Origin of the sequence: Corynebacterium sp. c8Ua_99 (assembly GCF_039907185.1) — a bacterium.
Classification (GTDB): Bacteria; Actinomycetota; Actinomycetes; order Mycobacteriales; family Mycobacteriaceae; genus Corynebacterium; species Corynebacterium jeikeium_D.
The window spans coordinates 1-57,671 of record NZ_JASBOG010000005.1; the positions used below are offsets into that span (position 1 = coordinate 1).

The window sequence follows — 57,671 nt, forward strand, 5'->3', positions numbered from 1 at the left end:
ATTGCAGCGCCGAGGTCAAACGGAAAACAGAGTCCAGGTAGCGCTGGCGAAGGGGCCGGTCATTCCATTCCTCCTGTGTGAGCAGGAAAGATTTGTCACGGTACTCGTCGGCAAGCGTGATCAGTTTGTCCACGATGGAACCGGCGGCGGAAAGAAGCGTGATCTCGTAATTGAGGCCGAACGAGCGCATATCCAGATTGGAGGAGCCGAACATGGCCATGCGGTCGTCGATAACCATGAACTTGGAGTGCAGGACCGCAGGCGCCGGATAGCGGTAAATCTTCACACCAGCGGTTAGCAGTGCCTGGTAGTAGGACTGCTGCGCGTGGCCGACCATGAACTGATCGGACTCTTCGTTGACGTAGAGCTGGACGTCGATGCCTCCATATGCGGCAGAGGTCAGCGCCATGAGCATGGATTCGTCGGGGACGAAGTACGGGCTGACGGCGATAATCCGCTCGTGTGCCTGGTAAATCATGTTATTGAAGACGCGCAGGTTCGGCTCCGTGCTGAAGCCCGGACCCGACGGCAGCACCTGGACAACGTTGTAGTTGTCGTTGACTTCGGTGTTGTGGAGTGAATAGTCCCTGGTGGCGTCTGGGGTCTTGTATAGCTCGCTGGTCCAATCAACCGCGAAAATTGCGTCGAAGGCCAGCGCAATATCGCCCTCGAGTTCAATCCAGGTGTCCACCCATCGGCGGCCGATCTTATGGTTCTTTTTCTTCTGATATTCGGGCTCAATCAAATTCTGCGAACCCATGAATACAATGTCGCCATCAATAACTACGAGCTTGCGGTGATTACGCAGATCCAGGCGGCGCCAGGTGAGCTTCAGCAAGCTCACGGGCAGCATTGGGTGCCAGGAGATTTGGGACTGGTCCAGGCGCTTTTTCAACTTGTAGTAGCCGGGGTACTTCCACGAACCAATTGGATCGACCAGTACCTTGACCTCTAGTCCCCTGTCTTGCGCGCGCTCGAGAGCCTGTATGAAAGGCTCCGTGCTGTCATCCAGTGCAAAGATGTAGGACTGCACGTGGATAGATTTCTGAGCCGCATCGATGGTCTCAATCATGCGGTCAATGGAGGCATTGAATTCGGTGAAAAGTCCCTTTTCTGCGCTGGCAATTGCCGGCATTCCCGTGAGCTGACGCGAGAGCTTGAATACGTTGACAACATCATCTTCTATCTCGGCATCATCCGGTACGTCGGGAAGATGCTCGGTACGTTCCGCAATGAGCTCCTGCGCCAGTGCCTGTACCTCGTGCCTACGGCCCGTGATTTGCTGCGAGCCCAGGAAGAGGAACAGAGGTAGGCCGATAAATGGAATCAGCAGAATCAGTAGCAGCCACGCCGTCGAAGCCGATGGGCTTCGGTTTTCCGGCACCCACCCAATCGCGATGAACTTAATCGTGTAGTCGAGTGCGAAAAATAGTACTTGCCACCACGTTAAGTCCTCCACCAGCCACGGGAAGGTGCCCATCAACCAATCCATGCAGATGATATTACTGAAGGAATTTTCAGTACTTTTGGTTGCTGCCCCTTAGGTGCACTCTTCCCCTTTTCGTGACAGCCTATTGTGACATCTGAAATTGAATACTGGTATCAATACGTAGTAAGGTTCAACTCATTGAACATAGTAAGTGTTTGGCATGTCGACTTCGAAAGGACTAACCCCTCCAAATGACTGAGAAGGCTCCTACGAGCACCGAGCTCGACGTTGCCACTAGCGTACTGAAGTTGATGGCAGACAAGACGCGTCTCTCCATCCTGTCGCTCCTTCGTGACGGGGAGATGACCGTCACCGCCATCGCTAGCGCGCTCGATCGCCCCGTCCCCGCGATTTCTCAGCACCTGGCGAAGTTGCGCATGGCCAATATGGTGCAGACCCGCAAGGAAGGCACGTCTAGCTTCTATTCTCAGCCCGACGAGCACCTTACCAACCTCGTGGTCAACGCTCTCCACTTCGCCGAACACACGCTCTACAGCGATCCGCCCCATCACCGCGGTCAGTAGGCGCACACGGATACGCTCGCTTTACTCGCTTTACGACGAAAATCCCACACCCTCCGGAACCTAGTTGGCGAGCCCGGCGTTCGATGCCCTTCCCTGGTCAAATGCCTCCATGATGCGCTGGGCGGCGAGCGTCGGTGTGAGCAGCCCCGAGCGGAGTTGTTTTTCCACCAGGGTGCTCTCTGTCTGCACAGCCTCGTTGGTGTTGAGCCGCTGCAAGAGCGTCTCGTGAACCATGGACCACATCCACTTAATCTGCTGGTTAGCGCGGTTTTCATCAAAGAGATGATTCTCGTGCATAGCCTCGACATGGTCTTCGATGGCTTGCCAGAACTTGTCGATGCCGTCGTCCTCCAATGCCGACATAGTCAGTACCGGTGGCGTCCAGACTTGGTCTGAGGAACGAACCATCTTCATGGCCGTCATCAGATCACGCGCAGCGCGCTTTGCCGGGCGCAAGTTCTTACCATCCGCCTTGTTGATAGAAATCACGTCGGCCATCTCCAGCACACCCTTCTTGATGCCCTGGAGCTGGTCACCAGCGCCGGCGAGTGCCAGAAACGCAAACGTATCCACCATCTGGGCCACCGCGACCTCGGACTGACCGACGCCGACAGTTTCGACGATGACAATGTCGTAGCCTGCGGCCTCGAGCACCACCATGGCCTCACGCGTTGCCTTGGCGACACCACCGAGTGTGCCCGCAGAGGGCGACGGACGAATGAAGGCTTCATCCGCGGCCGAGAGTCGGGACATACGGGTCTTGTCGCCCAGAATCGAACCACCGGACTTCGTCGACGACGGGTCGATGGCCAGCACTGCAACGCGGTGGCCCTCCTCGATCAGCTTCAGTCCGAGGGTTTCAATCGTGGTTGATTTACCGACGCCGGGGACGCCGGTAAGGCCGACACGCATGGCCTTGCCGGAAAATGGCAGCAACTTCACCAGTAGTTCCTGAGCCAGCACCTTATGCGCCGGAGCAGTCGACTCCAGCAGCGTGATTGCCCGGGCCAACTTAGTGCGGTTTCCAGCCCGCACGCCCTCAAAGAGGTCGTCGACATCGATCCGTCGTCGCGCACGGCGGACGACTTCGGGGGCTACAGCGGTCTTTCCCTCAACGACCGTGCCAGCGGTAGTGACGAGGGTGCCCAGGTTTTCTTCAAGATACTCGTTCATCGCTACTTCTCAATTCCGACAACGCGCTGAGCTGAACAGTCAGCCCAGCGCGGATGCGGTAGTTATTTAGGACTCTTCGTCAACGGCAAGGTCGAGGCCCAGCTCGTTAGAGAGCTTGGTCATCATGTCGATTGCCGAATCAGCGATGACAGTGCCCGGCGGGTAAATAGCCGCGGCGCCGGCATCGTAGAGTTCCTGGAAGTCGCCCGGTGGGATAACACCACCGACAACAATCATGATGTCCTCACGACCCAGTTTTGCCAGCTCATCGCGCAGGGCAGGAACGAGCGTCAGGTGTCCGGCGGCCAGCGAAGAAACACCGACGACGTGGACATCCGAGTCGACTGCCGACTTGGCGGCCTCCTCCGGAGTTTGGAACAGCGGTCCCACGTCAACGTCCATGCCGAGGTCCGCGTAGGCGGACGCGATGACCTTCTGGCCACGGTCGTGACCATCCTGGCCCATCTTGGCCAGGAAGATACGGGGACGGCGACCTTCCTGCTCTTCGAACTTATCGGCCATGGCGATGGCCTTGGAGACGTTGGACACGGCTCCCTCCTTGCCAACTTCGTCCTTGTAGACGCCGGAGAGAGTACGGATCTCGGCCTGATGGCGGCCAAAGACCTCTTCCATGGCGTCGGAGATTTCACCGATGGAGGCCATGGCGCGAGCACAGTCGACAGCGAGCTTCAAAAGGTTCTTGTCCAGGTCCCCCGGTTCACCCGGGTTACGGCAAGCGTCGGTCAGAGCGGCCAGTGCCTTCTGAACCTCTTCCTCGTCGCGCTCGGCGCGCAGGCGAGCCAGCTTGTCAATCTGCTCCTGGCGCACGCGGGAGTTCTCAACCTTGAGAACCTCGATGGCCTCGTCCTCTTCGACCTGGTACTTATTCACGCCGATGAGAGCCTGACGACCCGAGTCAATACGGGCCTGCGTACGAGCTGCAGCCTCTTCAATACGCAGCTTCGGAATGCCCTCGATGGTGGCCTGTGCCATACCGCCGGCCTCTTCGACCTCGTCGATGTGCTGGCGTGCACGCTTGACCAGCTCATTAGTCAGCCACTCGATGTAGTAGGAACCAGCCCACGGATCAACCGGACGCGTGGTGTTGGACTCCTGCTGAAGCAGCAGCTGAGTGTTACGAGCAATACGGGCTGAGAAGTCAGTCGGCAGTGCCAGAGCCTCGTCCAGTGCGTTGGTGTGCAGCGACTGGGTGTGGCCCTGTGTTGCGGCCATAGCCTCAACAGCAGTACGCGCGACGTTGTTGTAGACATCCTGAGCGGTCAGCGACCAACCAGAGGTCTGCGAGTGAGTACGCAGGGACTGGGACTTCGGGTTCTTCGGGCCAAACTTGCCAACCAGCTCGGACCAGAGGATGCGGCCTGCACGCAGCTTGGCGATCTCGGTGAAGGTGTTCATCGAGATGCCCCAGAAGAAGGACAGACGCGGAGCGAACTTATCAACTTCCAGGCCAGCGTCAATACCGGCCCGCAGGTACTCGATGCCGTCGGCAAGCGTGTAAGCGAGCTCAAGGTCGGCCGTCGCGCCCGCTTCCTGAATGTGGTAGCCGGAAATCGAAATCGAGTTGAACTTCGGCATCTTTGCCGAGGTGTACTCGAAGATCGAGGAGATGATTCGCATCGAAGGCTTCGGCGGGTAGATGTACGTGTTACGAACCATGAACTCCTTGAGAATGTCGTTCTGGATCGTACCGCGCAGCTGCTCGGTCGAAACGCCCTGCTCTTCAGCGGTGACAATGTAGAAGGCCAGAATCGGCAGCACAGCGCCGTTCATGGTCATAGACACCGAGACGCCGCCCAGGTCAATGCCCTGGAAGAGCTCACGCATGTCGTAAATCGAGTCAATTGCCACGCCGGCCATACCGACGTCGCCGGACACACGCGGGTTGTCCGAGTCGTAGCCACGGTGGGTAGCCAGGTCGAAAGCGACCGAAAGGCCCTTCTGGCCGGCCGCGAGGTTGCGGCGGTAGAAGGCATTGGACTCAGCTGCGGTGGAGAAGCCAGCGTACTGGCGAATAGTCCACGGTTGGTTGGTGTACATGGTCGGGTACGGCCCGCGCATGAATGGGGCGATACCCGGGAAAGAATCTACCGGGTGGCCCTCGGCAGCAGCGGCGTCGCGGTCAGCGCGATCGTAGACGCGCTTGACATCGATGCCCTCTGGAATGGTCCACACTTCACCAGCTTCCGCGGCAGCTGCCTTGTTGGTGGCAGCGGCTGCGTCGTCGGTGTTGCGGGAGATGTCAGCGAAATTTGGGATGGTGGTCATTACTTCCTTCACGCTCCCAGTTCGTTCAGCAGTCGGGACAGCTCCGCGACAGCATCGATGGTCATGTTCAGGTATCCGTCGGGGCGAGCGTCCTCAGCGGCATTGGCGAAGCTCTTCTCGGAGCCGGCCACCAAGACCTCCTTAGCGCCGGCGGCGCGGGCGGCCTTGACAGCGTCCTGGCCCGAGGCCTCGTACTCGCTGTCGGCTGCGCACAGCACGACAATCGGAGAGGCCTTCACTGCCTCTTCGAAACCTGCCTCGCCCGGCACAACCTGGCCGGGGTTGGCGACGGCGATACCGCCGGAAGCCAGCAGGTTGGAGGTAAAACCAGTGCGGATGTTGTGCTTGGCCAGCGGACCCAGCGGCAGCATGGCAATCAGCGGACGGTTGCCCTTTTCAGCCAGGAAGTCATCGGAGCGGTTGCGCAGCGCCTCGAAGTCGCTGGCCCAACGGCGAATCGGGTCGCCCTCCGGGCGGGCCTCAGGAGCCAGTGGGGCCTCAGCCAGGTTCGGGAACTCGTTGATGGCGGTGACCTTGGTGCGGCGGTGTGCGATGTCGGCGCGGCGCTTTTCCCAGGTAGCGTCCAGGGCGGCGCGAATATCGGCCTCCGCGGAGGCGAAACCGCCGCCGGCCTCAGTGCCGGTAAAGATCTCCCATGCCTTGTCGGCCATTTCTTCGGTCAGGTCTTCGACGAAGTAGGAGCCACCTGCTGGGTCGGCGACGTAACCAAGGTGAGACTCTTCCAGCAGCAACAGATTGGTGTTGCGAGCGATGCGAGCCTTGAAAGTCTTGGAGACGTTCGGCATGCCGCCGACAACTGCGTAATCAAACGGCAGAACCTCAACTGAGGAGGCACCGCCGACACCTGCGGCGAAGGAGGCGACAGTCACACGCAGCATGTTGACCCACGGATCGCGCTGGCTGAACATGACCGGGGCTGTCACGGCGTGCATCGGAGCGCGGCCAGCTTCAGGGGCGCCGATAACCTCAGCAACGCGGGCCCAGAGAACGCGAGCGGCGCGGAACTTCGCAATGGTGTCGAACTGGTCGTCGGTAGCGGCAAAGCGGAAAGCGATCTGGCCGAGGGCTTCTTCAGCGCTCAAGCCCGCGTCGGTCAGCGCACGCAAGTAGGCGACACCAACGGCGAGACTGTAGCCAATCTCCTGGATGTTGTTTGCACCCAGGTTGGAGAAAACAACGCCGTCGACAAGCAGGGCACGGACGTCGCCCGGCTGCTTAGCCGCCTTGACGGCCAGCTGCGTGGCCTCGTCGAGAGAAATATCGTCAATACCGGCAAAAGCGGAGGTCAGCGGAGCCGCGGAAAGCTCGACTGCGACGGCGTCCGGATTAGTCGGGTTTGCCTGCTCGATGTAGGACGTCAGTGCTTCCGCAACCTGCGCAGTCTTCTTACCGGCATGCACGGCAATCGGAGCAAGGTCGACGTAGACGTTGTTGAGCAGAGCCGGCACATCAGCGGCTTCGAGGGAGCCGGTGAAGTCCAGGCGGATGTCCGTGGTGCCGTTTTCCAGTGCAGTCAGCAGAGTCTCGTTGACGGCCTTTGGGTCAAGTGCATCCTCACCTGGGTACTGGCGACCGAAGGTTTCCCGAACGCCCCAACCGTTGGTGTTGTCCGAAGTGACCTTTGCGCCACGGACGAATGGGAACTGGCCCGGAGCTGGGCTTTCCGCGAGCTCGTCCGCGCGGGTGTAGAGCGGGCGAACATCGACACCGTCATAGGTGGTCTGAATCAGTCGTTTCCAAATATCGAGCGGTACATCTGCAACGTCTTGCTTGTGCACCCGCGCGAATACCTTGGCCACGCCCTGATACCAGGAATTCTGCAATTCCTCGAAGTTTGGTGGCAGCGTGGAAGGTGATTCGGGGGTCGTTCGGTCAGTCACGACAGACCTTCTCCCTTACATGTTCTAAGCAACGCCTCTATCAATCCATGACCGAGGAAATTCGGCTGCGACAATTTCCGAATTCTCCGCGACGGAAAGGGATCTAAAGGCGTTGGCTTCCTCCAATAGTCAATAAGAGCCACTAGTCAGACGCTAAGACTCACCCGAGTGTCCATGCACTGAACTTTTCAGCTATTTGTGCAATACCCTTACGTTCGGTTTTGTGCTGACGGGCACGTCAAGTGCTCGAGCCAAGGCATAGTGACCTTGATTCCCATCCTAGTGAAATAATGGGCAAACGCCTTTAGCCGCTGACTAGCCCTCCTCGCAGAGCCTCCAATGCGCAGGTCACACGCTTCCCCGCAATCCCCGGTAACCTCAAATGGGTGAACGTATCCGATGTGCGAATTACCCCTACACTCAAAAAGGTTCTGCTGGTGCTAGCCGTAGGTGTGGGGGTCGTCGTCACGCTGTACGTCGATGTTCCCACGGTCGCTACCATCCGGCAGTGGTCCATCGATGCCGGTGACTGGTTCCCGCTCCTCTACTTCCTCGCATACGTTGCACTGACTCAGTTCCCAATCCCCCGCACCGTATTCACTTTGGCTTCCGGAATCCTCTTCGGGCCAGTGCTCGGTTTCCTGCTGGCAATTACTGCGACGACGGTTTCTGCCCTTCTCTCCCTATGCATTGTGCGGTTTTTGGGGCGCGATTGGTTTCGCACGCACCTGACCAACCGCCGTCTTCTCAGTCTCGACCATCGGTTGGAGCAACGCGGCTGGCTCACAGTGCTCAGCTTGCGCATGATTGCTGGCGTGCCATTTTCGTTTCTCAACTACGCCTGTGGGCTGTCGTCGATACGCATCGTGCCGTATATCATCGCCACTGCCCTAGGTTCGGCGCCGAACACACTCGCCGTCGTTCTGCTTGGCGACGCGCTGTTGGTCGGCTTCGACGTGCGCTTTGCGGTGGCCACGGGAATTCTGCTCGTGCTTGGTTTGCTGGGACTTCTTGCGGACGCCAAGTTCCCTGTCGTAACCGGTTCTTCGAAACGTTAAAACACCGCTTGGCGCTCTTGAGCTAGGCGTGAGTTTTTCGGCGAGCTGGTGTTGGTTGCCTGTGAGTTTGCGGAGCGAAGGAACGTGTCTTAGCCCATCTGTCAAGGGGTGGGGCTAGACTAGAGCGTATGTACTCAGTCTTTGCCAGGTATCGCGGTCGATCTACTCGCAGGGCAGATCACGTTCAGGCCTCTGTGCAGGCACTTTCCGGCCTGGAAGGCGTAGGAACTGTTGAGGTTGCAGGTATCGAAGAGCTTCGCGCAGCTCCTGAAAATGCTGTGGGAGTCACCACGCTTGTGCTGGCGCTATTGGCCGCAGGTGACTGGGCGATAGGTATCGGTGTTTGTCCTCAGGACGACATTGAGCAAGCGCATCTGGCATCGAGCTCAGTCGTCGGTAAGGGAGGCAGAGCCGGTACGGTAAAAACCCGCATTCGGACTAACGATCCGCGTGGTAAGGACTACTCGGAGGATATTGGTGCAGCATTCACATTGCTGCACCACGTTATCTCTCGCAGGTCCCCCGAAGGGCGCGAGGCAACTGGTTTGGTTCGCGCTGGTTATTCACAGGTAGAGGCCGCGGAAGAATTGGGAGTTTCTAAGCAGGCCGTCAATCAGCGCCTCGCTGCAGCTGGCTGGCAGGCGGAGCTGGCCGGATGGAACCTGGCCGTCCACCTGCTTCAGCGAGCTGATGAGTTATAAAAACTTACTGCCCATTTTCCGGGGCGTAAGGGTCACGTGACCATCCAGAAAAATCTGGACGATCGGTGGAGTGCGCACCGCTGCCTGCATTGGTATTACCGGTGCCAGGAGCCGAGGGCAGGTCACGTTTGCCGGAAGGAACTGACGGCGCAGCCGGTGTGGACGGCGCAGCGGGCGCAGCCGGTGTCGCAGGTTCAACCGCTGCCGGGCCGTTCTGACCACCCAACTGTTCAGGCTGAGCGGACTGAGCCGACTCAGCGCGGCGGTTCTTCTTCCTCTCAGGGGTATTACCAGCTGCTGCAGCTACCGGATCATCAACCGGGCGGTTAGCGACCTCGTTCGCCGCGGCAACTGCACGAGCCAACTCCGGGTTGGTCGACATGTCGAACCAGTTCTCGTCGCGGCCCTGCTCAGCCTCTTCCTTGGTCTCTCGGCTCACGGCCGGAGGCTCGTAGCGGAAGACACCGTCGGCATCCTTCTTGCCGAAAGCCCTAGCGAAGCTCTCGAGACTGTCGCCGAACTGCGACGGAATCATCCAAACAGTATTGCCGTCCTTATTTGCCAGCTCAGGCAGCTTCTCCAGGTACTGCCAGGCAAGAATCTCAGGTGTCAACTGTGAAGCCTTAACAGCTGCGTTGACCTTCTGGATAGCGCGAGCATTACCCTGTGCCTCAAGGTAGGTAGCGGCGCGAGTACCCTCAGCGCGCAGAATGGTTGCCTGACGCTCAGCCTCAGCAGCCAGAATTGCTGCGTGCTTGTTACCTTCGGCGGCCAGAATCTGTGCCTGCTTACGGCCCTCAGCAGTTTTAATATCGGCTTCGCGGGTACCTTCCGCAGTCAGAATCATGGCGCGCTTCTCGCGATCGGCCTTCATCTGCTTTTCCATCGACTGCTGAATCGACGGTGGCGGCTCAATGGCCTTCAGCTCCACACGAGCGATACGAAGACCCCACTTGGCAGTGGCCTCGTCCAGCTCGCCGCGCAGACGGCGGTTGATGTAGTCACGGGAAGTCAGTGTCTCTTCCAGTGTCAGGCCACCCACGACGTCGCGAAGCGTTGCGGTGGTGATCTGTTCGACGCCGAAGATGTAGTCATCGATACCGTAAATTGCCCGATCCGGTTCATTGACCTGGAAGGTCACGACGGTATCGATAGCCACAGTCAGGTTGTCTTCGGTGATCACTGCCTGTGGCGGGAAGGTAACCATACGCTCACGGGTATCGACCTTCTCGCGCACTCGGTCAATGATCGGGATGATGAAGTTCAGGCCGCTGTTCAGTGTCTGCGTGTATCGTCCCAGTCGCTCTACGATTGCCGCTTCACCCTGAGGAACCAGGACAATCGCTTTGAGAACCAAGGTAACAACCACGAGAATGAAAACGACGAGGATGATAAAGCCTTCCATGGGATTCCCTCGTAGCTAGAAACTGTGTGGTCAGTTATTTAATGGTCAGTAACTAAGAGTGCTCCGAGCGCCCTTTAAGTGAGTTGGCTGCTCAGAGCAGCTTGTCCACTACTGCGGTATTGCCCGAAATCTCTACAATCGTGACTCTTTCCTTCGCATCGAAGGTCTGCGCAGTCAGAAGACTGCGCGCGCTCCACAACTCGCCATTGACCTTAATCAGACCCGCTGACGAGGAAACTGGCTCGATGACCTCAGCATGACGGCCCGCTAGCAGTTCCGGACGCGACTCCAGTTCGGCGGACTTGTCCGGTTTTGCCATCTTTTTGCGCAACACAGGGCGAACTGTCAGCACAAGTGCGGCGGACACAACGGCGAAGATGACCACTGATAGCCAAAGCGGCGCTCCAAGCTGGCTCGCACCGGACGCTGCCAGTGCGCCACCTCCGAGCATTAACAGTGCTAAATCTCCGACTGCGAGTTCACCGAGAACCAGTAGGAGGCTTGCTCCGAGCCAAAGGAGAGGAATCACGCCCTCACCCTACCTACTTTGCAGAACAAATGTGGGGCGAGTGGAGCCAGTATTCCGGGGTCAGTACTGCATATGTGGCTCAGTTACGAAGTCGACCAGGCGCTCAACTGCGCCAATCAAATCTGACTCCAGATCACGGTAGGTGTGTACACCTGCGTAGACACGTCGCCAGCCCTCCTTGGGGTCGTCTCCCCAGCCCAAGCGACGGCAGATTCCTGTCTTCCAGTCCTCCCCGTAGGGAACTTCCGGCCATGCCTCGATGCCTACCGACGAGGGTTTGACCGCTTGCCAGACATCGATAAACGGGTGGCCTGTGACCATCACGTGCGGGCCGAGCTGCTGAGTCATGCGGCTTTCCTTACTGCCCTCCACCAAGTGGTCTGCCAGGACTCCGACGCGGCGCTTCGGACCCGGACCAAATTCGGCCAAGCGTTCTGGAAGGTTGTCCAAGCCCTCCAGATACTCCACGACTACGCCTTCGACACGCAAATCGTGGCCCCATACCTTCTCGACAATTGCCGCGTCATGAATACCCTCGACCCAAATACGGCTGGGGAGAGCAACTTTCGCCTTGACGTTGTGAACCTTGCGCGAGCCCGATGCCGATAGATCCTGTGAGGGCTTTTTGGGTTGTGCCTTCGGACGCACCAGAGTCACAGGTTTGCCGTCGATGAGAAATCCGCGCTCGTGCATGGGAAATAGCCGCGACTTGCCGTGGCGGTCCTCCAGCCGGACGCACCAGCCGTCGAAAGTTTTCTCCAACCCGATAATCGCACCGACGAATCCGTCATAGGACGCCTCGACGACAACACCATTTTCTGCTGTCACCTCGCGTGCCGGCTGTGGGATACGACGGCGGTGGCCACGTGCGCCAGCGAACACGTCCTGATTGCGGTACGGGTCTTGAAAGCTCATGGGTACTGAGATTAACAGCATCGGTTACGGGACCAACGACACGCTGCACTAGGATGAGCTGCACTATGCAGCGCAGTGTTCTCGACCAGGTCTGGAGTCCAACTCAGCACATCGCCCTTTGGCTCGGTGCGTGGTTGTCGGGTTTGGAAAACTACGATCATCTCCTCGACGCGCTCGACTCGCTCGGCGGGCCCACGTCAGTTCCGGGGACGTTCGTGCTTGCCGACGCCACGGTTCCGAATGTCATCGATTGCGACGCTGATCTCGATCGAAGCGACATGCTCCGCCTTCTTCGAGCAGTTACTGAAGCGGGAGATTGGCACAGTGACCACCGTCCGCTCGTCCGCCTCATTCTTTCCGGACCCGGTGATGCACCTGCATTGCCTGCGGGAACTGACGCCGCTGAGGCTGCACGCGCAGCAGGCTCGGCCATTGTGATAGCGGATGCGGAGCCGGGTTGGAACCATGTGCTCATACCAGTGACATCGCCGGTGCCAGGCCTACCGCAGTGGCATTGGTACACGTTGGAAGGCCACATTCCCGAGCCGGCCTATCTCTCCCCTGGCGAGGCTGATTTACAGCTGGCAGATGCGGCGCGGGTTGCGGCTGCCACTATTGCGGCGATGCCGCGTTCACCACTGACGTCGTCAAGCAGTGGTGCCCCGAAAGTGGATCCGCGCCTGATGGTCGGCATGCTCGATGATCACCTGGACATGGCTTTTGTGCCGGATGATGTGCCGCGACGTGCACTGGGAGTGCTCGCCAGAGCTGATCGGGTGTCGTCGATTCTGGCGGTGGCACAGGGCAGCGAGTCGGGGCACGGCAGCGCCGCGTTTGACGCGCAGCTCATCCCGCTGTGGCGAAAGATTCGGCAGGCGCGGATGAGCGCGGTGGAATACGCGATTCATGAGTGGACCCGCTAGAGATTTGCCCTGCCCCGAGGCCCGATTGAAACCAAAGGAATCAGTGGGGGCGGCGCTTTGCCGGGGTGCAACAGGCTGCGGCGCAGGGGGCGCCATTGCAGGCCGAGCCGAGTAGCGGTTCACTTCCCAGGCGGCGGGGTTCGACATCTGCGATACGCTCTTCGATGAGCTCCACGAGCATGTCAGTGAAAGTAGCCGTCGGGCCAGGCGTTGCGACCCGCTCGATGACGATGTCGTGATGAGCCATTTCATCCTGTAGCTCAGCATCCAAATCCCAGGCGACCTCAACATGGTCCGAGATGAAGCCAATCGGGCACACTACTGCGGATCGGAGGCCGTTGGCGACCTTCGCTTCAACGTGATCGACGATGTCAGGCTCCAACCACGGCACGTGCTCCGGGCCAGAGCGGGACTGCCAGACGACGTCAAAGTCGGTGATACCCACTGCTTCGGCGACGAGCCGTGCTGCTTCGTTGACCTGGCGGGAGTAAAGATTTCCGCCGAGCTCTACCGGCCCAGACGCCTTGTCCGCAGAGACCGGAATAGAGTGAGCGGTGAATATAAGCCGGGCCTTGTCACGGCGGTCATCCGGCAGCTTGGCAAACGCCTCACGCACTGCAGCTGCATAGGCTTCTATAAAGAGCGGATGATCGTAGAAGCTCCGGATTTTCTCCATGTCAAAAGCACGGTCGCCCAGAGATTCGCGCATCCGAGCAATGTCTTCGTGATACTGACGGCAGCCGGAATAGCCGCCCCAGGCGCTAGTGGCGAAAACGAGCGCTCGCTTAACACCGTCATCAGCCATCTTTGCCGCGGTGTCTTCAGCCATCGGATGCCAATTGCGATTGCCGAAATAAACAGGCAAGTCATAGCCACGGCGAGTGAGCTCAGCCTTAAGGTTGGAGACAATTTCGCGGTTTAAATCGTTGAGCGGGGACTTACCGCCAAAGTGCGCGTAGTGAGCAGCGACTTCGTCCAACCTCTCCGGCGGAATTCCGCGGCCGCGGGTGACATTCTCCAGGAAGGGACGCACATCGGCCATCTTTTCGGGACCGCCGAAAGACAACAGCAAAATAGCGTCAAAATTATCAGAAGACATAGGCAACCATGTTAGTAGCGCAGTCTGAGGACTCCATAAGACGACTGCTCAATGCCCCCGGCGTCTCCTGCCAATCGGGTTCCATACCAATCGCTTGACGACGGCACCCTAACCGCGCCCTACTGCGGAATTCGACGATTGGTTACAAGCAGTGAGCCCACGGTCACTAGCAGCATCGTGAAGGCTGCAATCAGATAGGGCCTCGGATTCTCGGCCCGCTTGAGTTCGTAACCGATGTCATCTTCCAGTGAGCCATAGGCATCGCGGAGCTGCTCGAGGGAACCAGCGCTGAAGAACTCACCTTTTGTTCGACGGGCGATCTCTCGCAGCGAATCGTCGTCGTTAGGCACTGGAATCAATTCGCCCTGAACCGTGATTGCGCCTTGCGCGGTACCGAACGAAATCGTGTTGACAGGCACCCCGGCCTTGGCGGCTTCGGCGGCGGCGGTATACGCGCCGCGGGGATCGTCGAGTTCTTGTGGGACGGTCTGTTTGCCGTCGGAAAGCAGCACAATTGTCGCTGGCGGGGCGCCTTCTCCCCCGCCCTGAACCGAATCGCTGAACTGATTGATGGCATCCAGCGCGGCAGCGATAGCATCACCGGTCGCAGTCGCCTGATCTAACTCAGCAGCCTGGAGCGCTCGATTCACGGTGTCATGGTTGGTAGTCGGGCTGACAGCAGTGCGAGCGCGACCAGAGAACGTCACCAGGCCGATATTGAGGTCGTCGGGAAGGTTCTCCACGAACTCTTGGCCGGCTTCTTTAGCGGCAGTGATGCGGTCGGGCGCAACATCTGTGGCCGACATGGACAGCGAAACGTCGACCACCAGCATGACCGTCGCTCGGTTGCGGGCGACTTTGGTCTCCGAAATCGGACCAGCTAATGAAATGATGACCAGAACAAGTGACAACAGCGCACTGATAGCTACGACATGGCGCAGGCGTGCCGACGACTTATTCCCCAGTGACCCAACGATGGTGAAGTTGCCAAAGGCAATGGCACGTTGCTTTCGCTGCTTAGTACTGATCCAATAGGCCACGGCTGCCACGAGAGGCAGAGCGAGCGCGAGCAGCCAACCTGGGTGCGCAAAAGTTGAGTTTAGGAACGTCATCGCGGTATCAGTTTCCTCACATCCAGTCGCCTAAACAGTCGCGTATAAACCAGTGGCTATAGCCGGTTAGTCGGTGGCCCAAAAGAGATAGCACTAACAAGCGGCTACTCAGACGCTAATGTTGGCCAATTTGTCGAGCAAAATCCAGTACCCAATCGGAATCCGTACGCAAGGTAATAACGCGAGCACGGCATTTGCGCAGTTCATTGATTACACGCTCGTGGTGGGCACGAGCCTGAGCTGCATACTCGGCGCGGGTCTTGTCGTTGATGTTGAGTTCAATGGTCTCGCCGGTTGCTGAATCCGCCATGACCACCGGGCCTTCGCCGGGTAAGGCTTCATCGGCTGGATCTACCAGGCGAATCGCCATAATCTCTGTCGAGGCCGAGGCAACGCGCAGCGGGCGCGCCCAATCGAGTGATCCAAGGAAATCCGAGATGACAACCAACAGCCCAGCGCGCGGAGCCTGAGTCATTACTGTGTCAATATCCGCTGCGAGGTTATGCTCAGCAGTCGCGTCAGCCAACTGCTTGAGCAGCATCAAGCTGTGGGCACGGCCCTGGCCCGCGGGCACTGGAGTGCCACCGGCGATTAATCCAGTTCGGGACCCCGGGGCGTCGTTAAGCATCGTTACTGCGCCGGCAGCGGCGGTGAGCAGATGTCGTTTGGTGGTATCGGCCAAGCCGGTGGACAGACGTGCGGCGGGTTCGGCTACAATCCAGCACTCCAGCTCGCGCTCGGCCTCGGAGGTGCGAACGTGCGGCACTCCAGTGCGGGCTGTCACTGCCCAGTTCATCTGGCGAACATCATCGCCGATAACATATTCGCGGGAGCCAACCGGCTCAGAGCCATCTCCAGTAGCGGTGGAGAGAAAGCTGCCGCGCAAAAGTCCGTTGAGCTTACGCGTAACAGTTAGCTCTAAGTACGCCAGGACGCGTGCAAGATCGTCTTCACGAGCTGACATTAGGAGGCAGTGCCCTCATCGGAGCCAGTGCTCGCGCCTTGGGGAAGGCGCACGTGAGACAACACGATGTCAATAATCCGTTCGGGAGTAACGCCATCGGCCAGGCCCTCATAGGAAAGGACCAAGCGATGACGCAGTACGTCGGGAAGCACGGAGACCACATCGTCCGGCACGACATAGTCGCGACCGGAAAACAGCGCGTGGGCGCGGGCGGCCGCGACAGCACCAAGAGTTGCACGCGGTGATGCGCCATAGGAAAGCCAGCGGTCGACATCCTTCAACTCCGCCCGCATCGGATTGCGGGTGAGTTCGATGACGGCCACGATGTAGTCAATCAGTGCGTGGTGGACAAAGACTTCGCGGGTAGCGCGCTGCAGTTCCCGAACACTCTCTGGGGTGAGAATCTGCTGCGCGACTGGAGGGGTGGCTCCCATGCGGTAGACAATCTCCCGCTCTTCCGCCGGAGTGGGGTAACCCACGAGGACCTTAAATAGGAAACGGTCCCGCTGGGCCTCCGGCAGTGGGTAGACACCCTGGTTTTCGATTGGGTTTTGCGTGGCCAGAACCAAAAACGGCTCCGGTACTGGCGTGGACTCCCCTGCGATGGACACCTGGTGCTCTGCCATGACTTCCAGCAGTGCCGACTGCACCTTCGCCGGTGCGCGGTTGATTTCATCAGCGAGCACGATATTTGACATGACCGGGCCGGGCTCGACAATGAACTCCGAGGTGTCCTGGCGGAAAATCCGGGTGCCGACAATATCTGATGGCACCAAATCCGGAGTGAACTGGATGCGGGAGTAGGACCCACCCATCACTGTGGCAAAAGTAGACACTGCCAGAGTTTTCGCAACACCCGGAACACCTTCGAGCAGGACATGACCTCCTGCGAGCATCGCGATGAAGAGCTGCTTAATCAGGTGCTCCTGGCCAACCACAACCTTCCCCAGCTCCGCGTATGCGCGCTCGAGGTCCGTGTGGTCAGTGGGCGTTGGGTAGGTCACAGAGAAACCCTTCTTTAGGTCGGTCGCCCGACCTGTAGAACACGTCGTTAGAAACTAGACGAGGCGGACAACGTTCGGTGTCATTCCGTTATAACGGACTGGCGAGATCTTAACCACAGAACCGGACTGCGGTGCCTCAATCATCTTGCCATCGCCCAGGTAGATAGCGACGTGGCCATGACCATTCGGGCCCCAGAACAGCAGGTCACCACGCTTCATCTGAGATGCCGGGTAGTGCTTTCCGCGCTGGTACTGGTAGCCGGTGTAGTGAGGCAGGTCAATGCCGACAGCGGCGTAGGCGTACAGAGTCAGGCCCGAGCAGTCGAAACCAATCTTGTTGTAGTCGCCGTGGGAGTCAGCTACTCCGCCGTCACGGATGCCCTTGGTCGGGCCGTTGGCGTTGCCACCGCCCCATGCGTATGGGACACCGAGCTGCCCCATCGCGCGTGCGATGACAGTCTCGACCTTCTGGCTGGAAGAACCCGAGGTGCTCTGACCGGTCTCCGGATTCGTCGGCGCCACAGTCTGTGCCGGGGTGCCGCTTGACGACGAGCTGCCGGTGCTAGACGAATCCGAGGTATCGGTGGACTCAGAGGAATCCGAAGATTCGGTCGTCTCAGAGGAACTGGTGGAGCCGGTCGAGCTGTCAGAGCCAGTGGAGCCGGTCGAGCTGCTCGAACCAGCCGAGTCGGTAGAGCTGTTAGAACCAGTGGAGCCAGTGGAGCCAGTGGTGCTAGAGCTTTCATCTGTGGACTCAGAAGAGGAATCCTCATCAGTCTGGTTCGACTGCGCCTCTGCGCGAGTCTTAGCTGCGGCTTCCTCAGCGGCCTTCTTGGCAGCGGCGTCTTCCGCTTCCTTGCGGGCCTGCTCGTTCTCATAATTCTGGCGCTGGGAGTTCAGCTCGTTGACCGCGTTTCGGGCTGCATCCAAAGATGCCTTTGCGGCATCGCGATCGACCTGAGCCTGCTGGTAATCAGCTTGCTCCTTCTGAAGCTCCTCGTTTGCCTCGGAGTACGCGTTCTGAGCATCGGTGTTTCGCTGATTTGCGGTGGCCTCCGCCTGCTGAGCCTCGTCACTCTTCTTGCGAAGCGTGGACTCCTGGTTAGCAGCCTCGGTGCGATTCTTATCCAGAGAGTCAACGGTCTGCTCTTGACGATCCGCTTCGCGACGCAAGGCGGACAGGCGGTTAATAGCCTCGGATGCATCTCGCGCACCCTCGAGAATCGAGCCACTGGAACGTCCCTGGCGCATGATGGTGCGGGCTAGCTCGTCGAACTGCTTCTGGGCACTAGCGAGCTCAGCGCGGGAACGGTCGAGTTGGGTTCGCGCCTCGTCGACCGCCTCGCGCGCACGGTTAGCGGCATCTCGAGCGTTCTCAAGGTCCACCATGGCCTTGTTGACATCCTCGCGGAGAGTGCCCATGCGTAGCTCGAGGTCAGATACCCGGCGCTCGCTGGAAGTTACCTCGGCGACCAGGGACTGCAAGTACGACTCGGCGTTAGAGGCCGCCTCACGCGCTTGACGGATCTGGGCGTCGCTCGGATTCAGTGGTTGTGCAGCTGCGACCTGAGTGTTCGTCGCCAGAAGACCTGCCGTGATAATACCGGCAATTGGACGAGTCCAATATGATGCACGGACTTTGCGATTACTCGGCACCGCGTTACTCCTACATTTCTCCTATGGGTGCGTTCACGCCTCAGAATCGACACCAGCGACTTCCCCATCGTTGGATATCTTCCCATTGTTGCCTCCAGGTCTTGAGTGGAACTTCGAAAAACGTCGAACCGAAACCAGAACCAAAAGCAACAGCGGCGCTCCCGCGAGTTTTCATTGGTCAATACTGGACCCTTGAGTCCACTATTGGCATCACGAAGCACTTTACGGGTCAAAAAGCTCTAAAAAAACATAAGTAACAAAATTACCAACTGTCCCCCACTTTGTAACCGTTTCGTTATATGCCGTGGCCTGCGGTTATGATGAGCCCCAGTTTTCTGTGTGAATTATGTCACTATGTGATGACTTATCGGCGTGCCGGACTGCCGCGGACCTTTACCTGGGGTACCGGACATAAGAAAAGGTCAAGCGCTCATGCTTGACCTTGGCGAAAATCGTTGACACGGTTACGGCGACTGCAACAGTGTTATCCAATTGAGATAGTGACTGAGTTCTTCACTGCTACCAGTTTTTGGGGCATTTACCCTGTCCCTTGCCGTGAGGTGGAAAACCGGGGACGGTGAATGTATTCAGTGGGGCCGTTAACTCCAGCGTCCGTCGTAAAGCGAACTCTTAGGCGGTTGGGCGTGTGCGTAGCCAGTAGAACGTCAGCCCGACGAAGAGTGCGACGATAACGACGCCTGCGATGAGGCTGTAAAGAGTCCACGGGACGACGTAGTTAGTGAGCTCGTGCAAATAGGCATCGAGACCCGCCGGATAGTCTCGTGGAGTCTCCATCATTGCGTGGTCGGCGCGTTCAATGGCTGCGCGGGGGAAATCGGCAGATGCGGTGGCCACATTGCCCGGTGTGCGCACGACAGTGGTGCCGCCGACTTGGTCCGCTACTTGGCGGGCAAAGGAAAAGATGTCGGTGTTCTTTTGTTCGGCGACGGGGTAAATCTTCTCGCTATCTAGGTAGATGATATTGAAATTGGGCACCCCCCGATTTGCTGCATCGTCGACAATTGGCTGGACCGCTTCTCGGAGCTGTGGGTTATTTGTCACGATGTTGTCGGTGCGTAGCTGAGCGACCACCTTCTCGACGGTTTCTTTCGCTGCCTGTGAATCTGCTGGCGTATGCATTAATTGCCTTCCGTATCGTGCTCCTGTTTTGCGTGAGAATGGTTTCCACGCGCCCCAATTTGGCGGAGATGCTGCTTCGTTTGTCCTATCTATAATGGCCTGTTCTGGATGTGAACGGGGGTAGCGTGACTCGGCGCGCCGCGAGCAATCTACATACAGAACGTTCGTACTGTTATTGTTGATGCAAGGACGGTAACGCTTCCTTAAAAACGTGTGTGTGGGCTCGTGTGCCCCGCGTCGTGATTATTGCTTTAATTGGTTGATAAGGGGCGGCGTGATCGCACCTATGCCTTGTGGAGAGCCGAAATTCGAGTGCCGGACTCTTCAGTTAAGGCGACAATTCACCCGAATAGAAATGGAGCTGACTGTGGCTGAAAGCAAGAACTCTTTCAACGCCCTGCGCAAGCTTGAGGTCGGAGACAAGTCTTATGACTACTTCGCTCTTGACGCCGTGCCGGGTATGGAGAAGCTGCCTTACTCGTTGAAGGTTCTCGGTGAGAACCTGCTGCGCAACGAAGATGGCGCCAACATCACTGAGGAGCACATCAAGGCTGTCGCCAACTGGGTTCCTTCGGCTGATCCGTCGATCGAGATTCAGTTCACCCCTGCTCGCGTTATTATGCAGGACTTCACCGGCGTCGCCTGTGTTGTTGACCTGGCTACCATGCGTGAGGCTGTTAAGACTCTCGGCGGCGACCCGGATCAGGTTAACCCGCTGAACCCGGCAGAGATGGTCATCGACCACTCGGTCATCATCGAGGCCTTCGGTAGCGAAGACGCTCTGGCTAAGAACGTCGAAATTGAGTACCAGCGCAATGATGAGCGCTACAAGTTCCTCCGTTGGGGTACTGGCGCATTCTCCAACTTCCGCGTTGTTCCTCCGGGAACCGGTATTGTCCACCAGGTCAACATCGAGTACCTGGCTCGCGTTGTCTTCGAGAACAACGGCCTGGCATACCCGGACACCTGTGTTGGTACTGACTCTCACACGACCATGCAGAACGGCCTGGGCATCCTGGGCTGGGGTGTCGGTGGTATTGAGGCTGAGGCCGCAATGCTTGGCCAGCCAATCTCCATGCTCATTCCGCGTGTCGTTGGCTTCAAGCTGACTGGCGACATTCAGCCGGGTGTTACCGCAACCGACGTTGTGCTCACCGTCACCGATATGCTGCGCCAGCACGGCGTCGTCGGCAAGTTCGTAGAGTTCTACGGCGCTGGCGTCTCCAAGCTGCCGCTGGCCAACCGTGCGACCATCGGTAACATGTCGCCAGAGTTCGGTTCCACCGCCGCAATCTTCCCGATCGACGATGAGACCGTCAAGTACCTGGCCCTGACTGGCCGTGACAAGGAGACCCTGGAGCGCGTCGAGGCTTACGCCAAGGCTCAGGGCATGTGGTTGGACGAGAACACTCCGGAGGCTGAGTACTCCGAGTACCTCGAGCTGGACCTGTCCACCGTCGTTCCGTCCATCGCTGGCCCGAAGCGCCCGCAGGACCGCATCGAGTTGGCTTCCGCCAAGGAGCAGTTCCGCAAGGACCTGCACAACTACTCCGACGGCGAGATTAAGGGCGCTGTCAAGGCTTCCGCACCGACCTCCGAGCTGGCCGCAGACTACAACGAGTCCCGCGAGGGCCACGGCGAGTCCGCCGCTAACGGCGCTGAAGGTCGCCCGAGCTCCCCGATTACCGTCACTTCCCCGAAGGGCGGCGAGTACACGCTCGACCACGGTATGGTCGCTATCGCTTCCATCACCTCTTGTACCAACACCTCCAACCCGTCGGTCATGATTGGTGCTGGTCTGTTGGCACGCAAGGCAGTCGAGAAGGGTCTGCAGGCTAAGCCGTGGGTCAAGACCATTTGTGCTCCGGGCTCCCAGGTTGTTAACGGCTACTTCAAGCGTGCTGACCTGTGGAAGGACCTCGAGGCTCTGGGCTTCTACCTGTCCGGCTTCGGTTGTGCAACCTGTATCGGTAACTCCGGTCCGCTGCCGGCTGAGATTTCCTCCGCCATCAACGAGGCCGACCTGGCTGCTACCGCGGTTCTGTCCGGTAACCGTAACTTCGAAGGCCGCATCTCCCCTGACGTGAAGATGAACTACCTGGCCTCCCCGATCCTGGTTATCGCCTACTCGATCGCCGGTACCATGGACTTCGACTTTGAAACCGACGCCCTGGGTCAGGACGCAGAGGGCAACGATGTCTTCCTGCGCGACATTTGGCCGTCCACCGAAGAGATCGAAGCAACCATCGAGGCCTCCATCTCCTCCGAGCTGTACGACGAGGACTACAAGGATGTCTTCGCTGGTGACGAGCGCTGGCAGAACCTGCCGACCCCGGAGGGCAAGACCTTCGCTTGGGACGACAAGTCCTCCTACATCCGCAAGGCACCGTACTTCGACGAGATGGAAATGGAGCCGGCACCGGTTTCCGACATCAAGGGCGCTCGCGTCCTTGCTGCCCTGGGTGACTCGGTGACCACCGACCACATCTCCCCGGCTTCCTCCATTAAGCCGGGCACCCCGGCTGCTCAGTACCTCGACTCCATGGGCGTTGAGCGCAAGGACTACAACTCCCTGGGTTCCCGTCGTGGTAACCACGAGGTCATGGTGCGCGGCACCTTCGCTAACATCCGCCTGCAGAACCAGCTGCTTGACGGTGTTACCGGTGGCTACACCCGCGACTTCACCCAGGAGGGTGGCCCGCAGGCCTTCATCTACGACGCTGCCATGAACTACAAGGAGGCTGGCACTCCGCTGGTCGTCGTTGGTGGTAAGGAATACGGCACCGGTTCCTCCCGTGACTGGGCAGCTAAGGGCACCCTGCTGCTGGGCGTCAAGGCTGTTATCGCTGAGTCCTTCGAGCGTATCCACCGCTCGAACCTCATCGGCATGGGCGTTGTTCCGCTGCAGTTCCCGGAGGGTGAGTCCTGGAAGTCCCTGGGCATCGATGGCACTGAGACCTTCGACATCGCTGGTCTGGAGGAGCTGAACAACGGCTCCATCCCGAAGACCGTCAAGGTTACGGTTACCAAGGAAAACGGCGAGTCCTTCGACTTCGACGCTGTGGTCCGCATCGATACCCCTGGTGAGGCTGACTACTACCGCCACGGCGGTATTCTGCAGTACGTCCTGCGCAACATGATCAAGGGCAACTAGTTTCCCTTTGACTCGTGCGCGCTAGGGCTTGTTACAAGCAGCGCTTCTAGAGGCCGGTAGGTAGCGCTAGCCCGCGGATTCATACCCCACGGGCTAGCGCCCTGCCGGCCTCGGGTTTCTCTACCCCAACCAAAATGAGGCTTGGGAAGTATAGGAATGGCGCTGCCACGTCATGCAGTGAAACATGTCCCTGGGCGTCGCCGGCAAGAAAAGAGTTTCCTTATGCCAAAAGTGAGTAACCAGGATTTAGCTCAACGGCGGCACGAAATTCTCGACGGCGCTCGGCAGTGCTTTGCAGAATTCGGCTACGACGGCGCAACGGTCTCTCGTCTGGAGTCCGCTACCGGTAAGTCTCGCGGTGCTATTTTCCATCACTTCGGATCCAAAGAAGGTCTGTTCTTAGCATTGGCCGAAGAAGATGCCGCAAATATGGCGGAAGTCGCGGAGGCTTCCGGCTTAGTGGAAGTAATGCGTGACATCGTGGCGAACCCAGACAAGCATGGCTGGCTGGGAACTCGCCTTGAGATTGCCCGTCGCCTTCGCAGCGATCCGGAGTTTAAGGGCCAATGGTTGGGCCATCAGGATCAATTGGATGACGCTGTTGCCCACCGATTGACCCAGACATCCTCATCCGGCTCCCTACGGTCGGATTATTCGGTTCGCACGATGCAGCTTTTTCTCGAGCTGATGCTCGATGGCATCATCGTTCGTCTGGCATCTGGTCGCACTGTCGACGAATTGGATTCCGTGCTTGATTTAGTTGAAGACAGCTTACGGCGCAAGGACTAGCCACTCAGGCTAGGCCTGATAGCGTTACGTACCACCCGCTCCCCTAATACGGGAGCGGGTTTCGGCTTTCTGCCGTGCATTTACCCCGTTTGACCGGTGAAGATGCATAGATTTCACTCAATATGGACTAAGCTGTCTATTTATGAGTGTGGGTAAGTTTTTGTTGGTGGCGCTCCGCCCCGCAGATGGTGCGGGGCAAGCCGAGTACCAGGACTTTCTGGATTCCACCGGGCTTGAGCCCAGCCAGTTGGATCTGTTTACCATCGACGCTGTCGGCGCTAAGTTGCCCGACCTGACCTCCTATGACGGCGTATTTGTCGGAGGCAGCCCATTTAACATCACCGACCTTGAGCATTCGGGTTTGCAGAAGTATTCGCACGATGTGCTTTACGACGTACTTAGGAGTCCTGTCCCCGCACTGCTTATCTGCTACGGCGCTAGCTACACAGCCTTTACTTCGGGTGGTTTGGTTAACCTGCGCCACGGCGAAGTAGCGGGTTCTACCCGGGTAGAGCTCACCGAAGCCGCCACTCAAGATCCAATAGCTTCGGTGTTGCCTCCGGTTTTTTATGCGTTGACTGGCCACAAGGAATCCGTTGCGGAACTTCCCAATCACGCAACTTTGCTTGCCACAGGTCCAACCTGTCCGGTGCAGATGTACTCGATCGGATCGAATAACTGGGTTACCCAATTTCATCCGGAGATGAATGCTAACGGACTGCTCCGCAGAATGTCTTTCTACACCGACGTCGGTTACTTTGACCCGTTGGAAGTCGACGCGATTCGACTAAAGGTATCTGATGTGGACCTCCAGGCCGTCTCGTCAATCATCCCCCGATTTATGCACGTATGTACGCATGCAGCCAATCCGAGCCTGCTAGTGGTGCAGTAGTCTCCGTCCCCCTCTAGCTCCCTTTTTCACGAAATTTGTTCCCGCAAATGTCTACCTCCGCCAAGCCCTTCCTCTTGCTTTCCACACGCGGCGAAGATGCCGCAGCTCACGCTGAACATCTCTCATTTGCCAGGAGGTGTGCATTGGCGCCGGCAAAGTTGCATCAAATTCGCCTGGAACAGTCTCGTCCGGGGAATCTGAATCTAGATAACTACTCGGGCGTAATCGTTGGCGGAGGACCCTTTAACGCCTCTGATGACGATAAGAGCTATCTACAGAAGGAAGTCGAGACCTGGTTCGAGGATTTGTTGGCAGAAGTGCTCGAACGAGACTTCCCCTTCTTCGGAGCTTGTTATGGCGTCGGCCTGCTCGGTACTGCTGGCCATGGCCGTGTCTCCCGCAAGCACGGGGAGCAGGCAGCTGTAATCGAAGTAGCTGCAACTCCAGATGGCGAATCAGATCCAATTCTTGATGGTTTACCGGCCCACTTTCACGCCATCGTCGGCCACAAGGAGGCCATCGAAGAACTGCCTGGCGACGCTACGTTGTTGGCAACTGGAAAGGACTGCCCCGTACAGATGTTTCGGTTGGGCCGCAATGCATATGCGACGCAGTTTCACCCGGAATTAGATGCCAACACGTTTGCCCAGCGTCTCCAGATTTACGCAAATGAGGGCTACTATTTACCAGGAACAGATCTTAAAGCGGTGTCGGCCGCGCGACAGTTGGATGTTGCTCGAAGTGGGCGTATTCTTCAGAATTTCGCTCGGCTTCATACCGCATGTAGAGACTAATTAGTTTTATCTAGTGGCAATAAGCAAAAGGAATGTGATTGTCGCATGGAGAGGTGGAATCCCGATTCGGCACTTGCCGGACAGTCACCATCAATTGAAATGTCTGTGCTGCGATCCGGCGCGATTATTATTGCCGTCACCGGCTTTTTGTGGCAGGTTGAATCGGCTGTTCGTTCTGTCCCCTTTGAAAACTTTCTGAGCCACTGGTTCCCTTTTGCATCACTGCTCATATTCATTCTCAGCGATATGTTGCTGATTTGGGCTGTGATTAATAATACGCGGCGAGGCCTTATTACCGCACTGCGTGTGCCGATGTACATCATGTTGGTTTTCCTGATGTTGGTTTCAACCTATTGGGATCTCCCTCATAACGTCGTTGGAAATGCGCTCTGGTATAGCCCATTTTCAGGTTTAGCCCTCGCTGCATTTGCTCTGACAGTGCCACTCCACATCAGTTTGTCCGTGATGGTATTTGTTCCCGGACTTATTGCGGTCATTAATTCGTGGTTGCTGGGACACACTTTTTGGCTCGACATGTTGTCGGATGTCGGATTCAATCTCATCAACACTTTTCCATTTGTGATTATTGCGGGCTCTGCACAACCCGTCGCAAGGCTTATTGACTTCACCTACGAGAACTCTCGAAAGGTGAATGAGAGAGCGGAGCGCATGCGTGTCCGCGGCGAGGCGATGAGCAGCTTCAACGCCTATGTCCATGACTATGTATTGGCCGCATTGTCTGCAATTGGTAAGGGCTCTAAGATTGACTTCTCGCTAGACGAGCAGACTGGGCTGTTTTTCTCGCCTCGGCAAACAGTAAGCGGTAGAACTTTTGCGGAGTCCGTACGAGCGCAATTGATGTCGGTGAGCCCCGACATTGGGGTAACGCTAGATACCAGCGAAGAAGGCGGTCCAGTTCGGCTGCCAGGAGAAGTTGCTAACACGTTCCTATTAGCCGCAACCGAGGTGGCAAATAATGCCAAGCGTCACGCAGGTGCCGCAGCGGAAAAGAAATGCCACATTCGTGTTGCCTCGGGAGAGGTGTCTATTGATTTTCGTGACGATGGCACCGGGTTCGACCCCGAGGGAATTGACCCGCATCGTGCAGGTATCCGGTTGAGCGTTAAAGGGCGAATGGAGGCCCTTCGCGGTGGAGATGCTCTCGTTAATTCAAAGCCTGGGAAAGGTACTCAGGTTATTCTCAAATGGCACGGTAATACCTCTCCTGTGGAAGAGGAAGATGTAGTCGATTCCTCCGCTCACACGACATCGCTGTATGACCTCATGGGAATGTCAATTGTTTTTTCCTGGCAGTTCTACGGCGCGATCGTCGGCGTGTTGTTCATGGTTCTAGTCAGTAATGGACAATTATTTACCGCGGCCGGGCAAATCAGTCTGGCATTAGCGATCGGCCTTCTCGGGCTGATTATGTATGGCCGCCATTCACAATTGCCGTTAGCCCGTGCAATTGTAACTGGTGTCGCGATCGTTGTATTAGCTGTCGTGGGGCTCTACCAGCCCATTCCAAATAATTTGGAATGGTCGTATTTCTGGCACTTTAGCTTAATTTCTTTTGCATCTGCATTGCTCGCCATCCGCGGCCGCCCCTGGGTTGCGCTGAATTCAGTGCTCGGTGGCGCGATCATGGTGGAACTTCTCAAGTTCTTCCCCTTTGCCCCCTCGGATACGACCCACATCAGTATCTCTGGAGTTGACCTGTTAGTTCGCTCCGTGATGTTGGTCGCGGGAATTTTGACGTCCATCATGGTCCGCTTTTTTATGCGCACCGTTCCGCAGTCTATTCAGGATTATAATCGTGCGCTGTACGCTGCCGGGGCCGCCAAAGAGTACGAAATTAGCAGCCAGAGTAACTACGAATGGCTGCAGCGCCGGGTCGGCCCCATTTTTAGCGCCGCTGCAGTTTTGGAAGAACCGACCCCGCGACTGCAGTTGCGTGCGCGGCTTACAGAGCAGCTTCTCCGAGACGTCCTACGTTCGCCGCATCTAAATGTTGGGTCCCTTCACCAAGCTGTTTGGGACGCCCGCGCAAGAGGTGTTCATGTCCGGCTCCTCGATGACCGCAATCACACGCAGGCCGTTTCCGATAGCACCGATGTGCGCCGTATTCCGCTTGTCGACGACGATTCCGCGGTGGCCAAGTTGATGCCGAACTTCCTCGAAGCAATCGATAACGCCGAAGAAGGATCGGTAACAATTCGCCTATTGCCCCCGGGCAGACGTGCATTTGCATCTATTTCTGATGACAATGGAGTGCAAAGGTTTGATGAAGCCGGTGAGAGGATAGTGATGTCACGTGACTAGGGAGAATATTGCGGGAATGAGCAATGCTTCCATCGACGTCTCGGCTGCAATTGACTCCGACAACATCGGAGATTACAGCGTGCAGTCGGATCGTTTGCTTCGCGTTGCTGCGATTGATGATCATGCCTTGACTCTGCAGGGGCTCGAAACCCTGCTTTCTGCAGAGCCAGACTTTGAGCTCGTCGGCTGTTATCAAACTGTGCCGGAGCTACTGGCCGATGTGGGCACCGATGACCGCCTGGATGTGGTCGTGCTGGATCTACGGCTGGCGGATAATTCAGATCCAGCGCAGAACGTTCTCTCGCTGGAATTGGTCACCGATCACGTGCTCATCCTTTCGTCGGCTGAAAGCCCATACCTTGTCCGAAAGGCAGTGCGTACCGGAGTGATGGGGGTTGTGCAGAAATCGGAAACCCCGGAGACAATCGTGTCTGCAGTACGGCTGGCGGCACTTGGCAAGGGCGCGCTGACTACAGAATGGGCATCGGTAGTTGACTCTGATCCCCTGCTCGACTCTGTCGATCTGTCAGAACGCCAGCGTGAGGTACTGGAGCTTTACGCCTCCGGTGAGTCGACGAAGCGAGTCGCGTCGATGACAGGGCTGACACCGAACACCGTGTTGGACTACTTGGGTCGTATTCGAGCCAAGTATGCGGCAGCTGGCCGGGCCGAGAACAGCCTTAACAAGTCGGAGATGTATAGGCTCGCTCAGCAGGACGGTTACCTGCCAGGGCCAATGGATCCGTCTTAAGCCAGCTCGACGATTTCCATGTAGTCGTCGCTCCAGAGGTCTTCCGTGCCGTCAGGAAGCACGATGACGCGCTCGGGCTCTAGCGCCTTGACCGCACCTGGATCGTGGGTAACCAGAACGACGGCCCCGGTGTAAGTGCGAAGTGCATCGAGAACCTGTTCGCGGGACTGCGGGTCAAGGTTGTTGGTGGGCTCGTCGAGAAGCAGGACGTTTGCGCGGGAGCTAACCAGCGTCGCCAGCGCCAGACGCGTCTTCTCACCACCGGAGAGGGTTCCCGCTGGCTGCTGCAGCTTGTCGCCGGAGAACATAAAGGCACCGAGCAGGCTCCGCAGTTCCGGCTCGTTGACGTCAGGGCAGGCGTAGACCGTGTTTTCCCAGACAGTCTTGTCCGGGTCAATCGTGTCATGCTCCTGGGCGAAATAGCCGATGCGCAGGCCGTGGCCGGAGACAATGCCGCCTTCGCCATCGGTGCGCTCCACACCGGCGAGTAGCTTCAGCAGCGTCGTCTTACCAGCGCCATTGAAGCCGAGGACAACCACGCGGGACCCCTTGTCAATCGCAAGATCAACACCGGCGAAGACCTCCAACGAGCCATACATCTTGGTCAGTCCCGTGGCGTTGAGCGGAGTCTTGCCACAGGGGGCCGGCTCTGGGAAGGAAATGTGGGCGACCTTGTCCTCGACACGGACCTCGTCGAGACTGTCCATCATGCGCTCAGCACGAGCCACCATCTGCTTGGCCGCACGAGCCTTCGTCGCCTTCGCGCCTAGCTTCTCGGCCTGCTTGCGCAGTGCGCTGGCCTTCTTCTCCGCGTTAGCGAATTCACGGCGACGTCGAGCCTCATCGGTCGCGCGTGCCGACAGGTAGTTCTTCCAGCCCATGTTGTACACATCAGCTTCGGCGCGCACCGCATCGAGGAACCAGACTTTGTTACACACGGCCTCGAGCAGCTCGACATCGTGCGAAATCATGATCAAGCCGCCCTCATGCTTACTGAGGAATTCGCGCAGCCAGGTAATCGAATCCGCATCGAGGTGGTTCGTCGGCTCGTCGAGAAGCAGCGTCGTGGCGGACTTGCCCGAGCCTTCGGTAGCGGCGAAGAGAATCTGCGCAAGCTCGACGCGGCGGCGCTGACCACCCGAAAGCGTCTTCAGCGGCTGGTCGAGTACGCGCTCCGGCAACCCCAGCGCGTCGCAAATGCGGGCTGCCTCGGCGTTCGCCTCGTAGCCGCCGAGGTCGTGGTAGCGCTCCTCGAGACGCGAAAACTTCCGAATCGCCGCATCGCGTTTCGTGTCAGTGGTCGCGGTCTCCATGATCTCCTGTTGGCGATCCATGCTGCGGCGGATTTGGTCAAGACCTCGCGCCGACAGCACACGGTCGCGGGCGGAGATGTCGATGTTGCCCTCGCGCGAGTCCTGTGGCAGGTAACCAATCGAGCCAGAGCGCACTACTGAACCGCCATAGGGTTCAGTTTCACCGGAGAGAATACGCATAGTCGTCGTTTTGCCAGCACCATTTCGCCCGACGAGTCCAATCCGGTCTCCCGGCTGGACGCGCAGCTGCTCACCCGGCGCAGTGAGCAGGGTACGGGCGCCGACTCGGACTTCAAGGTCATGGGTCACAATCACGAACGAGTAGCCTACCAGTTATGACTTCATTTCCCGTGACCGCCTCCGTCGTCGGCCTCGGGCCCGCCGGAAGAATCGCCGCCCACCGCGCATCCGCTCGCGGCTGGGATGTCACCGCTTACGACCCCGCCGGTGGCACACTGCCCTCGACGATTGGTCTCTGGTGCGACCAACTCCCCGACTGGTTGCCCAGCGATTTCCTCGCCGCCACTTTTCAACCCAGCGTCATTCTTGTCGACGGCACCGAACGTCAGCTCACCCGCACGTACGGCGTTGTTAACAACGACTGCCTGCAAAAACTTGGCGGTTTCCGCATCGAACGCCGCTCGCTCACCGATTCCGAATCCACGGGTGCTGACATCACGATTGTCACCACCGGGCGCGCACACGCCGCAGTCGGGCGAGGTGGGCAGGTACGGCAGCTCGCCATCGGGCACATCTTTTCGCTTGACGACGTCCCCAGCGCCCACCGCCGCGCAGTCCTCATGGACTTCACTCCGGCCGAACCGGTTGCCCCAGCGACAGAGCCGGCTAGTTTCTCCTATCGCATTTTCTTGGATGACAGGACCTTCCTCATTGAAGAGACTATCCTCGCTACTCCGACTCCTATGGTTGACGGGTATCGTGGCGAAGCCGGTGCGCCAGTCGGCAGCGGCGGTGAGGCCGATGACTCCGTACTTCTAGCGCTGTTGCGTAGACGCCAAAGTGTACGGTTGAAGTCCCTGGGGCTTTCGGAAGATCTGGCCATCGACGAAGAAGTGGTGTCCTTTCCCCTATTGGCAAACCTTCCCTCTCGCTGTGGCGCCTTGACGCACAGTGGACCATCCATGGGCACCCTCTTCGGCTTTGCTGGTGGTTGGATGCATCCTGCCACTGGTTACTCGGTGGGTTCGGTTATCGAAGATGTCGACCGCTTCTTGGCCGATATGGAAAAGAAGGGAAGCCGGACGCTGGGGACGTCGTTAAGCATGCGATTGCAGCGATGGCTACGCGAACGTGGGCTCGCGGCGTTGCTGGGGTTCGATGCACGACAGACGGGTGCGTTTTTTCGGGCGTTCTTTTCGTTGCCGGAAAAGGACGTGTTTGCCTATTTGATAGGGACATCCCCACTGACGACGCTTCGCGCTATGGCGAAAGTGGCCGTGCCTTTGCTGAAAATGAGTCCGCGTACGTGCGGAAAGCTCATCGCAGGGTTTGTGCGGGGACCTGGGAGATGGAGAACTCGTTGACCGGGAGTATATACATCAGCCGATTTGTGGGGTGATACCAACAATTAAAGCGGTGTGGTTTTTGCATTCACCGGAGTACAAACGCTTATGATAAATGAATGACTTCGACGCAATCTGAGGAGACTTCCTCACAAAACCATAAGCTTCAGCGCAGGCTGAGAGCTCGCCACCTGAACATGATTGCCATTGGTGGTGCCATTGGTACGGGCCTGTTTGTTGCCTCCGGTGCGACCATTTCGCAGGCCGGTCCAGGCGGTGCGCTTATCGCTTACGCTCTTATCGGCATCATGGTGTGGCTGGTTATGCAGTCTCTCGGCGAGATGGCCGCTTACCTGCCGGTGCCCGGTTCCTTCCAGGAGTACGGTCGCCGATACGTCTCAGAATCCTTCGGCTTTGCCATGGGCTGGAACTACTGGTTTAACTGGGCGATTACTGTGGCCGCAGAGCTCGTCGCTGCTGCGCTGGTGATGCGCTATTGGTTCCCGGATGTGCCTTCAATCATCTGGTCCGCGCTCTTCCTCGCGATTCTATTCGGGCTGAACGCCCTGTCCGCACGTGCATTCGGCGAGGGTGAGTTCTGGTTTGCGACCATCAAGGTCATTACCGTCATCGTCTTCCTCGTTCTTGGTGTCGGCATGATTTTCGGCATCTTGGGCGGCTCCTCCCCCGGCTTCGAAAACTGGACCACGGGCGACGCCCCATTCGTCAATGGCGGAATGGGACTGTTGGCTGTCTTCGTTGTAGCCGGATACTCCTTCCAGGGCACCGAGATGGTTGGCGTAGCAGCAGGTGAGGCTGAAGATCCTGAGCGTACGATTCCCCGCGCGATTCGCACTATCTTCTGGCGTATCCTGCTGTTCTACATCGGTGCCATCGCTGTTATTGGTTTCCTTATTGCGTACACGGACCCGAATCTTCTGAACGCCGCCGAGGACAACATTTCCATTTCACCGTTCACCCTGGTCTTTGAACGCGCAGGTATCGCGATTGCCGCTGGCCTGATGAACGCTGTCATTCTGACTTCGGTCTTGTCCGCGGGTAACTCCGGTATGTATGTGTCCACTCGTATGCTGTTTTCCCTGGCCCGCCAGGGACACGCTCCGCGTTACTTCGGCAAGCTTTCCGGGCACGGCGTTCCGCTGCGCGCTCTGATTGCCACCGCTGTGATCGGTATGGCTGGCTTCATTACTTCATTGGTAGGCGATGGCGTGGCGTACACCTTCTTGTTGACACTTTCTGCGCTCGCGGGCTTTATCACCTGGTTTGGCATCTCTTACAGTCACTACCGCTTCCGCAAGTGTCTGAAGGCCCAGAACATCCCGTTGGGTTCGCTTCCCTACAAGGCGAACTTTTTCCCTGCCGGTGCTGTGCTGGCACTGATTATGTGCTTCTTTGTGGTGGCCGGACAGGCACTTGATCCGATCCGCACTGGCGAAAATATCTTCGCTATCCTCACTCCGTACCTGGGTATTCCGGTATTCGTCCTGCTGTGGTTCATCCATAAGAAGGTCACGGGCTCCAAGCTCGTTGACCCGGCCACCGCAGACATGAGTCGCGAATAGCTGCGAAGAGCTGTGAATAGATGCGAGTAGCTATGCATCTCGCATCTAACTCTCACAACTTGGATTAGCAGTCGAAGACAATAGCGACCCCGCTTGGCACTTTTCAGCGCCAGGTGGGGTCGTTTTTAGCTCCGAGTCGGACAGCTCGAAAAAATTGCGGGGATGCTCGTGTGAATACGGGCTGCAGATGTGAAACTGTGCAATTTTATGACGCTTTCAGGCCATTTTTTGAGCCATTTTTGACATAAATGCAGTCAGTAACTCGCATCGCCCTACCGATCCCGGCCATAAACGCAGTCAGCAACTCAAAAACAAACGAAAAAGTGCCTAGCTGAACGAGCCAGGAGCTCGTCGCCAAGCACTTTTAACGTAGCGGTTCCCTAATCACCGCTGTCACTGATCATCTAGACCGAGAAGCCGAGAGCGCGCATCTGCTCGCGGCCGTCCTCAGTGATCATGTGTGGGCCCCATGCCGGGGACCAGACCCAGTTGAGGCGGAAGTCGCGGATACCCTCGACCTTCATAACCTCGGAGGCAGTCTGGTCGGTGAGCATATCGGTCAGCGGGCAGGCCGGGGACGTGAGTGTCATGAAGATAGCGGCAATGTCGCCTTCTTCAATCCAGATGTCATATACCAGGCCCAGGTCCACGACGTTGACTCCGAGTTCCGGGTCAACAACCTCGTACATTGCCTCTTCAACCTGGATGGCCAGCTTGTTATCGGCTTCGGTCTGCTCCGGTGCCGGCGGGACGGTGATGGACTCGTACGCATCCCCCTCATCAATCGGAGCACCAGTGGTCATGGTGTCCTCGTCGACAGCATCAGGCTGTGCGGGCGAGGTGGCGTCATTAGCGATTGGTTCAGTCATGGCGATGGCCTTCCTCGTCATTGGTAACGGTTACAGTCGCGGTACCAACGCCGTTGCCTTCAGCGGCGTTGGCCAGAGCCTCAGCGGTCGCGGCCTGGAAAGCCTTCCAACCGAGAAGAGCGCACTTCACGCGGGCGGGGTACTTAGAAACACCAGCGAAGGCAATCCCATCGCCGATAAGGTCCTCATCGCCCTCAATCTTGCCTCGGGAGGTGACCATCTTCTCGAACTCGGCAAGCTTGGCCATGGCCTCGTCGACAGTCTTGCCGACAATCTCCTCAGCCATAACTGAGGTAGAGGCTTGCGAGATAGAACAGCCCACGGCGTCATAGGAGACGTCATTGACGACGGTGAGGTCGTCGTTCAGAGTGACGCGAAGCGTGAGTTCATCGCCACACGACGGGTTGACGTGATGCACTTCCGTATTGAAAGGCTCCCGCAAACCCGCATGCTGCGGATGCTTGTAGTGATCCAGGATAACTTCCTGGTACATCTGCTCGAGCTTCATGTCCTTCTCCTTTCTTAAAGTTACGGGGTGACACCGAAGAACTTCTGTGCATGGCGCACTGCGTCGGCAAGCGCCTGAACGTCCTCTTCCGTGTTGTAGATGTAGAAGGATGCCCGGGCGGTCGACTGGGCGTTGAGGATTTGGTGAATTGGCCACGCGCAATGGTGACCGACGCGGATGCACACGCCCTGGTCGTCTAAAACCTGGCCAAGATCGTGCGGGTGAATGCCCTCGACCTTGAAGGAGACTGCAGAGCCACGCTGTTCTGGAGTAGTCGGCCCGATGATGGTCACGCCGTCAATTTCCTGCAGCTTCTCCAGTGCGAGCGCGGTCAGGTGGTGCTCATGAGCAGCCACCTTATCCATACCAATGGAATCCAGGTACTTCACCGCAGCCCCCAGACCGACGACCTGGGAAGTCATCATGGTACCCGCCTCGAAGCGCTGCGGAGGCGCCGCGAAGGTGGTCTTCTCCATGGTGACGACCTCAATCATCGAACCACCAGTGAGGAACGGCGGCAGTGCCTCGAGCAGTTCCCGGCGACCGTAGAGCGCGCCGACCCCGTTGGGGCCGAGCATCTTGTGGCCGGAGAACGCCAGGAAGTCCACATCGAGATCTTTGACGTCGACAGGCATATGCGGCACCGACTGGCAGGCATCGAGGACTACCAGCGCACCGACCTCGCGTGCACGGCGCACCATCTCCTTCACATCGGTGACTGCACCGGTGACGTTTGACTGGTGGGTAAAGGCCACTACCTTGGTCTTCTCGCTGAGCTCCAGCGAGTCCACGTCAATGCGGCCGTCCTCAGTCACGCCATACCAACGAAGTGTCGCACCGGTGCGGCGAGCCAGCTCCTGCCACGGCACCAAGTTCGCGTGATGCTCCAGCTCGGTGACGACAATCTCGTCACCTTCGCCGACCTGGTACTGACCTGCGCGGTCGTCGCCAAGCACGAATGCCACTGTGTTCAACGCTTCGGTGGCGTTCTTGGTGAAGACCAGCTCGTCATAGTCGGCGCCGATGAAGCCAGCGATGGCTTCGCGGGCATCTTCGTAGGCGTCCGTGGCCTCCTCAGCGATCTCGTAAGCGCCGCGGTGCACCGGTGCATTGTGGTGGGTTAGGAACTCCACCTCAGCATCGATGACTTGCTTGGGGCGCTGCGAGGTCGCTCCGGAGTCCAGGTAGACCAGCCGCTTTCCGTCACGGACAGTGCGCGACAGAATCGGAAAGTCCTCGCGGAGTGATGGGGTGAGTAGTTCGGCGTTAGGCATTGATGTACTTCTCGTAGCCGTGCTCTTCCAGCTCGTCTGCAAGCTCCGGGCCACCGGAGGTGATGAAGCGACCATCGTGGAAGACGTGGACGAAGTCCGGCTTCACGTAGTTCAGGATGCGCTGGTAGTGAGTAATGATCAGAATGCCGCCGTCGTTTTCGTCCTGGTAGCGGTTAATGCCGTCAGAGACAACGCGCAGAGCGTCGACGTCCAGGCCGGAGTCGGTCTCGTCCAGGATGGCGAACTTCGGCTTCAGCAGGTCGAGCTGCAGAATCTCGTGACGCTTCTTCTCGCCACCGGAGAAGCCCTCGTTGACGGAGCGCTCGGAGAACGACGAATCGATCTCCAGGTCAGCCATTGCCTCACGGACCTCCTTGACCCAGTGACGCAGCTTCGGTGCCTCGCCACGGACAGCGGTCGCTGCAGAGCGCAGGAAGTTGGACATGGACACGCCGGTGACCTCGACCGGGTACTGCATTGCCAGGAAGAGGCCAGCGCGAGCACGCTCGTCGACGCTCATCTCCAGCACGTTTTCGCCGTCGAGGAGAATCTCGCCCTCGGTGACTTCGTAACGCGGGTGACCTGCGATGGTGTAGCTCAGGGTGGACTTACCAGAGCCGTTCGGCCCCATCACAGCGTGGGTTTCGCCGGATTTAATCGTCAGGTTGACGCCCTTCAAAATCTCCTTGGGCTCGGCGGACTCGTCGGTCGGCAGCACCTGCGCGTGGAGGTTACGGATTTCCAAAGTGCTCATAGTGAAATCTTTTCCTTTAATCGGTGTAAGTGGCCTGTCCCCCGGCACTTCCGGGGTGACAGGACGGAAAGGGTGAGAAAGAAGATAAGCGGTTAGAAGCCAGCGGTGTTGAGCTCTTCGTCAACGAGCTTTTCAAGCTTCTCGCGAACGGACTCGACCGGAATCAGGTTGATGACCTCGCTGAAGAAGCCGCGAACCACCAGACGGCGAGCGGCCAGCTCCGGAATACCACGCGAGAGCAGGTAGAAGAGCTGTTCCTCGTCGAAGCGGCCGACGGTGGCAGCGTGACCAGCACCGGCAATCTCACCGGTTTCAATCTCCAGGTTCGGAACTGCGTCGGCACGCGCGCCCTCGGTGAGCAGCAGGTTGCGGTTGAGCTCGTAGGTGTCGGTGCCAGTAGCTTCTGCACGAATGAGCACGTCTCCCACCCACGCGGTGCGGGCCTCACGATGAGCGACATTCGGCTCGCCCTGCAGCGCGCCCTTGTACATCACGTTGGAGCGGCAGTTCGGCACAGCGTGGTCGACCAGCATGCGGTTTTCAAAGTACTGACCGGCATCGGCGAAGTACACGCCCAGCAGATCGACGTCGCCGCCGGGTGCCGTGAAAGCAACGCGCGGAACGATACGGACAACCTCGCCGCCAAACGTTGCGACAGTGTGGCGCAGCGTAGCATCCCGGCCGACACGAACGTGGTGCGCCGAACCATGAACGGCATCTTCGTTCCAGTTCACCATGGTCACGACGCCCAGCTTGGCGCCGTCGCCGATTACGAACTCGATGTTGTCCGCGAACGTGCCACTGCCTCGGTAGTTAATGACGCAGACGGCCTCGGCATGGGACTGCACGTCAATGACAATGTGGCCGTAGGACACCTTGTCCTCGCCCGGACCATCGATGTCGATGACGACAGGCTCCTTGGACACCGAGTTCTTCGCGAAGGTCACGATGTGCGCATCGTCGAAGTTGGAGTACGCCTGTGCTGCCACGCGGTCCGTTGGGGCGCCGGCGCGACCAAGGCGCTCGTCGTCACGCTTGACGACGTCCACAGCGACGCCATCCTGACCAGCAGTCTCGACCGAAATTGAGGCTGCAACCGGCTCTGCTGCGGTGCCGTTGTGGAGACCGCGGAGCTTACGCAGCGGCGTGAACTTCCACTCTTCATCCTTGCCATGCGGCACGGCGAAGTCCTCCACGTTGAAGGATGAGAAAACGTCGCCCTTGTTCGCCAGCACGCGACGGCTATGAGCAGCCTGGTTTTCGTTGTTAATCGTCGTAGTCATTGGTATTAACCGACCGAACCTTCCATCTGCAGTTCAATGAGGCGGTTGAGCTCGAGGGCGTATTCCATCGGGAGCTCCTTGGCGATGGGCTCGACAAAGCCGCGCACGACCATGGCCATTGCATCTTCTTCTTCGATGCCGCGACTCATCAGGTAGAAAAGCTGATCGTCAGAGACCTTGGAAACCGTTGCCTCGTGGCCGAGGGTGACGTCGTCCTCGCGGACATCCACGTATGGGTACGTGTCCGAACGTGAAATCGTGTCCACCAGGAGTGCGTCACACTCGACGTTGGAGTGCGAGTGCTTGGCACCCTTGTTGACCTGCACCAGACCGCGGTAGGCAGCGCGGCCACCGTTGCGGGCCACGGACTTGGACACGATGTTGGAGCTCGTGTGCGGAGCCATGTGCACCATCTTGGCGCCGGTGTCCTGGAACTGGCCCTCGCCAGCCATAGCCACGGACAGCACCTCGCCCTTGGCATGCGGACCGGTCATCCACACTGCCGGGTACTTCATGGTGACCTTGGAACCGATGTTGCCGTCAATCCACTCCATGGTTGCGCCCTCTTCGCACTTGGTGCGCTTGGTAACCAGGTTGTAGACGTTGTTCGACCAGTTCTGGATCGTGGTGTAGCGGCAGCGGCCACCCTTCTTCACGATGATCTCCACAACAGCCGAGTGCAGCGAGTCGGACTTGTAAATCGGAGCGGTACAGCCCTCGACGTAGTGCACGTAGGCATCTTCGTCGACAATAATGAGCGTGCGCTCGAACTGTCCCATGTTTTCCGTGTTGATACGGAAGTATGCCTGCAGCGGGATGTCCACGTGGACGCCCTTCGGCACGTAAATGAAGGAGCCGCCGGACCAGACTGCGGTGTTAAGAGCGGAGAACTTGTTGTCACCGGACGGAATGACGGTGCCGAAGTACTCCTTAAACAGCTCCGGGTGCTCCTTGAGAGCGGTGTCGGTGTCCAGGAAGATAACGCCCTGGGCCTCCAGATCCTCGCGAATCTGGTGGTAGACAACCTCAGACTCGTACTGAGCGGCGACACCTGCGACCAGGCGCTGCTTCTCAGCCTCCGGAATGCCGAGCTTGTCGTAGGTGTTCTTAATATCCTCCGGCAGGTCTTCCCAGGTCTGGGCCTGCTTCTCGGTGGAGCGAACGAAGTACTTAATGTTGTCGAAGTCGATGCCCGACAGATCCGCGCCCCAGGTGGGCAGCGGCTTGCGGTCGAAGATTTCCAAAGCCTTCAAGCGACGTTCAAGCATCCACTCCGGCTCGTTCTTCTTAGCCGAAATATCGCGAACGACCGCTTCAGACAGGCCACGCTTCGCGGAAGCGCCAGCGGTATCCGGGTCGTGCCAACCGAACTGGTAGGCACCAATGGACTCGATAATCTCTTCGTCAGTCTGCGGAGTGGCAGCCTTCGTGGATTCAGCCACGTCGGTGGAGTTCTCATGGGCGAGGGTCATTCTCCGCTCCTTTCTTGTGGCGATTCAGTAAGTGTCTTTGTTACGGGAGTGAGTGGGATATTCGTAGTGCAGATACCGTTTCCATCAGCGATAGTCGCCAACGGTTGGGTGTGCTGACCTAATAATTTACTAACGGCTTCATGCTCCGCCGCGCAGAGCTCCGGAAACTCGGAGGCTACGTGGCTAATTGGGCAATGGTGCTGGCAAATCTGCACGCCGCCAGTGTTCTGGTTGATAGTTGCCGCGTACCCGGCCCGTCGGAAAGCATCGACGACGGCCTCTACGACCTCTTCCTTCTCTGCGTCCTGCCCCACTGGGGTGACGCCGAGCAGAATGTCATCAATGCGCTGACGGGCAAACTGGGCAACTGCCTGCTCACCACCGGCCTTGCGCAGTGCGGTCAGAGCTGCACTGGCAAGATCGTCGTAAGCGTGCCCGAATCTAGCGCGGCCCCGATCTGTCAGGCGATAGGACTTTGCTGGCCTGCCTCGGCCCCGGGGGCCGGTGCTGGGTGCCGGAGCGGTTTCGGCAAGACCTTCGTCCACCAGAATGTCAATATGACGGCGGACGCCTGCAGCGGATAGTCCCAGGGTGTCTGCGATAAAAGTCGCGGACGCCGGGTTGTGTTCCAGAAGCAATTGGAGAATGCGCTTGCGCGTATCACCATCATTGACTGTCGGCTTCCGATCTGCCATGACTGGTGAGTCACCTCCTGCGATTGGACTGCTGGATAATAATGGGTGTCTAGGTGGCTCAGCGAGGCAAGTATCCCACTTGCGCCGCTGGTGTATTAGACAACATAATTGTGTCGTAATTGGGCCACAATGTCCAACGCATTTAAATATCAATGCAACGTCGCTGATTAGAACGCCCTTTCGGCGTGTCGAATCGTCTACTATGTGACTTTGTGAAAACTAACCGACCTACCCCGCGCCGCTCGTCCGCCTTCGACGACGCTCTCGGGGTGCGTGACGCCATTCCGAAAATTGGTCTGGCCGGTTCTAGGTCGGCAACCCTCCACCAGGGCTCAGAACAGCCGCTCCAACACCGCATCAATTACCGCGAACTCAGACGCTTCACCTGGCTGCGTTGGCTGGGTGCTCTCGGTGCGATCTTTATTATGGTCGCTGGGATTGGCGCAGGCGCGACACCGGTGGTTGGAAATGAGTTTTGGGGTACACCACTTGGGCTAATCCTCGGTCGAATGTTGGTGGCAACGACAATCGTCACCTTCGTGGGCATTGGCATGTTAGTCACAGCCTGGTTGGGTGTCGGCGCTTTCGTTCTGGCCGGTGCGCGGACTCGCGTCACCGCAGTGACTACTCCGATGCTCATACGCACCTACGCGGCATGGGTATTGCCCTTGATGTTTACCGCTCCCCTGTTTACGCAGGATATCTATTCCTATTTGGCGCAGGCTGCAATTGTGGAGCGGGGTATGGATCCCTACCTCGCAGGACCTGTTGACCTATTGGGAGCCAACGACCCACTTGCCCGATCGGTGCCATTGATTTGGTCGCACTCGCCGAGCCCATACGGTCCCACGGCCCTCGCAGTGGCATGGGGTATCGCCAAGATAACCAGCGACGGGGTCATCGCTTCCGTCTTTCTGCATCGACTTGTCGCCATTGTTTCGCTTCTCGTGGTGTCCTGGGCGCTGGTGCAGCTTGGTCGCCGCTGCGGCGTTAGCTCTCAGTTCACCCTCTGGCTGGGCACGCTCAATCCGTTGGTATTGCTGCACCTGGTGGGCGGTATCCACAATGAGGCCCTGCTGCTGGCTCTCCTGCTCGTTGGTCTCGAACTGTGTCTGCGAGCTATCCACGGCCCTGCGCAATCGATGGTGCCCGATGAGCTGCCAGAACCCGGACCGATCGGACACGAGAACCAAAGCCGAGGTAGATCGTGGGCGCTGTATGCAGGCGGTATCGTGCTCATCAGCCTTGCCGGAATGGTCAAAGTCACCGGTTTCGTGGCGCTCGGCTTTGCCGGCATGTGGCTGGCCCGAAAGTTTGGCAGCACTTGGAAGGCCGTTGCTCTTTCCGCGGTAGTGACGGGCGCAATAACCGTCGTCACGGCAGTCGTTGTTTCCTTAGGAACTGGTCTGGGCTTTGGTTGGATCACCGCGCAGGGTGGCGCCGCAACGGTGCGCAGTTGGATGTCGTTGACTACCCTGCTCGGGATCATCGCTGGTTTCTTCGGCAGGCTTCTGGGGCTCGGCGATATCAGCGACAGTGCTTTGCTGTTTACCCGCGGCATTGGCGTAGTGCTGGTGGCTGCCTGGCTCCTGCGCATGCTGTTAGCGACGTTCCGTGGGCGCATTCACCCGCTCGGCGGCTACGGCCTCGCGATGTTCGCTCTAGTAATCCTCTTCCCCGTCGTGCACCCCTGGTACCTGCTATGGGCCATCGTGCCCCTGTCCGCTTGGGCCAACCGGGTACAATTTCGCATTGCCGTGGTTCTGTACTCGGCAATTTTCAGTTTTGTAGTACTACCACGCGGCCTGGGGTTGCCTCCGGGCACCGTCGCTCAGATTTACCTACTGGCGTTGGTATTCTTCGTCGCAGTCATGTTCGTCATCTTGGCGTACTCGACGCGATCTAAGGTATTTCGCCTTCATTAAAACTGTGAGATTAGACTGACTAACCGTGAATAACGCTGCCAATTCTCCTGCTCTGCGCCTTGAGAACGTAACGAAGAAATTCGATGACGTTGAGGCTGTATCAGACCTTTCGCTTTCCCTGGATCGAGGTAGGGTTCTTGCGCTCCTCGGCCCCAACGGCGCTGGTAAGACCACAACCGTTGAAATGTGTGAGGGCTTCATCAAGCCGGATGAAGGGCGAATTCGCATTCTCGATCTCGACCCGGTCACTCAAACCACAGCACTGCGCAGCCGCATTGGCATCATGCTCCAGGGCGGAGGTGCCTACCCCGGTGTTCGCGTTGGCGAAATGCTGAACCTCGTTGCCAGTTACTCCGCAAACCCGCTGGACACTGATTGGCTCCTTGAAATCGTTGGCCTAGAACGCCATCGTAAGACGAACTACCGCAGGCTCTCTGGCGGTCAGCAGCAGCGACTGTCGCTCGCATGTGCCCTGGTCGGACGTCCGGAGCTTGTGTTCCTCGACGAGCCGACAGCAGGCCTCGATGCTCAGTCCCGTCTAGCCGTCTGGGATCTCATCTCGTCGCTGCGCCGTGATGGGGTCACTGTGGTCCTGACAACGCACCTCATGGACGAGGCCGAATCGCTTGCCGACGACGTTGCGATTATCGACCGGGGCCATTTAGTTGTGGCCGGTACCACCGAGGAGATCACTAGCGCAGGCGCATCGGCTCTCCAGGGAACGTCGTCAAGCACTGCTATGAAGATCAGCGTTCGAGGCAGCCTTGACTTCGAAGAGGTCAACCGCAACTTCAGCGAGTCCGGTCTTCCACAGCGTCTGCAGCGTTCTGGCGGTGGAGAGTTTTCCCTGATTGGTGAGGCTTCACCGCGCGCCTTGACTGTCTTGGCGCAGAGTTGCGAGCAGCAAGAGGTGTTGATCACCTCGTTGAATAGGGCGACGCAATCGCTTGAAGATGTCTTCTTGCAGATCACTGGAACGGAGATGAGGAGCTAATGACTACCGCACCGAGGTCTGATGCCTCCCGCTTTGCGAAGGGCACTTTCGCCCCAGCGCCACAGCGTTCGGACATGGCGAAGTTGGTCATGTCGCAGGCGTGGTTGGAGACGAAGCTCTTCTGGCGACATGGTGAGCAAATGCTCCTCACCATCATTATCCCGTTGGCGATGCTCATCGGCCTGGTGATGGTGCCGGTGTTGGAACTCGATGATCCGCTCGAGCGTATCTTCCCCATGGTGCTGGCGATTTCCGTCATGTCTGCAGGGTTTACCGGACAGGCAATTGCCGTGGGCTTTGACCGCCGTTACGGAGCCCTGAAGCGCATCGGCGCCTCAGGCGTGCCACCCTGGGGCATTATCGCAGGCAAGATTGTGTCGGTTTGCACCACCGTCACGTTGCAGTACGTACTGTTTAGTCTCGTGGGACTCGCCCTTGGCGCAGAGCTGTCGATTGGCGGCTGGCTGCTGGCTTATGTGGGGATGCTTCTGGGAACGTTCGTCTTTACCTCATTGGGCTTGCTCATGGGAGGTACGTTGGGAGCCGAGCTAATCCTAGGTCTGGCCAACCTGATCTGGTTCATCCTCATTGGTGCTACTACGTATGTGGCCGTTGCGCCATCGTTAGATGACATCAGCTCTGTACTGCTACACCTCTTGCCGTCCGTCGCGCTTACCGACGTGATCTCCGCGGCATTGGCCATGTCCGTCCATTGGTCAGCTGTCGGGGTGCTACTTGTGTGGGGCGTCCTTGGCGCTGCATTCGCGGCCCGCTGGTTCCGTTTTGATATGCCGAATGACTAGGAATCTGTCGGGGAATCTGCATAGAAAAGCGCAGCCCAACGCAGGGGTTTCGCTTATTACCATTTTCCGCCAGCATGGGTAGAATTTCTTAATGTGAATACTGCAGATCGAAGTTTGCCCCTATCGTTTTTGCCGCTGACACCAATCGGGCGCCAGAAGCTCTATGCCCTGCTGGTTTTGATTGCACAGGCGGCAATTGCGGTAACCGGTTCTATCGTCCGTGTTACTGGTTCAGGTCTCGGTTGTGCTTCGTGGCCTGAATGTCACCCAGGCAGCTTCGTTCCTGTCGCGGGGGAAGCAGAAATGCTCCATCAGATTATTGAGTTTGGCAACCGGCTGCTCACCTTTGTGCTGGTTGCTCTGACACTTCTGCTCTTCCTTTCGGTTATGCGTGTCGGTCGCCGTCAGGAAATCAAGTTGCTGGCCTTCCTCAACGGTCTCGGCGTTATCGTCCAGGCTGTTATCGGCGGTATCTCCGTTTGGGTTGACCTGAAGTGGTACGCCGTAGCGCTGCACTTCCTGCCTTCGATGATTCTGGTCTGGCTCGCTGGCATGCTTTTCGTCAAGATTTCTGAGCCTGATGACGGCACTGCTACCCGCATGTACCCGCGCTATCTGCGCTATCTGGCTGCCGCCTCCGGCCTGGCCCTGACGATGACGCTGATTACCGGAACTATGGTCACCGGTGCGGGACCACACGCTGGAGATGCTTCGGTGCTCCCGGAGGATCGCCTCCAGCTACCGATTGTTGACCTGGCGCATATCCACGCTGGTTTTATGTACCTCTACCTTGGCCTGGTTATCGGCCTCATTTTCGGTCTGCTGGCCTCGGAAGCCTTTGCGCCTGTGCGTAAGGTTGCCATCGCACTCGTTGTGTTCATTTTGGCTCAGGGCGTAGTTGGAATGATTCAGTACTGGTCCGGTGTACCGGAGGCATTGGTGCCGGTTCACGTTGCCGGATCTGGTATCTGCACCGCTTTGACTGCAGTACTTTTCCAGCACGGTTACCGCACTGTCGGTGGGAGCGCAGAAGTCACTGGCTCGCTTGAAGGCGATGCGGCTGCCGCCACTGTTGCTTCGGAGAAGAACGTCGAGGTTACCGCGTAGTTAGCTGCCGGTCAGCGGCTGTATTAACCACTGTGGTTACCGGCCGTTGATTCCTGCTCGAACCGCCTAAACACGCGCTTTGGTTGTGCGTGTTTAGGCGGTTCTGCTGTCTGCTCGGCTCCGTGTGCTCGGATGTGCGTTTCCCAGTGGCTAGCGGGCTGCGCGGGCGGTGCGGGCTGCGCGGGCGGTGCAAGGGGGCGGTCTGCCCACTTATCGATCCGAGTTACTGACTATGTTTATGACAGAAATCGCGCGAAAAATGGCCTGAAAGTGTCATAAACTCGCACAGTTTCACATTTGCAGCCCGTGCCCATCTCCACACACAAAAAGAGACCCTTCCCGCAACCGGAAAGGGCCTCTTCAAAGGAGCTCAGCAACTGCCTTAGAACATGCTCGAAATTGTCTGCAATCCGAGTACGGCATCGAGAGAAAGCGCCACACAGACGATGGACAAGTAGTTGTTCGACATGAAGAACAGCTTCATCGGCTTGATCTTGCCACCGGTCTTAACGTGGCGGTGCAGGTCAATGGCGCCCCACAGGAACCAGGCACCAGCGCCAACGGCGCCAATCAGATAGATCCAACCCGCGTACGGAACCAACAGCAGAGTGGTAATCACGGTCGCGGCGGTGTAGTAAATAATGCGCTTGGAAACGACGATTGCCGGCTTGACCACTGGCATCATCGGCACGCCAGCGGCCTTGTAGTCCTCCTTGTAGCGCAGGCCCAATGCCCAGGTGTGCGGCGGAGTCCAGAAGAAGATAAGCAGGAACAGGATGAATGCCTGCCACCAGTGAGCCAGCCCCGTAATCTCCGGGTTGTTGTCAGTGATCACGGCCCAGCCGACCATCACCGGCATACAACCCGCAGCGCCACCCCAAATTACGTTCTGATCAGTACGGCGCTTCAGCCACAACGTGTAGACGAAGATGTAGAAGGCAATCGTAATCAGAATGAAGACGGCGGCCAGCAGCGAGTTACACAGCAACCACAGCCATAGGAACGACGCAATCATCAAGACAGTGCCGAAAATCGCTGCCGCTCGACGGCTAACCTGGTTGCGCGCGAGCGGGCGACGGCGAGTACGGCGCATCTTCTGGTCAATGTCGTAATCCATGACCATGTTGAAGGTGTGCGCAGCCGCTGCACCCAGCCAACCACCGAACAAGGTGAGAAGAATCAGTCCAACGTGAACATGACCGCGATCAGCCTGAAGCATTGCGGGAATGGCCGCGACGAGCAGGAGCTCGATAATTCTTGGCTTAGTCAGTGCAATATACGCCTTGACTGTTTCCAACAAAGCAATGTCCCTTTCACGCGCCATAAACAAACCCCCCGTTTACAGATAGTCGGATGTAACGGTCGGAAAGTTCCCGACGAGTTTTTCCGCAAAATTAAATGAGGGGCAGGCAATCAGTTTACCGGTAATCATAACGGTTCCAATAATGACCGTCGTAAAGCATGTGCGGCGCGCCCTCTGAGACTTATCTCTCAGCTATTCGGCCCGGTTTGAACCCGGAGCGCGCAATCCTAGTTAGTATGGAGGAGAATTTTACTAATCCATTTGGATACTAGGAGTCATTCACGTGACACTGTCGACTGAGCATGAAGCACGGGTTGTGCGCAACTACCCCTCGGACTGGTCTGACTTGGATACGAAGGCCGTTGATACGGCCCGTGTGCTGGCCGCAGACGCCGTTGAAAAGGCAGGTTCGGGGCACCCTGGCACTGCGATGAGCCTCGCACCGCTGGCTTACTCTCTTTACCAGCGCGTTATGCGCCATGATCCGAAGGATACGAAGTGGATCGGCCGTGACCGTTTCATTCTCTCCTGTGGTCACACCTCTCTGACGCAGTACGTCCAGCTGTACCTCGGCGGTTTTGGCCTGGAGCTCGATGACCTGAAGGCGCTGCGTACGTGGGACGCTCTCACCCCGGGTCACCCGGAATACGGCCACACTGACGGCGTGGAAATCACCACTGGCCCGCTGGGTCAGGGGCTGGCGTCGGCCGTCGGTTTTGCCATGGCTTCGCGACGGGAACGTGGGCTGTTCGACCCGGAAGCTGCTCCGGGTGAGTCTCCGTTCGATCACTACGTGTACGTCATCGCTTCTGATGGTGACGTTCAGGAGGGTGTCACTGCCGAGGCCGGCTCGCTGGCCGGCACTCAGCAGCTGGGCAACCTGATTGTCTTCTGGGATGACAACGGCATCTCCATCGAGGACGACACCACCATTGCTTTCACCGAGAATGTCGCGGACCGCTACCGTGCTTACGGCTGGCAGGTCATTGAGGTCGACGGCGGCGAGGACGTCGCAGCACTCGAGGCTGCTGTCGAGGAGGCCAAGAAGGATACGGAGCGTCCGACCTTCATTCGCGTTCGCACTGTGATCGCTTACCCGGCTCCGACGAAGATGAACACCGGCGCATCGCACGGTGCTGCTCTTGGTGACGAGGAGATTGTCGGCATCAAGGAAGCTCTCGGCTTCGATACCGACAAGAGCTTTAACGTCGCTGACGAGGTCATTGAGCACACCCGCAAGCTGGTTGAGCGTGGTGCTGAGGCTCACGCACAGTGGCAGGTCAAGTTCGACGAGTGGGCTGCGGCTAACCCGGAGCGCAAGGCTCTGCTGGACCGTCTGACCGCCGGCGAGCTGCCGGAGGGCTTTGACGCTGAGCTGCCGACTTGGGAGCCGGACGAGAAGGGTGTTGCTACCCGCAAGGCTTCTGAGGCCGCGCTGCAGGCACTGGGTAAGACCCTGCCGGAGCTGTGGGGTGGCTCGGCTGACCTGGCTGGCTCCAACAACACCGTCCTGAAGGGCGAGCCGTCCTTTGGTCCGAAGTCCATCACCACCGGCACCTGGACCACCGACCCGTACGGCCGCAACCTGCACTTCGGTATCCGTGAGCACGCCATGGGGTCGATTCTCAACGGCATTCTGCTCCACGGTGGTACCCGTCCGTACGGCGGCACCTTCCTTATCTTCTCGGACTACATGCGTCCGGCTGTCCGCCTGGCATCGCTGATGGGCATCTCCCCTATTTATGTCTGGACCCACGACTCCATTGGTCTGGGCGAAGACGGTCCGACGCACCAACCTGTTGAGCAGCTGGCTTCGCTGCGCGCTATCCCGGGTGTGTCCACTGTCCGCCCGGCTGACGCTAACGAGACCGCTCAGGCTTGGGCCGCTGTTCTTCAGGGAGAGGCAGGCCCGAAGGCTCTGGCTCTGACCCGCCAGAACGTTCCGGTCCTGGAAGGCACCAAGGAGAAGGCCGCTGAGGGCGTCCGTCGTGGTGCGTACGTGCTTGTCGACGGCGCCAAGGAGACCCCGGACGTCATCCTGATGGCTACCGGTTCGGAAGTTCACCTCGCTGTCGAAGCTGCTGACAAGCTGGCCGAGGAAGGCGTCAGCGCCCGCGTTGTCTCCGTTCCGTGTCTTGACTGGTTCGAGCAGCAGGACGATGCCTACCGCGAGCAGGTTCTGCCGAAGTCCGTCCGCGCTCGTGTCTCGGTTGAGGCCGGTATTGCAATGCCGTGGTACCGCCACCTGGGTGATGCTGGTCGCGCTGTCTCCCTGGAGCACTTCGGTGCATCGGCTCCGTACAAGGAGCTGTTCGAGAAGTTCGGCATCACAGCAGAGGCTGTTGTCGATGCCGCCAAGGAGTCCATCGAGGCTGCTAAGTAAGTTTGTTAAAACCTGGCGCTATCGGCCGTTGTCGGGACGGGATTTGTGAAAACCGTACCGCGCTCCGGTAGCGCCAGTATTGTTTGTGACGCACAGTAGTTTAAGGACATACAACTTTTAGCGAAGTCTTTAGGCAACGAAGCGGTATTGACAGAAAGGCGTTAAACACTATGGGAAACACCACGATGGAAGCGCTCGCCAAGGTAGGGACTTCGGCGTGGCTCGACGATCTTTCGCGCCAGCGCCTCACCTCGGGCGATTTGAAAAATCTTATTGAAGAGCTTCGAGTTGTCGGTGTCACTACTAACCCGGCAATCTTCTCTTCGGCGATGACCGCCGGTGAGGATTACGACTCTCAGCTGGCGCAGCTTACTGCAGAGGGTGCGAACCCGGCAGATGCTGTGTTCGCGATGGCAATCGACGACGTCCGCGATGCCTGTGACCTTTTCGCTGGTGTATCCGAAGAAACCGACGGTGTCGATGGCCGTGTGTCCATCGAGGTCGATCCTCGCTACGCCGACAACTACGAGGCCACGATTGCGCAGGCCCGTAAGCTCTGGGAGCGCGTCGGCAAGCAGAACGCGATGATTAAGATTCCGGCGACCGATGCTTCCCTGCCGGCTGTCACCCAGGCTCTGTCCGAGGGAATCTCGGTAAACGTCACCCTGATTTTCTCGGTGGAGCGTTACCTGCAGGTCATTGATGCGTTCATCGAGGGCATTGAGCGTGCGAAGGACAACGGCGTAGACCTGGCTTCGGTTCACTCTGTTGCGTCGCTGTTTGTTTCTCGCGTTGACACCGAAATCGATGCTCGCCTGGACAAGATCGGCTCCGAGGAGGCCCTGGCTCTGCGCGGCAAGGCTGGTCTGGCCAATGCCCGTGCAGCTTACGCCAAGTTCGAGGAAACTTTCTCGGCGCAGAATATTCGCTGGGCACAGCTGGAAAACGCCGGTGCTAAGCCGCAGCGCCTGCTGTGGGCTTCGACCGGTGTGAAGAACCCGGCTTACCCGGACATCCTCTACGTCACTGAGCTGGCTGCACCGCAGACTGTGAACACCATGCCGGAGAAGACGCTGCGTGCTGCCGGGGGCTTCGAGGGCGAGGTTCGCGACGCCGTCAGCGGCCAGGGGGAAGCAGCCAATGCCGTTATGACTCAGCTCAGCGAGATTGGCATCGACCTCGATGACGTCTTCGCTGTCCTGGAGCGCGAGGGCGTGGAGAAGTTCGTGGACTCCTGGCAGTCCTTGCTCGAGTCGATTGCACAGCGCATGGAGCAGCTGAAGTAAGCCTGCTGATTATCTAGGTGCCTGTTGGTAGTGGCTGCGTTTCTGGCTGGCGCCAGCAGGTCGCCTGGCGATCCGAGTTACTGACTGCGTTTATGTCAAAAACGGCCCGAAAAATAGCCTGAAGGTGTCATAAACTTGCACAGTTTCACATCTGCAGCCCGTAACTTTTGGGGTTGTCAGTTTCGGTTCGCCTGTTGTGCTACTTAACCCGCATTTTCAACGTTGGACATGAAAAAGCTCCCCGCGCAGGGGAGCTTTTTTGATGGAGCTAGGACGCGGCGAAGGCGGGGCGCACAGTAGGCAGCGGGCGTTTCTCTTCCTTTAATGCCCAGGCCATCACGAACGCAGAGATTACGGTGATGATTGAGGCAAAGATCGGCACAGCCGGCCAGGGGGCGCCCGGTACGGAGTCGGTCACGTCCAGCAGATAGCTAAAGAGGAAGAGCGTGACCAGGGCCAGGCCAATGGTGATCGATCCTGCACGAGTGCCCTTCGCGCCGGCGACGGTGCCGACTGCGGTGCTCGCCACGGTAGCCATGAGGAAGCTCAAGAAGACGCACAGCGCGGTGAGCAGAACCGTCGTGTAATTCTGCCCGGAATCCTCAATCATGTACAGCTCCCCGTTAGTGTCCGGAAACAGGGCCGGTCCGGAGGTGACAATGAAGCTATCGAATCCGCGGTAGTAACCGGACTTGTTCTGTTCGATGACCATCGCCGTGACGATGAAGGCGGTAGCCACCAACGATGTGCCCAAGATCGCGATAATTGCGGAGCGTACCCAGCGGGCGGTGCTCACGCCGTAGTCGCGCAGGGTGACCGAACGCCGGGCTGTGATGAGGAAGAGGATGCCCAGCGCGATAATGCCAAGCAAGGTGTTGCCGGTTCCGCTGCCTACGAGCATGCGCCCGAAGGCCGAGTACAGGATGGCCACGGCGGCAACACCGAGGAAGGTTTTCTTGTTGGTCGCGATGAAAGCTCCGGTGCTCATTTCTTGCTCCGTTCGATGTAGGCGGAGGTGCTTGCGAGGTCGATGAGGGCCGCGGGGTCGAGGTAGCTCACCTCAACGCCGAGGGCGCTGGCATGCGCAGCGGCAGACGAACTGACCTCTGTAGCCAGGATTGCCTCGCAGCGCTCGCCGAGGGTTTTCTTAGCGAGCATTGGGCCGGCCACCTGCGCCACGAGATCCGTAGGGCCGCGCAGCACCGGATGGGTAGCGCGCAGCTTATCGACGTCATAGGGCCCGTACGCATCCTGCTTGTGGATGACAATCAAGGTGTCCACCAGACCGGCTAGATCCTGGGAGTGCTGCGAGGTGACCACAATGTCGGCTGATTCGGCGGAGTCGATAAGCATGCCGCGCAATGCGGTGCGGTGCTCGACATCGAGGCCGTTGAAGGGCTCGTCGAAAAGCAATGCTTCCTTGCCCGATGCCAGGGTGGCAGCGGCGATGAGCAGCTGGCGCTGGCCCAGGCTGAGCTTTTTGATAGGGGTGTCAGCGGGGAAATCGAGGAGGGACTCCGCGTGGGGCACATCGAGCTGATCCCAGCCGGTGCGCAGGATCTGGAAATATTCGCGCGGGGTGGCACCGAAGACCTGGGTGTCGGGTGCAGCCTTCGCCAGGGCCGCCGTAGGCATCTGCGCGAGGGTACGCAGGTAGTAAGTCTTGCCGGCGCCGTTGGGGCCAATCACGCCGTAGATACTCATTTCTCCTCCTCCAGCATGGCGATGATGTCGTGGAGCGTGAGGCCGAGAATGCCGGCCTCCGCTTTTAATGGCTCGATGTAGGTGCGCTGGAACGCTTCACGACGCTCAGCGCGAATGCGCTCACGGGCGTCTGGAGTGACAAACATGCCAAGTCCTCTTTTCTTCTCCACAAGCCCCACCATCGACAGTTCCGTCATGGCCTTGGCGGCCGTGGTTGGGTTGACCTGATAGAACTCCGAGAGCTCCTTGGTTGAAGGGGCACGATCCTCAGCCGAGAGCTCCCCGGACAAAATCATTGATTTCAGATCCTCGGCAATCTGGACGTAGATGGGCCGAGGGTCCGCCTCCTTCGCCTGCATATCCACCTCCGTGGTTTATGGGTATACCACCTAGGTCATAAACCTAAGGCAGAAGAAAGGGACCCGTCAAGGCCCCATCGGAGGAATCGGAAACGATTCCACCGGACTTTTCTCGATATGACATTATGTAAACCGTGAGTGATTCTCTGCAACGCAACGATTCGAACTCCCCTACTGCCAGCTCTCCGCACAACGGAGACGACAGCACCAACCACGACGGATACATCAACCCGCTGCGCGACCCGCAGGATAAACGCCTGCCGCGTATTGCGGGCCCGGGCGGCATGGTGATTTTCGGAGTGACGGGCGATCTGGCCCGAAAGAAGCTTCTGCCTGCCATCTATGATCTGGCCAACCGCGGTCTACTGCCTGCCTCCTTCGCGTTGGTCGGCTACGGTCGTCGCGAATGGTCGAAACAGGACTTTGAGGATTATGTGCGCACCGCAGTGGAAAAGGGCGCCCGCACAGACTTCCGTGAGAGTGTCTGGCAGCGCCTGGCTGAGGGCATTCACTTTGTCACCGGTACCTTTACCGATGACGAGGCCTTCGATCGCCTGGCCGCACAACTTGAGGAGCTCGATCGCTCCCGCGGCACCGCTGGCAACTGGGCCTACTACCTGTCCATTCCGCCAGCTAACTTCCCCGATGTCTGTCATCAGCTCGATCGTTCGGGGCTGGCGCAGTCGGGCGAGGATTATTGGCGTCGCGTGATTATTGAGAAGCCATTCGGCCACGACCTGGCCTCCGCTCAGGAACTCAACCAGATTGTGAACTCGGTCTTCCCAGAAGACGCTGTGTTCCGCATCGACCACTACCTGGGCAAGGAAACCGTCCAGAACATTCTGGCCATGCGTTTTGCCAACCAGTTGTTCGATCCGATGTGGAATTCTCACTACATTGACCACGTTCAGATCACCATGGCCGAGGACATTGGTTTGGGCGGTCGCGCCGGCTACTACGACGGTATCGGTGCAGCTCGTGACGTGATTCAGAACCACCTACTCCAGCTCCTGGCGCTGGTGGCAATGGAAGAGCCCATCGCCTTTACCCCGGAAGAGCTGCAGGCGGAAAAGATTAAGGTTCTGCGTGCCGTCGAGCCAGTGCGTCCGTTTTCGAAATACACCGCTCGTGGCCAGTACACGGCGGATTGGCAGGGCAGCAACTTCGTGCCAGGGCTGCGCGATGAGGAAGGCTTCGACCCCGAATCCACGACCGAGACCTACGCCGCCTGTACGCTGCAGATCAACTCCCGTCGCTGGGCCGGTGTCCCCTTCTACCTGCGCACCGGCAAGCGCCTCGGCCGCCGCGTCACTGAAATTGCGCTGGTCTTTAAGTCCGCACCTCACCTGCCCTTCGCAGAGACAATGACTGCCGCTCTCGGCCAGAACGCAATGGTCATCCGTGTTCAGCCAGACGAGGGCGTGCTCATGCGCTTCGGCTCGAAGGTCCCGGGCTCGGCCATGGAGGTGCGCGATGTCAACATGGACTTCTCCTACTCCGAGGTGTTTACCGAGCAGTCGCCAGAGGCCTACGAGCGCCTAATTCTGGATGCGCTTCTCGACGAGGCCAGCCTCTTCCCCACCAACGAGGAAGTCGAGCTGTCCTGGAAGATTCTTGACCCGATCATCGAGTACTGGGCCAAGCGCGGTCGTCCCGAGGGCTACCCCGCAGGTTCGTGGGGGCCTTCCTCCGCTGACCACATGCTCGAGCGCGACGGTCGCGCTTGGCGACGGCCATAGGTTGCCGACCTCTCAGTTCTTAAGAATTTTCTGACAGAAAGAACACTTTCATGATTGTCAATTTGCCAGACACTGACACCGCGAGCATTGCTCGTCAGTTGGTGCAGCTTCGAGAGCAGGGCGGCATCGTCACCACGGGCCGTGTCCTCACCCTGATTGTTTTGGCCAAAAGCGAAGACGACCTGGAAAACATTATTTCCACGGTCAACTCCGTTTCCCGCGAACACCCATCCCGTGTGCTGGTATTGGTCTCCGATGATCCACGCCTGGACAATCGCCTCGACGCGGAACTCCGCGTCGGTGGTGATGCCGGTGCCGCTGAGATCGTCGTTATGCACATGTCCGGAGAGATTGGTCAGCACCACAGCTCTGTGGTGACTCCTCTGTTGCTGCCGGATACGCCGGTCGTGGCGTGGTGGCCGTCTGAGGCGCCGCAGGTCCCAGCGGCGACACCAATCGGCCGGATTGCCCAGCGCCGTATCACCGATTCACTGTGTGACCCGAATAGCAACGCTATCTACACGCGCCGTACGGGCTACACGCCCGGCGATTCCGACCTGAGCTGGTCGCGGCTGACGAACTGGCGCGGTGTGTTGGCATCCGCTTTCGACTTGCCGCCGCATTCGCCGGTGACCTCCGTGTCCATCTACGGCCCACAGGACTCGCCATCGGTCGAGGTCGCCGCCGGATGGTTGGCAGATCGCCTGGGGCTGCCGGTCAACCGTTACTCCACCGGTGAGAAGAAGATTCCGGTGGACGAAAAGGGCCGCGCCAAGCCACCGGTGACCTCGGTCGCCTTTGAGCGTGAAAATGGCCAGACCCTGCGCATCGATATTGAAAGCGCCACCACTGCATCGGTCACCAACGGAGAAAAGCCCCCGTTCAAGGTTGCAGTATCGCGTCCAACACGCTCCGAATGTTTGGCAGAGGAGCTGCGTCACCTCGACCACGATACTGCCTACGGACGTGCCCTGCGTGGCCTCAGTCAGATTCACACGGTGGGAATGCAACCTCCGACGTCCACAACAACTAGCTTCGCTAACGAACCAGGAGTCTCTGACAAGTGACCACCGATAACGCCTCGAATACCGTCCCCGCCCCTCAGTTCCACCGCGCCGCTGACCAGGCGGGCATCGTCGAGGCTGCACGTCAGCGCTTCATCGATGCGGTTGTCGCCGTCCAACATGGCAACGCCTCTCCGGTCACCGATGACGGTTTCGTACGCGTCGTTCTCACCGGTGGCGGCGCGGGTACCGCTTTGCTCAGTGCGCTTGCCGACGATTCCGGAGACATCGACTGGAACCGAGTCCTGGTGTTCTTCGGAGATGAACGCTTTGTCGCTGCCGACTCGGCAGATCGCAATGCGTTGGCTGCTCGTAAGCGTCTCTTGTCCCCTGTCGGCGTGCCGGAGGAAAACATCTTCGAGTTTGCCGCTGCCGACAGCGGCGTGACCACCACGGAGGCCGCCGAAAGCTACGAAGCTATCGTTCGGGAGAAGGCTCCAAATGGCTTTGACCTTCACCTTCTTGGTATGGGCGGAGAGGGACACATCAACTCGATTTTCCCACATACCGCAGCGCTGGCTGAGCAGGAACGCTTGGTCGTGGACGTGCATAACTGCCCGAAGCCACCGCCGACCCGCATCACGTTGACGATGCCGGCCATCGCCAGCTCTCAGCGTGTGTGGCTACTTGTAGCGGGCGGCGAAAAGGCTGAGGCAATTGCAGCTATCGCTCAGCAGGACGACCCAGCGCAGTGGCCGGCGGCCGGGGTTCGCGGTGTTCAGGAAACCATTGTCTTTGTTGACGATGCTGCGGCTGCGCAGCTCTAGGCTTCCGCTTCACCGCTAACAGCCCAGAAACAGCAAATTCCCGTCGATAAGCGAAATGCTATCGACGGGAATTTTTATTGCTTAAAGGCCTGCGGTGGGGCGTGCTGCGTGCGGAACCTACCAGCCGAAAGTATTGAACAGCAGCAACAGGACAATGCAGAGCAACCAGATAATCACGGTCACAATAGTGACGCGGTCAAGGTTCTTCTCCACCACAGTCGAACCGGACAGATTCGACTGCATGCCGCCACCAAAGAGGCTGGACAGTCCGCCACCCTTACCCTTGTGGAGCAGGATGAACAGCGTCATCAGGATGGATGTGATGACCAGGACAATCTGAATGGCGAGGTACACGCGCACTTCCTTTTGAAACGTCGCTTCTTTAAGAACTCCAACTATACTAGCGCAATTGCTCCGCTGGCTAGGTATCCCTAGCCGTATCCCTAGACGAATTCCTAGCCGGAGTTGCGCAGTGCAGTTGCCAGACCATTCATGGTCAGCTGAATGCCCCGACGCACCTTGTCGCGATTATCGCCGGCACGGTAGCGACGCAGCATCTCCAGCTGGATGATGTTCAGCGGCATAAGGTACGGGAAGCGCATGTCCACCGAGCGCCTGAGCAGCGGGTTGTCCTCCAGCAGGTGCTTGTACCCGGTTACCTTCAGGAACATCTCCAAAGTCAGGTCGAACTCAGCCTTGATGATGCCGTAGATGCGCTCACCGTCGGCCTTATCTTGGCACAGGCTAGCGTAGGCGCGCGCCAGGTTCAGGTCAGCCTTGGACATGACCTGCGCCATGTTCGACAGCACCGAATTGAAGAACGGCCAAATCTCGTTGAGCTGCCGGAGCTCAGCCAGGCGGGAACCGTCTTCATCCTCGCCGATCCACTCCTGCAGTGCAGAGCCGACACCAAACCAGCCAGGGACCATAGAACGCTGCTGCGACCAGGACAGTACCCACGGAATTGCGCGCAGGTCAGAAATGGTCTGGGTCTGCTTGCGTGAGGTCGGACGCGAACCGATGTTCAGGCTGCCGATCTCATCGACCGGGGTCGACGACGTGAAGAAGTCAATAAAGCCCGGGTCCTCGTGCATGAGCTTCGAGTAGGCCTCGCGAGACAGGTCGGAAATCTCCGACATAATCTCGTGGGCGCGAGCTGGGTTCTTCAGGTCATCGACGTCGAGCAGAGTCGACTCAATCGTTGCCGAAACCAGCGCGGCGAGGTTCCTGCGTGCCGCAGCAGGGTGACCGTACTTTGCAGAGATAATCTCGCCCTGCTCAGTGATACGCACGGACCCCTGGACTGCACCCGACGGCTGCGCCAGAATTGCCTCGTAGGACGGACCGCCACCACGGCCGACAGTACCTCCGCGGCCATGGAAGAGACGCAGGCGAATGTCGTTGTCCTTCGCAGCTGCCACGATGGCGACCTCCGCGTCGTAAAGCGCCCAGTTTGCTGCGAAGTACCCGCCATCCTTGTTGGAATCAGAGTAGCCGAGCATGACTTCCTGCAGATCTCCGCGTGCGGAGACGAATGCACGGTAGACCGGAATGTCCCACGCAGCACGCAGGACGTCGGCACCAGCCTGCAGGTCTTCGATGGTTTCGAACAGCGGGATGACGTCAACAGAACCGGTCGGCTGCGAGCCATTCGGGCGAATCAGACCGACTTCCTTGAGCAGAATCATCGGCTCCAGCAGGTCGGAGACCGATGTACACATCGAAATGATGCAGTGCGGTACCGCGTCATGACCGTACTTGCGCACCGCACGAGATGCCGCACGCATAATGCCTAGCTCGCGAGCCGTAGTTTCGGAAAGATCTGCGGAAGTCGAAACCAGCGGACGGGAGGACTGCAGTTCCTTGGTCAGCAGCTCGACTTTGTCGAGTTCCTTCAATCCCGCGTAGTTGTCCACCACGCCGGCAGCGGAGAACAGCTCGGTGAGTATTTCCTCATGAGAGTCCGAATTCTGGCGGATATCAATCGAGTACAGGTGGAAACCAAATACTTCGACTGAATCAATCAGATCGCGCAGGCGGTGATCGGCGATGAGGTCATCGTGGCTGGACCGCAGTGAGTCGTCGATAATCGAGAGCTCTTCAAGTAGCTCCTCGGCGCTGTCATACGGAGTGAATTCCGACCAGTCGCCCTCGATGATGGACTCGTCGAAGAAGTTCACCGCTGTTGCCGCCACGCGACCGCGGATACCGTGAACCGCACGACGGTACGGCTCATCTTCGCGGTTAGGTACGTCATTGTGGCCGCGGCTGGCCAGAGCGACCAGATCCACGGTGACCTTGGTCAGGCGGTCGCTGAGACTGAGCTCGCGCTCCAGCAGGTGCAACTGCGAGAAGTAGTGACGCAGGATTGTACCCGCCGCC

Annotated in this window: 48 protein-coding genes (1 of these 48 running past the window's edge); 21 read left to right on the plus strand and 27 right to left on the minus strand. The window is 58.4% G+C overall.

The features are described 5' to 3' along the window. Positions 1-1,480: cardiolipin synthase (gene cls / locus QKE19_RS04050; protein ID WP_016422781.1), on the minus strand; the 1,480-nt coding region annotated here is incomplete at its 3' end. A gap of 200 nt (positions 1,481-1,680) precedes the next feature. On the opposite strand from cls, the gene QKE19_RS04055 reads away from it, so the two are divergent. After that, positions 1,681-2,013: a metalloregulator ArsR/SmtB family transcription factor gene (locus QKE19_RS04055; protein ID WP_070604585.1), complete on the plus strand. Its 333-nt coding sequence runs from the start codon at positions 1,681-1,683 to the stop codon at positions 2,011-2,013. 60 nt (positions 2,014-2,073) lie between these two features. Here QKE19_RS04055 and meaB read toward each other — a convergent pair whose 3' ends face one another. From meaB to QKE19_RS04070, 3 genes are all read right to left on the minus strand, one after another. Beyond that, a complete protein-coding gene (gene meaB, locus QKE19_RS04060) occupies positions 2,074-3,186 on the minus strand; it encodes a methylmalonyl Co-A mutase-associated GTPase MeaB (RefSeq protein WP_048734122.1) in 1,113 nt (370 codons plus the stop codon). Between the two features lie 66 nt (positions 3,187-3,252). Continuing rightward, the gene (gene scpA / locus QKE19_RS04065) at positions 3,253-5,472 is read right to left on the minus strand and encodes a methylmalonyl-CoA mutase (protein WP_005510731.1); all 2,220 of its coding nucleotides are present in this window, start codon (positions 5,470-5,472) and stop codon (positions 3,253-3,255) included. A gap of 8 nt (positions 5,473-5,480) precedes the next feature. Continuing rightward, the gene (locus tag QKE19_RS04070) at positions 5,481-7,337 is read right to left on the minus strand and encodes a methylmalonyl-CoA mutase family protein (RefSeq protein ID WP_180802975.1); all 1,857 of its coding nucleotides are present in this window, start codon (positions 7,335-7,337) and stop codon (positions 5,481-5,483) included. 422 nt (positions 7,338-7,759) lie between these two features. Here QKE19_RS04070 and QKE19_RS04075 point away from each other — a divergent pair, with 422 nt between their 5' ends. Then, positions 7,760-8,431, plus strand: a complete 672-nt coding sequence (locus QKE19_RS04075; RefSeq protein ID WP_052317814.1) for a TVP38/TMEM64 family protein — start codon at positions 7,760-7,762, stop codon at positions 8,429-8,431. 128 nt (positions 8,432-8,559) lie between these two features. After that, entirely contained in the window at positions 8,560-9,132 is a 573-nt protein-coding gene (locus QKE19_RS04080; protein ID WP_042388700.1) for a hypothetical protein, read from the plus strand. 4 nt (positions 9,133-9,136) lie between these two features. Here QKE19_RS04080 and QKE19_RS04085 read toward each other — a convergent pair whose 3' ends face one another. The 3 genes from QKE19_RS04085 to QKE19_RS04095 all read right to left on the minus strand — a co-directional run bounded on the left by QKE19_RS04085 (position 9,137) and on the right by QKE19_RS04095 (position 11,981). Continuing rightward, a complete protein-coding gene (locus tag QKE19_RS04085) occupies positions 9,137-10,537 on the minus strand; it encodes an SPFH domain-containing protein (protein ID WP_016422774.1) in 1,401 nt (466 codons plus the stop codon). A gap of 91 nt (positions 10,538-10,628) precedes the next feature. After that, positions 10,629-11,066 (minus strand): NfeD family protein, encoded by a 438-nt coding sequence (locus QKE19_RS04090; RefSeq protein WP_042388696.1) that lies wholly within the window; start codon positions 11,064-11,066, stop codon positions 10,629-10,631. Between the two features lie 60 nt (positions 11,067-11,126). After that, positions 11,127-11,981: a DUF3097 domain-containing protein gene (locus tag QKE19_RS04095; RefSeq protein ID WP_048734135.1), complete on the minus strand. Its 855-nt coding sequence runs from the start codon at positions 11,979-11,981 to the stop codon at positions 11,127-11,129. Between the two features lie 65 nt (positions 11,982-12,046). On the opposite strand from QKE19_RS04095, the gene QKE19_RS04100 reads away from it, so the two are divergent. Continuing rightward, positions 12,047-12,904 carry a hypothetical protein gene (locus QKE19_RS04100; protein ID WP_347890451.1) on the plus strand — a complete coding sequence of 286 codons (858 nt, stop codon included), beginning with the start codon at positions 12,047-12,049 and terminating at the stop codon, positions 12,902-12,904. A 40-nt stretch (positions 12,905-12,944) separates the two neighbouring features. Here QKE19_RS04100 and QKE19_RS04105 read toward each other — a convergent pair whose 3' ends face one another. The 6 genes from QKE19_RS04105 to QKE19_RS04130 form a co-directional block, all read right to left on the minus strand. Continuing rightward, a complete protein-coding gene (locus tag QKE19_RS04105) occupies positions 12,945-14,003 on the minus strand; it encodes a ferrochelatase (protein WP_347890452.1) in 1,059 nt (352 codons plus the stop codon). Positions 14,004-14,122: 119 nt separating this feature from the next. Beyond that, a complete protein-coding gene (locus tag QKE19_RS04110; protein ID WP_016422769.1) occupies positions 14,123-15,115 on the minus strand; it encodes a VWA domain-containing protein in 993 nt (330 codons plus the stop codon). Positions 15,116-15,230: 115 nt separating this feature from the next. After that, positions 15,231-16,079, minus strand: coding sequence for a DUF58 domain-containing protein (locus tag QKE19_RS04115; RefSeq protein ID WP_016422768.1), 849 nt, complete (start codon positions 16,077-16,079; stop codon positions 15,231-15,233). Then, positions 16,079-17,083, minus strand: a complete 1,005-nt coding sequence (locus QKE19_RS04120; protein WP_347890453.1) for a MoxR family ATPase — start codon at positions 17,081-17,083, stop codon at positions 16,079-16,081. The genes QKE19_RS04115 and QKE19_RS04120 overlap by 1 nt, the downstream gene beginning before the upstream one ends. Positions 17,084-17,137: 54 nt before the next feature. Continuing rightward, positions 17,138-18,739, minus strand: coding sequence for an NlpC/P60 family protein (locus QKE19_RS04125; protein ID WP_076772035.1), 1,602 nt, complete (start codon positions 18,737-18,739; stop codon positions 17,138-17,140). Positions 18,740-19,369: 630 nt separating this feature from the next. Beyond that, positions 19,370-19,879, minus strand: a complete 510-nt coding sequence (locus QKE19_RS04130) for a DUF6676 family protein (protein ID WP_048734147.1) — start codon at positions 19,877-19,879, stop codon at positions 19,370-19,372. 367 nt (positions 19,880-20,246) lie between these two features. Between QKE19_RS04130 and acnA the strand changes: the two genes are divergently transcribed. The 6 genes from acnA to QKE19_RS04160 all read left to right on the plus strand — a co-directional run bounded on the left by acnA (position 20,247) and on the right by QKE19_RS04160 (position 28,581). Continuing rightward, on the plus strand, positions 20,247-23,033 hold the full coding sequence (gene acnA / locus QKE19_RS04135) for an aconitate hydratase AcnA (RefSeq protein ID WP_080971469.1): 2,787 nt from the start codon (positions 20,247-20,249) through the stop codon (positions 23,031-23,033). 222 nt (positions 23,034-23,255) lie between these two features. After that, entirely contained in the window at positions 23,256-23,822 is a 567-nt protein-coding gene (locus QKE19_RS04140) for a TetR/AcrR family transcriptional regulator (protein ID WP_016422763.1), read from the plus strand. Between the two features lie 142 nt (positions 23,823-23,964). Beyond that, a complete protein-coding gene (locus QKE19_RS04145) occupies positions 23,965-24,714 on the plus strand; it encodes a hypothetical protein (protein WP_016422762.1) in 750 nt (249 codons plus the stop codon). Between the two features lie 47 nt (positions 24,715-24,761). Beyond that, a complete protein-coding gene (locus QKE19_RS04150) occupies positions 24,762-25,508 on the plus strand; it encodes a glutamine amidotransferase (protein ID WP_080969614.1) in 747 nt (248 codons plus the stop codon). A 45-nt stretch (positions 25,509-25,553) separates the two neighbouring features. Beyond that, on the plus strand, positions 25,554-27,830 hold the full coding sequence (locus tag QKE19_RS04155; protein ID WP_070438426.1) for an ATP-binding protein: 2,277 nt from the start codon (positions 25,554-25,556) through the stop codon (positions 27,828-27,830). After that, entirely contained in the window at positions 27,823-28,581 is a 759-nt protein-coding gene (locus QKE19_RS04160) for a response regulator transcription factor (protein ID WP_224433497.1), read from the plus strand. Before QKE19_RS04155 ends, QKE19_RS04160 begins: the two co-directional genes overlap by 8 nt. Here the strand turns inward: QKE19_RS04160 and QKE19_RS04165 are convergent. Continuing rightward, positions 28,578-30,209 carry an ABC-F family ATP-binding cassette domain-containing protein gene (locus QKE19_RS04165; protein ID WP_038625400.1) on the minus strand — a complete coding sequence of 544 codons (1,632 nt, stop codon included), beginning with the start codon at positions 30,207-30,209 and terminating at the stop codon, positions 28,578-28,580. The genes QKE19_RS04160 and QKE19_RS04165 overlap by 4 nt on opposite strands. Positions 30,210-30,229: 20 nt before the next feature. Here QKE19_RS04165 and QKE19_RS04170 point away from each other — a divergent pair, with 20 nt between their 5' ends. Continuing rightward, positions 30,230-31,438, plus strand: coding sequence for a lycopene cyclase family protein (locus QKE19_RS04170; protein WP_347890454.1), 1,209 nt, complete (start codon positions 30,230-30,232; stop codon positions 31,436-31,438). A gap of 98 nt (positions 31,439-31,536) precedes the next feature. After that, on the plus strand, positions 31,537-33,000 hold the full coding sequence (locus QKE19_RS04175) for an amino acid permease (protein ID WP_042388689.1): 1,464 nt from the start codon (positions 31,537-31,539) through the stop codon (positions 32,998-33,000). A gap of 404 nt (positions 33,001-33,404) precedes the next feature. Here the strand turns inward: QKE19_RS04175 and QKE19_RS04180 are convergent, their stop codons facing one another. The 7 genes from QKE19_RS04180 to QKE19_RS04210 all read right to left on the minus strand — a co-directional run bounded on the left by QKE19_RS04180 (position 33,405) and on the right by QKE19_RS04210 (position 39,855). Continuing rightward, positions 33,405-33,869, minus strand: coding sequence for a metal-sulfur cluster assembly factor (locus QKE19_RS04180; protein WP_016422755.1), 465 nt, complete (start codon positions 33,867-33,869; stop codon positions 33,405-33,407). Next, complete coding sequence (gene sufU / locus QKE19_RS04185) at positions 33,862-34,377, minus strand: Fe-S cluster assembly sulfur transfer protein SufU (RefSeq protein ID WP_069359562.1); 516 nt, start codon at positions 34,375-34,377, stop codon at positions 33,862-33,864. Before sufU ends, QKE19_RS04180 begins: the two co-directional genes overlap by 8 nt. 20 nt (positions 34,378-34,397) lie before the next feature. Continuing rightward, entirely contained in the window at positions 34,398-35,651 is a 1,254-nt protein-coding gene (locus QKE19_RS04190) for a cysteine desulfurase (protein ID WP_049190724.1), read from the minus strand. Beyond that, positions 35,644-36,405 (minus strand): Fe-S cluster assembly ATPase SufC, encoded by a 762-nt coding sequence (gene sufC, locus QKE19_RS04195; RefSeq protein WP_049190726.1) that lies wholly within the window; start codon positions 36,403-36,405, stop codon positions 35,644-35,646. The genes QKE19_RS04190 and sufC overlap by 8 nt, the downstream gene beginning before the upstream one ends. Before the next feature lie 92 nt (positions 36,406-36,497). After that, positions 36,498-37,688, minus strand: a complete 1,191-nt coding sequence (gene sufD, locus QKE19_RS04200; RefSeq protein ID WP_016422751.1) for a Fe-S cluster assembly protein SufD — start codon at positions 37,686-37,688, stop codon at positions 36,498-36,500. A 5-nt stretch (positions 37,689-37,693) separates the two neighbouring features. Continuing rightward, entirely contained in the window at positions 37,694-39,160 is a 1,467-nt protein-coding gene (gene sufB / locus QKE19_RS04205; protein WP_016422750.1) for a Fe-S cluster assembly protein SufB, read from the minus strand. Next, positions 39,157-39,855, minus strand: coding sequence for a metalloregulator ArsR/SmtB family transcription factor (locus QKE19_RS04210; protein WP_048734176.1), 699 nt, complete (start codon positions 39,853-39,855; stop codon positions 39,157-39,159). Before QKE19_RS04210 ends, sufB begins: the two co-directional genes overlap by 4 nt. Positions 39,856-40,067: 212 nt before the next feature. Between QKE19_RS04210 and mptB the strand changes: the two genes are divergently transcribed. The 4 genes from mptB to QKE19_RS04230 all read left to right on the plus strand — a co-directional run bounded on the left by mptB (position 40,068) and on the right by QKE19_RS04230 (position 44,684). Further along, on the plus strand, positions 40,068-41,780 hold the full coding sequence (mptB, locus tag QKE19_RS04215; protein ID WP_240593343.1) for a polyprenol phosphomannose-dependent alpha 1,6 mannosyltransferase MptB: 1,713 nt from the start codon (positions 40,068-40,070) through the stop codon (positions 41,778-41,780). A gap of 25 nt (positions 41,781-41,805) precedes the next feature. Next, a complete protein-coding gene (locus tag QKE19_RS04220; RefSeq protein WP_048734184.1) occupies positions 41,806-42,774 on the plus strand; it encodes an ABC transporter ATP-binding protein in 969 nt (322 codons plus the stop codon). Further along, complete coding sequence (locus QKE19_RS04225; protein ID WP_048734187.1) at positions 42,774-43,577, plus strand: ABC transporter permease; 804 nt, start codon at positions 42,774-42,776, stop codon at positions 43,575-43,577. The genes QKE19_RS04220 and QKE19_RS04225 overlap by 1 nt, the downstream gene beginning before the upstream one ends. A gap of 93 nt (positions 43,578-43,670) precedes the next feature. After that, positions 43,671-44,684: a COX15/CtaA family protein gene (locus QKE19_RS04230; RefSeq protein ID WP_016422745.1), complete on the plus strand. Its 1,014-nt coding sequence runs from the start codon at positions 43,671-43,673 to the stop codon at positions 44,682-44,684. A gap of 382 nt (positions 44,685-45,066) precedes the next feature. Here QKE19_RS04230 and QKE19_RS04235 read toward each other — a convergent pair whose 3' ends face one another. Continuing rightward, positions 45,067-45,981, minus strand: coding sequence for a heme o synthase (locus QKE19_RS04235; RefSeq protein WP_172954651.1), 915 nt, complete (start codon positions 45,979-45,981; stop codon positions 45,067-45,069). Positions 45,982-46,270: 289 nt separating this feature from the next. Here QKE19_RS04235 and tkt point away from each other — a divergent pair, with 289 nt between their 5' ends. Together tkt and tal are read left to right on the plus strand one after the other, a co-directional pair. Beyond that, complete coding sequence (gene tkt / locus QKE19_RS04240) at positions 46,271-48,370, plus strand: transketolase (protein ID WP_347890455.1); 2,100 nt, start codon at positions 46,271-46,273, stop codon at positions 48,368-48,370. A gap of 170 nt (positions 48,371-48,540) precedes the next feature. Continuing rightward, complete coding sequence (gene tal, locus QKE19_RS04245) at positions 48,541-49,656, plus strand: transaldolase (protein WP_150960998.1); 1,116 nt, start codon at positions 48,541-48,543, stop codon at positions 49,654-49,656. Positions 49,657-49,924: 268 nt separating this feature from the next. Here tal and QKE19_RS04250 read toward each other — a convergent pair whose 3' ends face one another. The 3 genes from QKE19_RS04250 to QKE19_RS04260 are packed head-to-tail and all read right to left on the minus strand — an operon-like array spanning position 49,925 to position 51,719. Continuing rightward, complete coding sequence (locus QKE19_RS04250; protein ID WP_016422740.1) at positions 49,925-50,644, minus strand: hypothetical protein; 720 nt, start codon at positions 50,642-50,644, stop codon at positions 49,925-49,927. Then, positions 50,641-51,360 (minus strand): hypothetical protein, encoded by a 720-nt coding sequence (locus QKE19_RS04255; RefSeq protein ID WP_347890456.1) that lies wholly within the window; start codon positions 51,358-51,360, stop codon positions 50,641-50,643. Before QKE19_RS04255 ends, QKE19_RS04250 begins: the two co-directional genes overlap by 4 nt. Continuing rightward, on the minus strand, positions 51,357-51,719 hold the full coding sequence (locus QKE19_RS04260) for a GntR family transcriptional regulator (RefSeq protein ID WP_016422738.1): 363 nt from the start codon (positions 51,717-51,719) through the stop codon (positions 51,357-51,359). The genes QKE19_RS04255 and QKE19_RS04260 overlap by 4 nt, the downstream gene beginning before the upstream one ends. A 224-nt stretch (positions 51,720-51,943) precedes the next feature. On the opposite strand from QKE19_RS04260, the gene zwf reads away from it, so the two are divergent. From zwf to pgl, 3 genes are read left to right on the plus strand one after another with little or no spacing between them, the layout of a single operon-like run. Next, positions 51,944-53,458 (plus strand): glucose-6-phosphate dehydrogenase, encoded by a 1,515-nt coding sequence (gene zwf / locus QKE19_RS04265; protein WP_347890489.1) that lies wholly within the window; start codon positions 51,944-51,946, stop codon positions 53,456-53,458. A gap of 50 nt (positions 53,459-53,508) precedes the next feature. Continuing rightward, entirely contained in the window at positions 53,509-54,525 is a 1,017-nt protein-coding gene (locus QKE19_RS04270) for a glucose-6-phosphate dehydrogenase assembly protein OpcA (RefSeq protein ID WP_016422736.1), read from the plus strand. After that, complete coding sequence (pgl, locus tag QKE19_RS04275; protein ID WP_347890457.1) at positions 54,522-55,289, plus strand: 6-phosphogluconolactonase; 768 nt, start codon at positions 54,522-54,524, stop codon at positions 55,287-55,289. The genes QKE19_RS04270 and pgl overlap by 4 nt, the downstream gene beginning before the upstream one ends. 117 nt (positions 55,290-55,406) lie before the next feature. Here the strand turns inward: pgl and secG are convergent, their stop codons facing one another. Both secG and ppc read right to left on the minus strand, forming a co-directional pair. Then, on the minus strand, positions 55,407-55,643 hold the full coding sequence (gene secG, locus QKE19_RS04280) for a preprotein translocase subunit SecG (RefSeq protein ID WP_005510775.1): 237 nt from the start codon (positions 55,641-55,643) through the stop codon (positions 55,407-55,409). A 101-nt stretch (positions 55,644-55,744) separates the two neighbouring features. Next, a protein-coding gene (ppc, locus tag QKE19_RS04285; protein ID WP_347890458.1) for a phosphoenolpyruvate carboxylase crosses the window boundary here: on the minus strand, positions 55,745-57,671 show its 3' portion. The gene runs 902 nt beyond the window's last position; 1,927 of the gene's 2,829 nt are visible here — the last part of the coding sequence; its start codon lies off the right edge, out of view; its stop codon occupies positions 55,745-55,747.

Bases quoted from the DNA above. Each gene is read 5' to 3' on its own strand.
- QKE19_RS04055 (WP_070604585.1), top strand. From the start codon at position 1,681: ATGACTGAGAAGGCTCCTACGAGCACCGAGCTCGACGTTGCCACTAGC.
- meaB (WP_048734122.1), bottom strand. From the start codon at position 3,186: ATGAACGAGTATCTTGAAGAAAACCTGGGCACCCTCGTCACTACCGCT.
- scpA (WP_005510731.1), bottom strand. From the start codon at position 5,472: ATGACCACCATCCCAAATTTCGCTGACATCTCCCGCAACACCGACGAC.
- QKE19_RS04080 (WP_042388700.1), top strand. From the start codon at position 8,560: ATGTACTCAGTCTTTGCCAGGTATCGCGGTCGATCTACTCGCAGGGCA.
- QKE19_RS04085 (WP_016422774.1), bottom strand. From the start codon at position 10,537: ATGGAAGGCTTTATCATCCTCGTCGTTTTCATTCTCGTGGTTGTTACC.
- QKE19_RS04095 (WP_048734135.1), bottom strand. From the start codon at position 11,981: ATGAGCTTTCAAGACCCGTACCGCAATCAGGACGTGTTCGCTGGCGCA.
- QKE19_RS04100 (WP_347890451.1), top strand. From the start codon at position 12,047: ATGCAGCGCAGTGTTCTCGACCAGGTCTGGAGTCCAACTCAGCACATC.
- QKE19_RS04105 (WP_347890452.1), bottom strand. From the start codon at position 14,003: ATGTCTTCTGATAATTTTGACGCTATTTTGCTGTTGTCTTTCGGCGGT.
- QKE19_RS04110 (WP_016422769.1), bottom strand. From the start codon at position 15,115: ATGACGTTCCTAAACTCAACTTTTGCGCACCCAGGTTGGCTGCTCGCG.
- QKE19_RS04115 (WP_016422768.1), bottom strand. From the start codon at position 16,079: ATGTCAGCTCGTGAAGACGATCTTGCACGCGTCCTGGCGTACTTAGAG.
- QKE19_RS04130 (WP_048734147.1), bottom strand. From the start codon at position 19,879: ATGCATACGCCAGCAGATTCACAGGCAGCGAAAGAAACCGTCGAGAAG.
- QKE19_RS04140 (WP_016422763.1), top strand. From the start codon at position 23,256: ATGCCAAAAGTGAGTAACCAGGATTTAGCTCAACGGCGGCACGAAATT.
- QKE19_RS04145 (WP_016422762.1), top strand. From the start codon at position 23,965: ATGAGTGTGGGTAAGTTTTTGTTGGTGGCGCTCCGCCCCGCAGATGGT.
- QKE19_RS04150 (WP_080969614.1), top strand. From the start codon at position 24,762: ATGTCTACCTCCGCCAAGCCCTTCCTCTTGCTTTCCACACGCGGCGAA.
- QKE19_RS04155 (WP_070438426.1), top strand. From the start codon at position 25,554: ATGGAGAGGTGGAATCCCGATTCGGCACTTGCCGGACAGTCACCATCA.
- QKE19_RS04170 (WP_347890454.1), top strand. From the start codon at position 30,230: ATGACTTCATTTCCCGTGACCGCCTCCGTCGTCGGCCTCGGGCCCGCC.
- QKE19_RS04175 (WP_042388689.1), top strand. From the start codon at position 31,537: ATGACTTCGACGCAATCTGAGGAGACTTCCTCACAAAACCATAAGCTT.
- QKE19_RS04180 (WP_016422755.1), bottom strand. From the start codon at position 33,869: ATGACTGAACCAATCGCTAATGACGCCACCTCGCCCGCACAGCCTGAT.
- sufU (WP_069359562.1), bottom strand. From the start codon at position 34,377: ATGAAGCTCGAGCAGATGTACCAGGAAGTTATCCTGGATCACTACAAG.
- QKE19_RS04190 (WP_049190724.1), bottom strand. From the start codon at position 35,651: ATGCCTAACGCCGAACTACTCACCCCATCACTCCGCGAGGACTTTCCG.
- sufC (WP_049190726.1), bottom strand. From the start codon at position 36,405: ATGAGCACTTTGGAAATCCGTAACCTCCACGCGCAGGTGCTGCCGACC.
- sufD (WP_016422751.1), bottom strand. From the start codon at position 37,688: ATGACTACGACGATTAACAACGAAAACCAGGCTGCTCATAGCCGTCGC.
- sufB (WP_016422750.1), bottom strand. From the start codon at position 39,160: ATGACCCTCGCCCATGAGAACTCCACCGACGTGGCTGAATCCACGAAG.
- QKE19_RS04210 (WP_048734176.1), bottom strand. From the start codon at position 39,855: ATGGCAGATCGGAAGCCGACAGTCAATGATGGTGATACGCGCAAGCGC.
- QKE19_RS04225 (WP_048734187.1), top strand. From the start codon at position 42,774: ATGACTACCGCACCGAGGTCTGATGCCTCCCGCTTTGCGAAGGGCACT.
- tal (WP_150960998.1), top strand. From the start codon at position 48,541: ATGGGAAACACCACGATGGAAGCGCTCGCCAAGGTAGGGACTTCGGCG.
- QKE19_RS04250 (WP_016422740.1), bottom strand. From the start codon at position 50,644: ATGAGCACCGGAGCTTTCATCGCGACCAACAAGAAAACCTTCCTCGGT.
- QKE19_RS04255 (WP_347890456.1), bottom strand. From the start codon at position 51,360: ATGAGTATCTACGGCGTGATTGGCCCCAACGGCGCCGGCAAGACTTAC.
- QKE19_RS04260 (WP_016422738.1), bottom strand. From the start codon at position 51,719: ATGCAGGCGAAGGAGGCGGACCCTCGGCCCATCTACGTCCAGATTGCC.
- QKE19_RS04270 (WP_016422736.1), top strand. From the start codon at position 53,509: ATGATTGTCAATTTGCCAGACACTGACACCGCGAGCATTGCTCGTCAG.